The following is a 45,618-nucleotide window of genomic DNA, read 5'->3' as shown; positions in this document are numbered from 1 at the left end:
GGTCGTCACATGCGTGCCGACCCGCCCCCGTCAACAACGAGATCAGTTCACACCGAGGATGTCGGTGACGAACACGAGGGTCGCGCCGCCGGGGATACCCGCCTGCGGGACGCCGCGCTCGCCGTAGCCGAGCTCGGCGGGGATGGACAGCAGAACGCGGTCACCCACGCGCTTGCCCACGAGGCCCTCATCCCACCCGGGGATAACCATGCCCACGCCAATCTGGAACGACAGGGCGCCGCCGCGGTCGAAGGAGTTGTCGAAGTCATTCTTCGAGCCGAAGACCGCACCGTAGTAGTGGCACGTGATCGTGTCGCCGGCCTCGACGACCTGACCGTCGCCAGCGTGCAGGACCTCGACGACGAGCTCGCCGGACGGAGTGCCATCGAACGCGAGGACGGGCTTACGACCGAATTCGCCGGTCACAGAAATGTTTTCCATGGTGTCTTTCCTTGAGGTAAATCGGTGGAGCGGCGCCTCAGTTGCGGCGCATGAGGTAGGACAGGATCTTGAGGATCTCAAGGTAGATCCAAATGACGTCGGTCATGATCGCGAAGGTGCACAGCCACGCGTACTTCACGGGCACGTTGCTCGCGACGCCCACCTTCACCGCGTCAAAGTCACGGACGAGGCACAGCACGCCGATGAAGACGGCGAGAACGCCGATGATGACGCCGAGCGGAATACCGAAAACCGTGATGCTGTTGACGGCCCGCATGTTCACCATGCCGCTCACCGACAGCGCGAAGGTGACGAGGTAGTAGAAGAAGAAAGCAAGGGAACCGATGCCCGCGACGCGGGTCAGCGTCGACGAGTTACGCACGAAGCCCAGCATGAAGGCAGCCAAGGTCGTGCCGATGACGACGAGGGTCGCCAGAACCGCGCTGATCACGATACCCGGGAAGAAGGACTCAAAGGTGTAGGAGATCACGCCGAGGCTAAAGCCCTCAATGAGGGAATAGGTGACGATGGCACCCGGGCGAATCTTCTTCGAGAACTGGATGAAGATCGCCAGGCCCAGCGTCACAGCGCACGAGGCGAAGAACAACACCAGCGCGACGTCCATCGCAACGATGCCCGTCATCCACCCGGCCGTCGCACCCACGAGAAGCAGTCCGAAGCACATGATGGACTTGACCACGACGTCGTCGAAGGTCATCGTCCCGCGGTCCACCGCGTCGGCGGCGGGAGCGTTCATCATTGCCTCGTAGGAGGCCATGGAATCGTTATAAGCGCCCTGCTGGTCCTGAGGAACGCCGTACACGGGCGCGCCCTGGGGTGCCGGATAGGTGTTCTGCGCGGCGTTGCCGGCTCCACCCTGAGCGTAGGGGTTCGTCGAACCACCGTAGGGATTGGGCGCCTGCTGCGAGGCGGGCTGGTACCCCGGCATCGCCGGGTACCCGGCAGGAGTAGTCTGCTGGGTCGACCAGTCTTTCACGATCGAATTCATCACCGGGTTGGCCATATTTCCTCCTTGGTCAGTGATGTGCTGCCACTAGTGTCGCACGTGGCACCCACAAGTGGGAAACGTTCCATTATGCGCGCAGCGCAACCCGGCGTCCACGCAAGGTCAGGTATGCGCGCACCGAGCCCCGGCCTCGTCGATGAGGCCTGCCGTCAGTACCCCCGGTGGGACTCGAACCCACAACACACCGATTTTAAGTCGGTTGCCTCTGCCAATTGGGCCACGGGGGCGCGCCCGGGCGCAGGTCCAGCCTACGGGAGGCTGGCGCACGCCTCAAGCTCCGTCAGATCATCGCCTGAGCGATGCCGTCAAGAATATCGTGCTCGGAGGTGAGAACCTGCTCGATCGGATGCCCGGCAGCCTCGGCACGGTCGAGCACGCGCGTCACGATGCGGCTCCAGATGAGCGCGCCGGCGGCGATGACGTCCTCGCGCCCCTCGGGCATGAAGCCCAGGGAGGCCTTCACGGACGTCGGCTGATCGACCATGAAACGCACCGCCTCCTCGAACTGCGCGGCGCTCAAGCGGGCACCGTGGATGCGTTCGGGCTGGTAGGAGGTCAGACCAAGCGCCTGAGCGGTCAGCGTCGTGACCGTTCCCGCGACGCCCACAAGGGCGCGCACGCGCGCCAGGTCCACGGACTTTTCGGCGCGATCGAGCTGCTCGTCGATCCACGCAATCGCACGCTCCTGATCCGCTGCGGGCACGCCGCCGGTGGGGTCCACATCGGCGAGGAACTTCTCGGTGACGCGCACGGCACCCATGTCGATCGAGATCGCCTGCTCGACGCGTGTCGCGCCCAGCACGAGCTCGGTCGACCCGCCGCCAATGTCGACGACCAGCATCGGGGCGGCGACGGACTCACCGAGCCCGCTCACCGCGCCGTTGAAGGACAGGGAGGCTTCCTCCGTGCCGACGACAACCTCGGGCTCCACACCGATGACAGCCTTGATCTGGCGCACGAAATCCGCGCTGTTGGAAGCATCACGCGTCGCCGAGGTCGCCACGAAGCGGGTCTTCGTCGCACCCAGGGCCTCAATCATCCGCTGATACTCGACGGTGGCCTCCACCGTGCGCTCAATCGCCGCAGGATCCAAGTAACCGCGCGCATCCACGCCCTGCCCCAGGCGCACGATGCGCATCTGACGGGTCAGGTCGGCGAGGTGTGGGCGTCCACTTTCATCAATATTCCCGTCGGCGACGAGCAGTCGGATCGAATTGGTTCCACAGTCAATGGCAGCTACGCGGGTCATCGCTTCGTTTCTGGTCGTGTGAGTCCCGGACGAGGCCGGGGCGAACGTTGGTGGGGCCGCTCAGCAGGAGCAGCGCTCGGTGGAAAACAGACCGCGCTCGGCGAGCATCGCGAGCGCACGATCACCGATGGGGTTGACGCCGGGGCCCGCGGCCAGGGAGTGCCCGACCAGAGCGTGCAGGCACTTGACGCGCGTGGGCATACCGCCCGCACTGACGCCAGAGATTTCGGGGACGTCGCCCAGGGACAGGCGCGCCTGGATGTATGCCTCGTGGGCGCGCGCGTAGGCGGCGCGCAGCTCCTCGTCCTGCGCCAGCTCCTCGTTGAAGGTCTCCATGACGTGCTCGGCCTCAAGAGTCGAGGCACCCTTCACGGCAGCCGGGTGCGTCAGGTAGTACGTCGTGGGGAACGGCGTCCCGTCTGGCAGACGCGGCGCAGTGGCCACGACAGTGGGCCGACCGCACACGCATCGCGCGGCGATACCGACAACTCCTCGGGGCACGCGCCCAAGCTGGCAGCGCAGGACCTCCAGGTCCTCTTCGGTGGCGTCGGTGACGTTAACGAGGCTCATTCTCCGCTTTCTTGGCCGGTGGTCGTCGCCTGTCCCGACTGGCTGGTGTCAGCCGACGGGATGGGCGTCGTCGTGGGCGGCTGATCCGCCTTCCCCACTAGGATAGCGAGCTGCTGCACCCAGGGGCGCGCCGGTCCAGTCGAGGCCGCAGCGGCAGCCAAGGCGGAATCCTGGTATTGCGGCCCCGGATCCACCACCGTGTATTGAGTCTCACCGGGGCGAACGTATCCGAGACGCTCGCGCGCCTGCGTCGAGATGTAGTCGGGGTCATTCCACAGATCCAGCTGTCGCTGCATGTCGGCGTTCTTCTGCTGCTGCTCGGCTACCTGTGCCTTGATCTGCGAGAGCTCACGCTCCTGCTGCCACCACTGGTACAGGCTGGGCACAAGCATGACGGACAGGATTGCCGCCACCGTCAAAACGACGACGAGGCGCGTGGACACGTCGAGGCCACCGATCGACAGGATGGAACGTCCCTCCCCCGTCGGTCGCGTCGACGTCTTCTTCTCCGCGCGCCTCTCAGAGCGGAAGAAACGGCGACCGGCACCCTCCTGCCGCTTCTCTTTCGTGGCCTTCACGCGCTTCTTCGCCGAGGCCTCGGCCCCCTTCGAGGACTTCGCGGCCTTTGCGGCAGCCCTGCGCTGACGCGACTTTTCCGCGTTAATCTCACGCGTCGTACGCGCCGCCTCCGACGAGGAGGAGCGACGACGCGAGGAGGGGCGGGAGGAAGGACGACGACTAGCCATTCCTCTATCGTGCCCTACATCGACACATTTAGCTGATCCCCACGCCGAAAAAACTCCGCGCGGACCCTTGCGGGCCCGCGCGGAGCTATGCGGCTAGTTGCCTAGACTCACTTGAAGCGAGGGAAGGCGGAGCGGCCGGCGTACACGGCGGCCTCGCCCAGCTGCTCCTCGATACGCAGCAGCTGGTTGTACTTGGCCACGCGCTCGGAACGAGCGGGAGCACCGGTCTTGATCTGGCCGGAGTTGGTGGCGACGGCCAGGTCGGCGATCGTGGTGTCCTCGGTCTCGCCGGAGCGGTGCGAGGTCATCGAACGGTAGCCGTTGCGGTGCGCTTCCTCGACGGCGTCGAGGGTCTCGGTCAGCGAACCAATCTGGTTCACCTTCACGAGCAGCGCGTTCGCGGCACCCAGCTCAATGCCCTTCTTCAGGCGGGCGGGGTTGGTGACGAACAGGTCGTCACCGACCAGCTGGACACGGCCACCGATCTCGGCGGTCAGGGCCTTCCAAGCATCCCACTCGTCCTCATCCAGCGGATCCTCGATGGAAACCAGCGGGTAGTTCGAGATTAGCTTCTCGTAGTACTCAACCATGTACTCGGTCGAGCGGCCTTCGCCCTCGAACTGGTACAGGCCGTCCTTGAAGAACTCGGAGGAGGCAACGTCCAGGGCCAGGGCGACGTCCTCGCCCGGCTTGAAGCCGGCCTTCTCGATCGCGGAGACGATCAGGTCCAGGGCCTCGGCGTTGGAGTCCAGGTTGGGGGCGAAGCCGCCCTCGTCGCCCAGACCGGTGGACAGGCCGCGGTCCTTCACGACGCCCTTGAGCGTGTGGTAGACCTCGGCGCCCCAGCGCAGGGCCTCACGGAAGGAGGGAGCGCCGAGGGGAGCGATCATGAACTCCTGGATGTCAACGTTGGAGTCCGCGTGGGAGCCACCGTTGAGGATGTTCATCATGGGGACGGGCAGGACGTGAGCGTTGGGGCCGCCCAGGTACTTGTACAGGGGCAGGTCCGCGTACTTCGCGGCGGCCTTGGCGACGGCGAGGGAGACGCCGAGGATGGCGTTCGCGCCGAGCTTGCCCTTGTTGGGGGTGCCGTCCAGGTCGATCATGGCCTGGTCGATGTAGCGCTGATCGTCAGCTTCCTCGCCGATGAGCTCAGGAGCGATCTGCTCGACGACAGCGTCGACGGCGTCCTGGACGCCCTTGCCGAGGTAGCGGCCCTTGTCGCCATCGCGACGCTCGACGGCCTCGAACGCGCCGGTGGACGCGCCGGAGGGAACGGACGCGCGCGCAGCGGTGCCGTCCTCGAGGACGACCTCGACCTCAACGGTCGGGTTACCGCGCGAGTCGAGGATCTCGCGTGCACCAATGCCTTCAATAACTGCCACGTCATTCTCCAATCGATGTTGTTGCGTGGAAGCGGTCAGTACAACGGTAATACGGACCGCCATATGTGGTCACCCCCGGCGAGGGGGACGTTGTGTGGTGCGGGGCTTTCGCCCCGACTTTTGTGCCCGGACAAGCGACATTAGTCCCTGCCGAGAGCACTGTGAGCGAATACTCACACGTCCGTCAGTTGGCGCTGCCGCCGCCCATGAGCGACGCCAGGTTGTTGTCCTTCTGACCGGAGACTGCATCGCCGAACATCGGCGTCGTCGCACCCTGCGCTCCGCCCAGCGAGGGCTGGACGAAACGCGGGTTCACGCGCACGTCGGAGCTGTCGCGGGCATCAGCGATGACCTGGTTGAGCTGTGGCACGACCGAGGGATTGGCCTGCGCGACCTGGTTGAGGTTCTGGGTGAGCAGGATCGACTTCACGGTCGCGCGGGTGGCGGGGCCCAGCGTGCCGAGAGACTGATCCCCCAGCTGCTCGGATGCGCGCGCGGCAATCTGGTCGATCTGCTCGTCGGAGACTTCTGCGCCCACAGAGGCACCGGCGGCCTCCAGGAGCGGCAGGTTCACGAGCTGCGAGCGAATCTGCGAATCGCTAATCTGCTGGCCATTCATGAGCACAGACATCTGCTGGGCGGCCTGCGCCACCTCCTCGTTGGAGTACGAGCCGGACGAGCTGACGACGGCAGCGCCGGGATGGGCGGAGCATGCCCCCATTCCCAGTCCTGCGGCCACGATCAGGGCGGCGGTGGCGAGCTGGCGTGTGTAGCGCACGAGCGTTCCTTCCTCAGATGTGTTGCGACGCAATAGGACCAGTGTATTCCACCACAGGCACTACTCGCCAAAAGGCACAAGAATCTTGGTCACCAGAGTCTCCACCCATTCCATAAGAGGGCCATCGGTGAGCGGGGACCCGCCGACACGCGACGTGAGCGGCAGCGGCACGAGGACCTGGCGGACGGCGGCCTTGATGACCGTTCCGGGGTGCAGGCGCTTGAGGCGCATCACCTGGGAATCACGCAGCTCGACCGGGGAGACGCGCAGGTACTTGCCCTGCGTGACGACCTCGGTGATCCCAGCGCGGCGCACGATCTCGCGTAGCCGTGCGACGGCGAAGAGCAGGTCGACCTGGGGTGGGATGGGACCGTAGCGGTCGACAAGTTCCTCTCGCACGTCCGCTTCCTGTTCGGGCGTGGAGATGGCCGCGATCTTCGCGTAGACCTCGAGGCGCAGGCGCTCGCCGCGCACGTAGCCGTCGGGAATGTGCGCGTCGACCTGCAGATCCATGCGCACGTCCGTCTTCTCAGCCGGAGCGTCGCCTCGGTAGGCGGCGACCGCGTCGGAGACCATGCGCACGTACAGGTCGAATCCGACGCCTTCGACGTGGCCGGACTGCGCCCCTCCCAGGAGGTTGCCGGCGCCTCGGATCTCAAGGTCGCGCTGGGCAACCGCGAGGCCCGCACCCAGCTCGGTGTTCGCGGCGATCGTCTTGAGGCGCTCGTGCGCGGTCTCGGTCAACGCCTTGTCGCCCGGGTAGAAGAAGTACGCGTAGGCGCGTTCGCGGCCTCGTCCGACACGCCCGCGCAGCTGGTGGAGCTGGGACAGACCGAAGACGTCGGCGCGGTCCACGATAAGCGTGTTCGCGTTGGAGATGTCCAGGCCGGTTTCGACGATGGTCGTGCACACGAGGACGTCGAACTCATGGTTCCAGAAGTCCTGGATGACGGCCTCAAGCTGATGCTCGTTCATCTTGCCGTGAGCGGTGCGCACGCGCGCCTCGGGGACCAGCTCAGAGATATGAGCGGCGACCGAGGAGATCGAGTCGACGCGGTTATGGACGTAGAAGACCTGTCCATCGCGCAGGAGCTCGCGGCGGATCGCGGCGCTGACCTGGGCGTCCGTGTAGGCGCCGACGAAGGTCAGGACGGGCTGGCGCTCCTCGGGCGGGGTCTGGAGGATCGACATCTCGCGGATGCCGGAAATCGCCATCTCGAGGGTGCGCGGGATGGGGGTGGCGGACATGGACAGGACGTCCACGTCGGTGCGCAGGGCCTTGAGGGTCTCCTTGTGTTCGACGCCGAAGCGCTGCTCCTCGTCGATGATGACCAGGCCGAGCTTCTTGAAGGAGACGGTGCCGGTCAGCAGCGAGTGGGTGCCGATCACCAGGTCGACCTCGCCCGAGGCCAAGCCCGCCTTGACCTCCTCGGTTTCCTTCGGCGTCGAGAAGCGCGACAGGGTACCGATGTGTACGGGGAACCCGGCGTAGCGCTCGGCGAAGGTTTCGGCGTGCTGGGTGACCAGCAGGGTCGTGGGTACGAGGACCGCGACCTGGTAGCCGTCCTGAATGGCCTTGAACGCAGCGCGCACGGCGATCTCGGTCTTGCCGTAACCGACGTCACCGGTGAGCAGGCGGTCCATGGGCACGGGCTTTTCCATGTCGGCCTTGACCTCGTCGATGGTGACGAGCTGGTCGGGGGTCTCGACGTAGGGGAAAGCATCCTCGAGTTCGCGCTGCCAGGGGGTGTCGGGGCCGAAGGCGTGGCCCTTCGTCTGCTGACGCACGGCGTACAGGCGGATGAGTTCCTTGGCGACCTCGTTGACGGCCTTCTTCGCGCGGGCCTTGGTTTTCGCCCAGTCGGCGCCGCCCATCTTGGTCAGGGACGGCTCGTCGGATCCGGTGTACTTCGAGATCTGGTCGAGCGCGTCGGTGGGGACGAAGAGGCGGTCGGCGGGCTGGCCGCGCTTGGAGGGCGCGTATTCGATGACGAGGTAGTCGCGCGTGGATGCGGCGTCTCCTCGCCCAATCGTGCGGGAGACCAGCTCGATGAAGCGTCCGATGCCGTGCTGGTCATGGACTATGTAGTCCCCTGGATGCAGGGTGAGTGGGTCCACGCCCTTGCGCCTGCGCGAGGGCATGCGTCGCATGTCGCGCGTGGAGGCGCCCGCGCGCCCGGTGAGGTCACCTTCGGTGAGGATCGCGATCTTGAGATGGGGTGCGACGAATCCGACGCCGGCCTGCGCGGTCGTAATCGTCACGAGGCCGGGGTCGGGGCTCGCCTCCACGTTGTCCGCGAGCGCGGCCGGGCACGAGGCGTCGGTGAGGATGGAGCGGATGCGGCGTCCCGGGCCTGGGCCTTCGGTGGTGACGACGATGCGCCAGCCGTCTCGGGCCAGATCCGTGAGGTCGGCGGCGGCGCGGGCGAAGTCCCCGCGGTAGGGGTGCACGTCGCGGGCACCCACACGCATGAGGGTGGGCGAGACGACGACGGGCGCCGGGCCGTCCGCAGAGGGCGAGGCGGCCTCGGCCTCGTCGATCGCGGAGGCGAGGTCGGCGGGCGGCAGGTCGGTGAGCTCCCACCAGGGGCGCGTCCCGCTCCCCCACAGGTCGGACAGGTCCAGGAACGAGGCCTTGGAGGCCTCGAGCGGGGTATCAGCTCCCCCGGCGGCAGCGCTCCACGCGGCGGCGAGGAACTCCTCGGTCGTGGCGACCAGGTCGGCGGCGCGGGCACGGATGCGTTCGGGGTCGGAGGCGAGGATCGGCGAACCGGCGGGCAGCAGGTCGAGGAGGGATTCCATGCCGCCCACCAGAATCGGGGCGAGGGATTCAATGCCGGGGGCTGCGATTCCCTCGGCGGCGAGGGTCAGCATCTCAGCGGCGCCGGGCAGGCGGTCGGCGGCCTCGCGGGCGCGGGCGCGCACGGCTTGGGTCAGGAGGAGCTCGCGGCAGGGCACGGCCCACAGACCGTCGGTGGCCTCGCCGAGGGTTCGCTGGTCGGAGACGGAGAAGGCGCGGATGTCGTCGACTTCGTCGCCCCACAGTTCGACGCGCAGCGGGTGAGGCTCCTGAGGCGGGAAGACGTCGAGAATGCCGCCGCGCACGCTCATCTGGCCGCGGCCTTCGACCATGTCGACGCGCTCGTAGCCGAGCTCGGCCAGTCGGTTCGTCACGTCGGTGAGGTCGAGGACGTCGCCGGTGCGCACGCGCACGGGTTCGAGGTCCGCCAGGCCTGAGATGATCGGCTGGAGGAAGGCGCGGATCGGCACGACGAGGACGGACAGCGGGCCCGCGCTCTCATCCCCTTCGATGGGGTGGACGAGGCGGCGCAGGACCGCGATGCGGCGCGCCATCGTGTCGACCTGGGGCGACAGACGCTCGTGGGGCAGGGTTTCCCACGCGGGCAGCATGGCGACGCCCGGGATCCACGAGGCCAGGGCGTTGGTCAGCGACTCAGCGTCACGCCCGGTGGCCGTGAGGACGACGAGCGGCGTGGCCGCGCGCGAGGCGACGGCCGCGAGGAGGGGCGGCCTGATGCCAACGGGAGCAACGATTGTGCCCGAGCGGCCCGCCTCGATGGAGTCGGTGGCCGTCTCGATCGCGGGATCAGTGGAGATGTCCGGGAGGAGTCCGGTGAGTAGCACGCGCTGCCTTTCGCGGTGAGAGTGCACGGCGGCGCCCAACGTGGGGCGTCACCTTGTTCAGGACCCGGTGTGCAGGGCCATCTGGGTGGGAGCGAATCCCTTGGTGACGATGTCTTCGACGACGTCAGCGGCCTGCTCGAAGGTGACGTCCCAGTCGGGGCGCTCCTTAGCGGGCAGAGCACCCAGCACGTAGTCAGCAGGGTCCATGCGCCCCGGCGGGCGCCCCACGCCGATGCGCAGGCGAGCGTAGTCGCGCGTGCCCAGATGTTGGCTGAGGGACTTCAGGCCGTTATGGCCGCCCTCTCCCCCGCCGACCTTGAGGCGCAGCGTGTGCGCGGGCAAATCCATGTCGTCGTGGATGACGAGGATACGCGAGGGCGGGATCTTCAGGAAGGATGCGAGGGCGCTGATCGGCCCGCCGGACGTGTTCATGTAGCTGTCGGAGCGGGCCAGGACCACGCGGGGGCCGGGCACGCCGCCGGGGCCGATCCCCAGGCGTACATCGGCGGTGTGTGTACGCGAACGATGCGACGTCAGGGTCGCACCGCCGCGCGAGGCGAGCACGTCAAGGGTCAAGTACCCGACATTGTGTCGAGTGGAGGCATACTGCGCGCCGGGGTTACCTAACCCGACGACGAGCCACGGTCCGTCAGTCGTCATACTCCGATTGTGCCACCCGCGCCGAGAGCATGTCCCACTGGGGAGCGTCCTCGACGACGGGGGCTGCCTCACGTCGGGACTCGGCCCACGCGTCCGCGAAGAGCTGCGCCCACTTGGCGTAGGCCGCCGAGTTGGGGTGGAAGAAGTCCGCCGCGTGGTAGGCGAAGGTGTAGGTCGGCAGCGAGTATTCCTGGGTGAGAGAACGCAGGTCAACCAGGTGGGCGGTACTGTCGGCAACGGCGGCGCCGATGCGGTCGGACATGTCCTGCGCGCGGCTCTCCTGCGGCATGATGCCGAAAGAGGGGATGGTGGACACCAGGGCGTCAGCAGGCAGGGAGGCGAGAACGCGGCGCAGGCGCTCCTCGAACTGTCCGGGTGCCATGTCCTCGGCCATCACGTCGTTGCCGCCGATGGTCAGCGTGACCAGGTCGGGGCTGTAGGGGCCGTCCAGGAGGCCCAGGCCGCGCATCTGCGGGATCTGGGTGAGTTCGACAGATTCGATGGTCGCGCCCGACAGGGAGAGGTTGAGCAGCAGGACCTCGCGGTCTAGCTGGGCGTTGATGGCCGAGGCGAGGCGTGCCGGGTAGGACTCGGTGATGCGCGAGGCCCCCATTCCCTGCACGGACGAATCGCCGAGGGAGACGATGAGGTAGGGACGCTCGCCCTCGGGGTGCTCATCACACTCGCGGAGGCGGTCGAGGGTCGCGAGGTTGTGGTCTTCCCAGGCCTTGCGGTAGTCACCGCGCTGGGAATCCAGCCGCAGGAGGCGTCCGATCGCCAGGCCACCGCCGAAGAGGCTCGCGCCGCCGGCTGCCGCGCCCGCTACCTGCCATGCTCGTTTACTGATCCCCATCGAAGTGTCCTTCCCTCGTTTGTGCTGTCTCTCAGTGTAACGAGGCCGGGGCCGGTGCTTCAAATGCTGAAGCACCGGCCCCTCGGTTTGTCACAGATCGCTCAGCCCAGACGTCCGGCGGGCGCTCCCGGGAGGGATCGGATGAAGTGCGGAGACTCCCATCCCCGCTCGGCGTAGGCAGCAGCGACGGCCTGCGCCACCGCCTCCACAGCGTGTGCGTCGACGAGCGCGATCGCGCTGCCACCGAAGCCACCTCCCGTCATACGCGCGCCGTGAGCGCCCGCCGCGCGAGCCGCCTCCACGGCCACGTCCAGCTCCTCACAGGACACCTCGTAGTCGTCACGCAGCGAGTCGTGCGAATCATTGAGGAGCGCGCCCGCGACCGCCAGGCGCGTCCCCTCCAGCGGCCCCTCGTCGAGAAGCTCGATGAATGCGCGCGTACGCGCGATCTCGGAGACGACGTGGCGTGTACGCGCAGCCAAGCGCTCATCACCGAGGGCAGCCGAGGCCTCGTCCAGGTCGGTCACGTCCACGAGCTGGTCCACCCCCAGGATGCGCGCAGACTCCTCACAGTCCGCGCGGCGCGAGCCGTACTGGCCGTCCGCCAGCGAATGCTTGGCCCGCGTGTCGATGACGAGGAGCTCGAGGCCCACCGCACCCAGGCCGAAGGGAACCTGACGCGTCGACATGTCGCGACAATCGAGGGCCAATGCATGTCCCTCACGACAGCGCAGGGAGGCCGTCTGGTCCAGCCCTCCGGTATTCGCTCCCGCCACCTGGTTTTCCGCGACGCGCGCGGCGTCCACGAGAGTCTTGCGCCCCTCGTCGTTGGGGGCCTCGACCGTTCCTGCCAAGCCCAGCGAGCACACCTCATCAAGGGCAACCGCAGTCGCACACTCAAGCGCGGCGCTCGACGAGAGGCCACCACCCAACGGCACACACGACCACAGGGCCGCATCAAAACCGGGCAGAGGCCCGTACCCGGCTTGCTCGAGCGCCCACGCGACACCCGCAAGGTAAGCGGTCCAATGATTCGTCACCTCGCCAGGGGTCCCCTTCGGGCCGATCACGTCAAGGTCGAGCACGTCAATCGCCTCGCGCGTCTGCGGCGAAATGAGGCGAATGGTCCGATCCTTACGTGGTGACAGGGCGACGTAGGCGCGGTGCGGAAGGGCAATCGGCAGGCACGGACCGCCGTTGTAATCCACGTGCTCCCCGATGATATTGACGCGCCCGGGCGCGCTCCACACGCCCCGAGGCTCATAGCCAAACGCGTCACGAAACAGATTGGCGGCCTGCGCTGCCCCTTCATCGGGAGTAGCGGCGTCGGCCCACACGAGATCACTCACAAGATCCTCCTTGGTCTCACTCCACAAGGCTACGTGAACGCCCTCACACCATTCAAGCGCTGCGGCCTCATCGCGCACACCCCGGTACAGTGGAGACATAACAACCGCGACACAGGTAGGCCCCATGTTCCTCCCCCAACGACTCCCCGGCCAGGACTGGCTCGGCGTCGTCGTCGCGATCCCCGAACCCTGGGTCACCCAGCTCACTGACCTGCGCCTACGCCTCGGCGACCTCGCAGGCTCTCGCATCCCCGCGCACATTACGCTGATGCCCCCGACGCCCGTCGCCCGCGACGCGCGAGCTGAGGTCATCGACCACTTGCGCTCCATCGCCTCGAGGCACTCCCCCTTCCGCGTGACCCTGTCCGGCACAGACTCCTTCCGCCCCATCTCCAACGTCGCATTCATGACACTGGCCGAAGGCGCACGCGACTGCACAGACCTCGCCGAAGAGATCCGCTCAGGTCCCCTCGACCACGAGACGCGCTTCCCCTATCACCCGCACGTCACACTGGCGCAAGACGTCGACGACATCGCCTTGGATCTTGCCCTCGATATCGGCGCAACCGTCGAGGCGTCGTGGATCGTCCCCGGCTTCCGCCTGGACCGCATCGCCCCCTCGGGCATCTACTCCTCGATGGCCCTGTTCGACTTTGACGCCTCCGGCCACTGATTCCCTGCCCGCCCAACCCGCGTCTCACCCACCGACGTTCCGGGCGCCGTCGGGCCCGCCCGCCCGCTCACCGTCCGCGCCGCGAGCTTCGCTCGGCGCGTCGGCTCGAAGCCCGGCCAGGCCCTGCAGCCCCGCCGGCGCCCTCCACACCGACGCGCTCTGACTACTGCGCGCAGCCGTGCAAGATCGACACTCCCCATATCCCCCTCCACAACTGGCTCCCAATTTCGCATGCAATTCCCCCGAAGCTATTTCAAACTATGAATTTTCATCGTTGGAATTGCAACGTTTTCAGACGTTATTGAAAGTTCACCCAAGTGAATTGCATGCGAAATTTTGAGAAACAGTTCCGCAGCACACAGACCAGGCCACCCACAGACACGAAAGGCCGTGGCGTCCACGGACACGAAAGGCCGCGGCCGCCCGGGAATCCAATAGTCCCGGGCCAGCCACGGCCTCGTCGTTAAAACGTCAGATCTCGTAGGTCACCGAGACGGGCGCGTGATCCGAGAAGCGCTCCGCATACTCGTCGGCGCGGCCGATCTCGAAGGAGCGTGCACGCTCCCCCAGGGCCGGCGTCGCGTACTGATAGTCGATGCGCCAGCCCGCGTTGTTGACGAAGGCCTGACCGCGCCACGACCACCACGAGTACGGCCCCTGCACGTCTCCAGCCAGGTCGCGAACGGTATCACGCCACCCCTCGTCAACCCACTGGTTGAGGAAGGCGATCTCCTCATCGAGGACGCCAGCTCGCTTGTTGTGGTTCGGCTTCCAGTTCTTGATGTCCGCCTCCGAGCGCACGACGTTAAAGTCACCGCACACGAGCGACGAGATTCCCCCGGCTACCTCCTCGGCGAGCAGCTCGACCATGCGAGCGCCGATGCGCGGCAAGTGCGCCATCTTCGCCTCCTGCTTGGGAGTGTCCTTCTCGCCCGAATGGAAGTACGCCGAGACGACTCGCACGGGGGTGTCGCCGCCTTCGGGGCGCACGACGGCCTCGAGCCAGCGGCCCGAATCCACGTCCGTCTCAGCATCGTCGAGGACCAAGCGAGGCTCGCCCTCCAAGCTCGCGCGCCCGCGTCGTACGGCCACGCCGACGCCCGCACGCCCCTTGATGCGGCAGGGAACCCACACGCTGTCCCAAGCATCGCCCATGATCTCGCGGGAGATCTCCTCCGGCGCGCGCACCTCCTGCATGAGCAGCACATCCGTGTCGCTCCCCTCCAGCCAGTCGAGGAAGCCGCGCTTATGGGCGGCGCGGATGCCGTTCAGGTTCACGGTCGTCACCGTCAGGGTCATCGTTTTCTCCTTACGCGAGTTTTCCTCCAGTCTAGAGGAACGAGGAGGCGCGGCGAGGAATGGATATCCTCACCGCGCCTCCGCTGCATTGTCGCGCGACCTCCACGTTCGCCGAGGCCACGCGCCGTTGTCAGTTCGCGCTGACTCCCGCCTGGCGTTCGGCCGCCTCGACGACGTTGGTCACGAGGAGGGCCCGCGTCATCGGGCCAACGCCGCCGGGATTGGGGCTCAGCCAGCTGGCAACCTCATCTACGCCGTCCGCGACGTCGCCCATCAGACGGGCCTTGCCGTCCTCGCCCTGCACGCGGCTCACGCCGACGTCGAGGACAACAGCGCCGGGAGCCACCATGTCGCGCGTGATGATCCCTGCGGATCCCGCCGCGGCCACGATGACGTCCGCTCGACGCACGTGGTCAGCCAGGTCGGTCGTGCCCGTGTGGCAGACATCGACCGTCGCGTTCACTTCCTTGCGCATGAGCAGCAGGCCGATCGAACGCCCCACGGTCACGCCGCGGCCAACGACGCACACGTTCTTGCCGGCCAGGTCGATCCCATGGCGTTCCATGAGTTCAATGACCGCGCGCGGCGTGCACGGCAGGGGCGAGTCGATGGGACCCGAGCCCCGCAGCACGAGGCGCCCGAGGTTCATCGGGTGCAGACCGTCCGCGTCCTTCGCGGGGTCGATGCGCTCCAGAACGGCGTTCGTGTCGATCCCGCGAGGCAGCGGCAGCTGCACGATGTAGCCCGTGCAGGCAGGGTCCGCGTTGAGCTGATCGATCGCAGCCTCCACCTGTTCCTGCGTGGCGTCGGCAGGCAGGTCCACGCGGATCGACTCAGCGCCGATTTCCGCACAGTCACGGTGCTTACCAGCGACGTAGGCGACGGACCCGGGGTCCTCGCCCACGAGGATCGTGCCGAGACCCGGGACGACCCCGGCCTCGCGCAGACGATCAACGCGCTCCTTCAGCTCCGCCTTGATCGCGGCAGCCGTCGCCTTTCCATCCAGGACCCCGGCGGGGCCCTCCCAGGGAGCCCTCACGATCAGAGCCCAGCGTAGAGCGGGTGCTTGTCCGTCAGCTTCTTGACACGAGCGCGCAGGGCGTCCACCTCAACGTTGCCGCCGGACGCGCCCTGAGCCAGGGTCGTGCCGATGATGTCCGCAACCTCGGCGAAGTCCTCGGCATCGAAGCCGCGCGTCGCGAGGGCGGGGGTGCCGATGCGCAGGCCCGAGGTGACGGCCGGCGGACGCGGGTCGAAGGGGACAGCGTTGCGGTTGACGGTGATGCCGACCTCGTGCAGGAGATCCTCGGCCTGCTGGCCGTTGAGCTCCGACTCGACGAGGTCAACGAGGACCAGGTGGACGTCGGTGCCGCCGGTGACGAGCTTGATGCCAGCCTTCTTCGCATCGTCCGCACCCAGACGCTCCGCAAGAATCTGCGCGCCCTCGAGAGTACGGCGCTGGCGATCCTTGAACTCCTCGGTCTGCGCGACCTTCATGGCGATGGCCTTCGCGGCGATCACGTGCATGAGGGGGCCGCCCTGCTGGCCGGGGAACACGGCAGTGTTGAGCTTCTTGCCCCACTGCTCGCCGCGCGAGGACAGGATCATGCCGGAACGAGGCCCGCCCAGGGTCTTGTGGACCGTCGTCGTCACGACGTCGGCGAAGGGGACGGGGTTCGGATGCAGGCCCGCGGCGACGAGGCCGGCGAAGTGAGCCATATCCACCCAGAGGGCGGCGCCAACCTCGTCCGCGATGTCGCGGAAGGCCTGGAAGTCGAGGTGACGCGGGTAGGCGGACCAGCCAGCGATAATCACGCGCGGGCGCTCGGCGAGGGCCGCCTCGCGGACCTTCTCGGGCTCGATGCGCATGGTCTCGCGGTCGACCTCATAGGCAACAGCCTTGTAGTTCTTGCCCGAGAAGTTCAGACGCATGCCGTGGGTCAGGTGACCGCCGTGGGCCAGGGACAGGCCCAGGATCGGGTCGCCGACGTTCGCCATCGCCATGAGGGCAGCGGCGTTGGCCTGCGCGCCCGCGTGGGGCTGAACGTTGACGTAGTCACCGCCGAAGACCTGCTTCGCACGCTCGATGGCCAGCGATTCGGCAACGTCCACGAACTCGCAGCCGCCGTAGTAGCGGCGGCCCGGGTAGCCCTCGGCGTACTTGTTGGTGAGGACCGAGCCCTGCGCCTCGAGGACGGCGCGCGGAACAAAGTTCTCCGAGGCGATCATCTCGAGGGTGTCACGCTGGCGGCCAAGCTCGGAGTCCAGGACGGCCTGAATCTCAGGATCCAGCTGGGCCAGTGTCATGTCATTGAGGGAATCCATGGGGTTCTCCTATTGATCATCCGATGATGGTTGGCAGTGGCCTCTAGCCCAGGCGGGCGGCTATCGATGCCGACGCGTCGCTCCCCGGTGGTGGCCCACCTATTCGCCAGTCACGACACGCTCATCAGTTTATCTCTCGGCGGTTTTCTATGCATTCTGCCAAGGTGTCAGCAAGCTACCAGCCGGTCACGGCACGTTCCGATCGCGCATGCACAACTCGCCAGGTGCACGAAATCACAGCGTTTTTTCGCTTGTACTTAACCCTTTGGTTAGCAACCAAGCTAACCATATGGATAGACTAGGGTTAACACCTAACGGTGACTGAGTTGCGCCGGGAGCATTTACCTAGTAACTCTCCCAGTCTGGAGCGGTTTTCACTGCTCTAACCGACATGCAGCATTTGAGTTTGAGGAAGTAGAAGGAAGACGCACAGATGACAACTTTGACGAAGCCCACTGCACGGGCCGCCTCGACGGCCCTCGCGTTCGAGCACGCGTCGGATCTTGCCGCGTCCGCCGACAATGCGATCAAGCGCATGTGCGACTTTTTCGCTGCTCTCATCGGCATTATCCTGCTGACGCCGCTCTGGATCATCGTCGCCCTCATGGTGCGCCTCAACGACGGCGGCCCCGCCTTCTTCAAGCAGGAGCGCGTGGGCCTCAATGGAACGACTTTTACCATGTATAAGTTCCGCACCATGCGAGTGGACGCCGAAGAGCTCAAGGCCTCCCTCATGGAGGCCAATGAGGCAGACTCCTCCGCCGGAAATTCGATCATGTTCAAGATGGCTAACGATCCGCGTATTACGCGCATCGGTTCCTTCCTGCGCAAGACCTCTATCGACGAGCTTCCCCAGCTGTTCAACGTCCTGCGTGGCGATATGTCGCTCGTGGGCCCGCGCCCCCCGCTCCCCAGCGAGGTGGCTCAGTACGAGCCCCGCGTGATGGGTAAGTTCGCCGTGCGCCCCGGCATCACGGGCCTCTGGCAGATCTCCGGCCGCTCGAATCTCTCCTGGGATGAGACCGTCCACCTGGACCTCTCCTACGCCCAGCACCGCTCTCTGACCCTTGACGCGTGGATCATGCTCCAGACCATTCCCGCGCTGCTGCGTTCCGAGGGCGCCTACTAAGCCTTTCTCTCTGTGTGTGATTGGGTGTGGCCCGAGCCGATCGGCTCGGGCCACACCTTTATTCTCAACACTCCATCGCGCTCCATCAGTGGCTCACCAGAACGCAAGCAACGGCGCGAACACGCGCGCCTCGCCCATTGTGAGACCACATCGACAAACGAACACCGTGCGATAGCGCTCGATTCACACTGTGCGGCAGTGTGCACACAGTGAGCAGTTCACAACTCTTACGAGAGCTTGACACTTGAACACGGGAGCACCCTTTACCACCTGCATCACAGGGAGCCGTCACACCCTCATAATGTTTTATGCGGGCCACGGCATTCACCGCATAACCCTTTTTAAGCATCCATTCGGAAGCGTTTTGAGACACGTTCAGCACCACGCCCCACCCCCGCGCACACCCCTTGAACGCTCCCGAAAGCCGACCACCGCTCATGCACGAAAGAGGGGCTGACCTGAGGGTTTTGAACACCGCGCGGACCCTGCTGGCGCCCAGTCTTCGAGACGCATAACCGACCAAGACCAGCCTCGCGATCAACCTGCCTTGCTCACAGGCTGGGCGGATCCATCGTGACGATGCGGATAGGTTATGACGATATGGATAGGTTATCGACATGCGGATAGGTTAATAAGCTATCCGCATGCTCATAACCTATCCGCGTGCTCGCAACCTATCGCGTACACGCAGACTCCCTCATCGACGATGGACCTATCAGGACACAAGCAGCGCTGGACGTCAGCACAGACCACCGCACGCCAGCAATCGATAGCAGCCCAGCGACGGATACAACGGAGGCCGGCCCCGCGGGGCCGGCCTCCTTGGCAGTGGCTCACGCCAAATGCCTCATGGACAGTTTCGCGTGAACAGCGTCGACGTCACTCCTCCGCGTCGGAGCGAGGTCCAACGACGAGTCCGAGATCGTCGAAGCTACCCATGGCCTCAAGCCGGGAGATGAGCTCGGGGGCGTGCGCGACGAAGTCGAGTGCTTCGACGGTGTAGCGCTTGGTGAGGCGCTTGGGCTCGTGGGCGATGCGCCACGCCCAGCCGAGCCGGGCGGCGTGCACCCAGTCCGGGAAGTAGTCGTCGGCTGCTCGCGCGTACTGGTCGATCCATCCACCCGCGGTGCACACGGAGGCCTCGGGCACGAGTCCGAGCGCGACGGACGCGACCACTTCCTGGAGGCCAGCACCCAGGCCCACGATGACGAGTCGCGGATCGAAGGCGGTGAGCACCGACGGATCTGCCTTCAAGCGGCGGAGCCCCTCGTACCCGTCGATGACTTGGACGTCGAATCGGTGCAGGCGCTCAGCTGCGGCCTGGCCGGCCTCGGGAACGGCGCCGATGAGCGTGATGCGGGCGCCGTCATCGAGGCGGTCAAACACGTGCGGCAGGACGAGGTCGGCGGAGGTCCGAGAGACCTCGTGACCGGCCGCGCGCAGGCGCATCTGCAGCAGAGTCCCGTCGAAGCCGACGGTGTTCATGCGCGCGAGCGCACGGAAGTCGGCGTGCAAGAGGGACCAGTGGTTGAGCCAAGTGGTGGCGTGCCCGCGGGTGAGCACGCGCTGGGCCATGGCGTCGAATGCGGGGTCGGCGAGAGTGCCGACCTCGCCTACGGCCTCGGGGTAGTCCGGGCCGCCAGCGGAGGTTGACTGGTCAGTCATGGGGTTCACCTCAGCAGGCTTGCTTTCATGTCGAAGGTGACGGATGCGGCGCCCGCGTAGTTGGCGTGTTCCTCGACGGCGATGCGGTTGACACCATCCTTGAGGACCTTGCGCGGGACCGTGATACGCACGAGGTTATCCTTCGCCTTGGCCAGCCCCACGTTGGAGGAGGCTCGCGTGTTGGCGTCGATGGTGCCCTCGGGCATGTTGACTCGCTGAATCTCGGTGCCGTTGACGTAGATGACGGCGCCGTCGTCGACACGGACGTTGAGGACGACCTCGAAGTCTGCGCTGAGGGTTCCGAAGTTGACGTCACGGACGAAGTAGTTCGTGATGGCTCGGTCCTTGGCGGGCAGATCGAAGGGCGTGCCTGCGTCGCGGTCGCCCCAGCCGAGCGGGCTGGCGCCGTGCTTCCACTTGGACAGGTCGGCGGTGGAGTTCCACTTGGCGTCGGGCGCTTCCTTGGAATTCCAGTAGTTCCAGTACATACCGGGGTACAGGAAGTTACCGAAGTTCACCGCGGACACGTCGAGGACCTCGAGCGGCTTGTCCGGGTCGGGCGTGAGCGGCGTGTTGGGCTGCGGCTCGGGCTGCGGCTCCGGCTCCGGGTCGGGGGCAGGCGCGGGCGCGGGCTCATCGCCCTTGGCGACGACCTTGACCATGCCGTCGATGGTCATCGACGAGCTGGAGCGGTAGTTGAGGTGCGTTTCGACGGCGAGCGTGTTCGTGCCTGCGACCAGGGAGGACGCGGGAACGAAGACGAGCTGCCGGTCGGCTCGCGCCGCGGGCGTCGAGACGGAGGAGGACGCGAAGGTGGACGCGTCGACAGTTCCGTCGGCCATACGCTGGCGGACGACCTCGGTGCCGTTGACGTACACGACGGCACCATCGTCGGCCGTCACGGCGACGTTGACACCACCGATGGCGGTGGGGTCGGCGACCGTGAAGTTGACGCGTGCGTAGGTGGTGACGGGGCGGGTCTTGGCCGCGCCCGGGGTCAGCGTCGTGTTGAGTCCGGGGCCGCCGTAGCCGATCGGGCTGGCGCCGCGGCTCCAGGAGGAATCATCGTACGAGGTCTGGGCCCAGTTGTCGGCAACCGGCTCGGTCGACCAGTGGTACGCCCAGGTGTCGTCCTCGTCGACGAGCAGCGAAGAATCGTCGGGCTGCGCGGGCTTACCGTTGGAGTCGACCACGTAGGCGTGCGTAGACGCGCCGCGCAGGCCGTCGGAGGCGACAGCGCGCACGAAGAAGCGGTTCTTGCCGCCCAGGGGCACGGTCACGGAGTTCGAGGTCGTGGTGGCGATCGGACGATCGTCACGCAGGATGTCGTAGGAGACGGCACCGGGCACGGAGGACCACTTGAGGGTCACCTGCTGGGAGTTGCCGTCGGAGGCGCGCAGGTTGGCGGGCACGGCGGGTGCGGTAGCGTTGCGCGCAGGCATGCGCACGAAGCCGCCGGACCACTGTCCCGAGGTGAGCGACGTGTAGGAGTAGTTGAAGTCGCCGCCTGCCCACAGCGCGCCGTCGTCGCCCATTTCGAGGGCCCACGCGCCGGTGAAACGCTGGGAGGACAGGCGGTAGGGGGTCCAGCCGAGCTGGCGGCCCGTGGCCTCGTCCCAGCCGCCGACCCACTGGATTTCGTCGGCTCGCGTCCAGGAGGTGCCCAGCGTCAGGTAGTGGTAGGCGTCCTGGAAGGCGAAGTCGGAGCAGTGGCACGAGGCGTAGACGACACCCGTGGCGGAGCGGGTGCTCGCCTGAACGTCTCCGCCGTTCTGCATGGTGATGGAACCCGAGGTGCGGGTCATCGAGTCGGAGTTGTATCCGAAGAGCGAGTGCTGCGAGCCGCCGAAGTACACGCGGCCGTTGCGCGCGGTGACGGTCTGCTGGTACTTGCCGATCAGGTAGGAGTGCTGGAAGGTCCAGGACGAGTCCAGCGCAGCGCCGGTGGCTGTGGACAGTCGACCCGCATTTTCGACGACCAGGTTGTGCGCGCGCGTGAAGTAGCCGGCAGCGTAGTAGTAGGTCTCGTTTTCGTCAACGTCGATATCAATGACGGTGCCGTTGAACTCGGGGTTCCACGAGCGGTCGGGCTTGCCGTTGATATCGAGGCGCGCGCCGTTACGGGCATAGGTCCACGACGCACCGTTGCCCTGGAAGTGCGTGAAGATACCGCCCAGGTAGATGTGGTCGTTGATGATCTTGATGGACTTCACCGAGACGCGGCCACCGTTGGCGCCGGTGCGCGCCTGCAGGGTCCACGACGGGTCAATCTGACCGGTCGCCGGGTCGATCAGAACCGTGCCGACGTGGGTCTCACCATTGACCCGGGTGAAGTCGCCGGCCACGAGGAGCTTGCCGTTAGGCAGCTCAGCGAGGTCCTTGACCTGGTTGTTGAAGGAGAAGGTCTGTCCGTTCCACTCCCCCGTCGTCGCATCGAAGCCGGCGAGACCCGAGGATGCGATCTCCTGGCCGTTCTTACCCTTCTGCACGCCGGTGAAGTTACCGCCGACGTACATGGTCGAGCCGATCTGCTCGAAGGCCTGGACCTGGATATTGCCTTCCTTGTAGGAACCGTTGAGGTTGCCGGTCACGCCCCAAGACATCGGCGAGGCGAACTCAGAAGCGGTGTCCTTCTGCTTTTCGGCGGGCGTGCCGCCGTCGCCGATGGCGCGGAAGCTGGCATCCGTCGAGCGCAGCTGCGGGCGGATGTAGGCCTCGGCGTAGGGGTTGATGATCGAGCCGTTGTAGTGGAAGTACGACGTCGAGGAGGACGTGTCGGCCCACGACGTGGCGAGAGGGCCGTAACCCCAGCCCATCGTGTACTTGTTCTGCGCGGAGGCCGTCAGGTTGACGTATCCCCAGCCAGTGTTCGTGCCGAAGCCCGACCAGACGATGCCGCCGTTGACCCACCACTCGCGGTTGAACTTCACGTCCACGGGGTGGGCGCTCTTAAAGGGCCAGATGAAGTCGCGCATCTTCGGGAAGCGCATGCGTACCGTCTGGTAGGCGGTGCCCCTGTGGTTCCAGGCGCGCTGGACCATGATGCCGTCATCGAGGTCGGAGACCGCGGTGCCGCCGAGCAGGCCGTTGACGGTTTCGTGCGAGGCCTGGACGACGTCGAAGTCGCCGGCCGTACGCGGACGGGTCTTGAGCTTCTCCTGGTCGCCCTTCCCTTGGCTCCACGTCTCCCAGCCTTCGCGGCCGCGACCGATCATGACCCAGCCACCGCCGTCAGTGGTCTGGTCGCAGAAGAACTGACCGGGCGCGTCCATGGTGGGCGTTTGCAGCCAGTAGGTTCCGTCCTTCGAGCGGGGATCATTCTGCTTGATTTCCCAGCACGAGGCCGCTGCCGTGGCCTCGCTCAGGCCGTCGTGAAGCGGGTCGGCGGCTGCGTTGGCAGCCGGAGAAAATGCAAGCACGCCCAGACCGGTCACTGATGCCAGTCCGAGCGCCAAGCAACGGCGCATAAAGCTCATGGGGTCCTCACAGGTATTGCGTAAATGGTTACTTCTATAGTGTCACGTTAATCGCCCCCGCTCAACCACTTGGTTAGCGCAAAACGGGAGTGCTTGACCACATACAAGGGAGCCCCCGCCATCACGGCAGGGGCTCCACTTGTCAGCCTGATTCACGAGTTGTCAAGATGCGTTGTCAGCAGCTCCGACTTCTCGCGAACACGAGCGAAGAAGCACGGTTTTCCGTTATTTGACAAGAGTTGCGTTCAGGTCGAAGGTCATCGAGGGCGTTCCCTTGTAGTTGAGATGTTCCTCGACGCCGATGCGGTTCACGCCGCTCGTCAAGAGGCTCGCGGGGATGGTGACCTCAAGCAGGTCGGAGGAAGCCTTGGCGGCGCTCACGGCTGTGTTCGCGTACGTCGTGTGAGTAATGTTTCCATTGGTCATACGTTTCGTGTCGACGACCTTGCCATTGACTCGCAGGACGACGCCGTCATCCGCGCGAACTTTCACGGTCAGAGCGGTGTTCGCGCTGATCGTTCCCAGGTCGATGTCGCGTGCGAAGTAGTAGGTGACCGCGCGGTCGTTCTTCGCAATGTCGAGGGCGGTCGCCGCACCGGAGTCTCCCCAGCCGATCGGGCCGGAGCCGCGGTTCCAGCTCGCGAGCGAGCCGGTGGTGGCCCAGTCGGAGGACGGCTCGTTCGTGGAGGTCCAGTAGTTCCATTCGGCGCCGGTGTCGATGACCGTGCCGGACTTGACGGTGGTCGCGTCGATCGGCTTCGTCGCGTCGTCGGGCTCATTGTTGCGATCGGAGGGAACAGAGCTGTTGTTCTCCGGCGCGCCGTCCACGCGGACGATGGAAGCCTGCATGGACACGGTCGGGGTACGCAGGTAGTTGACGTGCGTTTCCACTGCGATGAGGTTGTCACCGGTCTTCAGCGCGGAGGCGGGGACGAAGACCTCGGAGGGGGAGGCGGAGGCCGCAGCATAGTTGGGAGCAGCGTCGGCGCGGGTCGTGTAGCTGACCGTGCCGGATCCCATGCGGGTGCGGTCCACCTCGACGCCGTTGACGTAGACGACGGCGCCATCATCGGCCAGGTACTTGACGGTGACACCCTTGAGGGCGTTCGCGTCGGCCACCTGGAAGTGCGAACGGTAGTAGGTCGTCACGGGGCGCGTACCCTTGGCGGCGATCTGGGTGGCGATCGCAGCATCGCCGTAGCCCAGGGGTGCCGCGCCGGTCGGCCACGCGGAGTCGTCGAACGAGGCCTGGGCCCAGTTCTCGGGCGCGGCGCTGGCTTCGGCGCGGTAGCTCCAGGTGGCACCCGCCTCGAGGAGGACGGGGTTGGCCGGATCGACCTGGCCGTAGGCCGGCGCGGTGTAAACCGGGGTGGTCGCGGAGCGGTTGCCCTCGGCGTCCACGGCGCGCACGAAGAAGCGGTTCTCGCCGCCGCGCGGCACCTCAACGCTGGTGGTGGTGGAGGTGGCGATCGGACGGTCGTCGCGCAGGATCTCGTAGGAGACGGCGTCGGAGACGCCTTCCCATGCGAGGGTCACGGTCGAGGCTGTGGCTGCGGAGGAGCGCAGCAGGGTCGGTGCCTCGGGCGCGACGTTGTCGCGGTTGTCGTAGCGGGCGAAGCCGCCGTTCCACTGGGTGTGCGTGGCGTCGGTGTGGGAGAGGGTGAAGTCGCCGCCCACCCACAGGTTGCCGTTGCTGTCAGTGGTCAGGGCCCAGGCACCGGTCTTGCGGCGCGAGGACAGCTCAAAGGGTGTCCACTTGAGGCTTTCGCCGGTGGCAGCATCCCAGGCGCCGACCCACTTAATCTCGTCGACACGAGACCAGGACATATTCATGGACCAGGTGTACATGTCCTGGTACGTCGCATCCGAGCAGTGGCAGGAACCGTAGATGACGCCCTTCGCGGAGACGGTGCTGGCCTGCAGGTCGCCGCCGTTGCTGAACATCATGGCACCGGAGAGGCGCTGGTTGCTGGCGGCGTCGTAGCCGAACAGGGAGTGTTCGGATCCGCCGATGTACACGCGGTCACCCGCCGAGGAGATGGTCTGCTGATACTTGCCCGCGGAGGGAGCCGAGGGCTCGAAGGAGAAGCCCGTATCCAGAGCGGCACCGGCCTGCGTGGAGAATTTGGCCGCGTACCAGGCGCGCTGGTTGCCGTGCGCGGTGGTGAAGTGACCGCCCGCGTAGAAGGCGCTGTTGGCCTCGGACACACCGACTGCCTGGACGGAGCCGCTGATCTCAGGGTTCCACGAGCGATCGGGGCGTCCGCTCAGGGAGACGCGTCCGGCGTTGCGGGCGTAGACCTTAGAGCTGCCGCCGCCCGAGAGGTGGGTGAAGGAGCCACCCAGGTAGACGTTGCCGTCGTAGTAGGTCAGGGCGCGCACGCTCACAGAACCGCCGCGCAACGCGTTGACGATCTGCAGGTCCCAGGAGGGGTCGATCTGGCCGGTCGAGGGGTTGATGACGACGGTACCAACGTGGGTCTCGCCGTTGACGCGGGTGAAGTCGCCGCCGACGAGGAGTCGTCCGTCGGGCAGAGCCAGGAGGGCCTTGACCTGGGCGTTAAAGTCGAAGGTCTGGCCGGTGAAGTTACCGGTGTTCACGTCGAAGGCGGCGAGGCCACGCGAGGAGATCTCCGCGCCCTTGTCGCCCTGCTTAACGCCGGTGAAGTTGCCGCCCACGTACATGGTGGAACCGACCTGAGCAAGCGCCTGGACCTGGATGCTGCCCTCGGCATAAGAGCCATTGAGGTTACCGCTCACGCCCCACGAGGTCTTCGCGGCGAAGTTGGAAACCGCTCCAGAGACGGTGGAGCCACTCATACCCTCGTCGGGGATGCGCGTAAAGGAGGACGAGTCCGAGGAGATGTGCGGACGCACGTAGACCTCGGCGTAGGGGAAGACCGTCAGGCCGGACTTACGGAAGAAGGAGTTGGCAGAGGAAACGTCGCCGCCCCAGTTAGAGGCCTGCGCGCCGTAACCCCAACCCATCAGCCAGCCCGTCGTGCGGGCGCTCGGGTAGGTCTGCAGGCCGTTCCACTCATTGTCGTAGCCGGTCTGGCTCCACATGACGCCGGAGCGCCAGCCACCCTTATCAAGCTGAATGTTGATCGGGTGGGCCATCTTGAAAGGCCACACGAAGTCCGTCATCTTCGGGAACTGCAGGTCGACCGTCTGGTAGGAGCGGCCCGAGGCGCTCCAGGAACGCATGACGCGCACACCGTCAGCCTGATCCTTGACCGGCTCGTTGTTGAGCAGCTCGGTGATGGCCTTGTTGGACAGCTGAACGACATCGAAGTCGCCCGGGGTGCGCGAGCGGGAGGTCAGCTTCGCGGGATCGCCCTTGCCGCCGCTCCAGGATTCCCATCCTTCGCGACCACGGCCGACCATGACCCAACCGCCACCGTCTGTCGTCTGGTCACAAAAGAACTGTTCGGGGTGATCCATCGCGGGAGTCTGGAGCCAGTAGGCTCCGTCCGTTGCCTCGGGATTCCGCTGTTTAATATCCCAGCACGACGCTGCGGCGGTGGCAGCACTCAGACCATCATGAACGGCAGCCTGACCGGGTGCAGAATCCCCTTGACCTGCACCAACAGCCTGAGCCATCGGAGCGATAGCGAGGGAAGCGCAGGCGACAATCGGCGCGGTTGCAAGGATTGCAAGGCGCGAAAGTGCGGAAGCCATGACACGACCTTTCGGAGATAACGGGAACTTGTTGCATAAATAATTACACAACAATCCCTGTTAGATCAACCGGTTGGTCAAGACCCACTTTCACAGATGCATCACGCACCCCATTTTCAGCCCCGACGACTCCTCGCGAGGGACCCAAGTCCCGACAGGTGGAGACGATCCCTGAACGCCCAGCAAACACAAGCAAAAGCAAGGATCGAGAGAGTCGAGCCGACAACGGTCGCAACGAAGGAATCACGCCCCAGCCACCACGCTATACACCCGCCCGGAATCACCGCGGACACGCCGACCATGAGGATAGGCTTGACCACTTCGGACAATTTGGGTGTCACACCGATGAAACGCGAGACCTGAACGGTTGCCATGGCAGCGTCAAGCACCATGCACACGGCCCACACGATGGCCGCAGCCACCATTCCTCCGCGAGGAATAAAGATGACGTTACCCACAACGTTGAGGGTGAGGACCACGATCTTGTTGATCGCGGCCCACCCCGAGCGGCCACTCATGATGAGCAGCGAGTGAATATTTCCCGCCATGAAAGTAACGATCGAGCCGATGCACAGCACGACGAGGACGTTCGCGCCCGGGGCAAAGCCGTCGCCGAGGATGCGCATCAGGGCGGGCGCGTAGATCGCCATGAGCGCGTAGATGGGTGCGGCGAACAGGACGAGCCAGATCGAGGCCGTGCTGTACAGGTCGCGCAGTTCCTTGGTCTTACCCTGGTGCAGAAGCTTGGAGAACTGCGGGGAGACGACGACGCGCAGGGCTGTGTCGACGACCATGCCCGCCTGGATGAAGCGGATCGCGCCGCCGTAGATGCCCGAGGCCGCGTCCCCCGCGAGGAGGCCAACGAGGAGGACATCCAGCCATTGCAGCGCCTGCTCGAGGCCCGCGGTGAGGGTTCGAGGCAGGGCGAAGGAGATGACCTGTCGGCGGCGGCGCGCACTGGGCCAGCGCCCCACGGAGTCCGCGGCCGAGGGCATGTGGCGCAGCAGGAGCCACCACGAGGCCACCAGGACGACGACGAAGGGCAGCGCCCACGCGATCGATACGAAGGCCAGCGACCCGGTGAACGCGGCAGCGAGCGCGACGAGGAGGGGGCGCAGGCCGGGCAGGAGCAGGTTTTGGACGAGGACGTACTCGCGCATGTTGCCGAGCGCCCGCAGGGCGGCGGAGGCAACCAGGGTGAGGGCGCCGATCGGCACGAACCAGAGCACCGCTCGGGTGGATGCGGCGACGTCAGCGTTCCAGATCAAGGGGGCCACGGCCTCGAGAATGAGGACGCACACGGTGGACACGCCCACCGTCATGGAGGCCATGAAGGACAGGGTCGCGCGGATCTCCTCGGGTGCGTCCAGGGAGAGGCGAGGCATCAGGTAGATGGCGGTGGAGTCGAGGCCCACCTTGGCCAGAGCCATGACGATCGCGAAGACGCCTGTCGCCTGGGTGACGATGCCCGCGCCCTGCGCGCCAAGCATGCGCGAGAGGATGATCGTGAATGCGAAGCCTAGGACCGCCGAGGCGGCCGCTCCGACGAAGCCGACGATGCCCCCGCGCGCGAGGGAACGCCTGGCTTGATTTGCCTCACTCATGATTAACCTTCCCGCTACCACGCGGTAGCCTTTCTCTATAACCTACCGATGGGATAGACATGGACTTCATCAACTCGCTCTCCCCTGCTCGCAAGAAGATTCTGCTGGCAGCCGCCATCGCGCTGATCATCGCGCTCGTCATCGTCGGCTTTGTGCGCCTGACGGGTTCGTCCGACACCGACGCGGCGGCATCCGCTGCGTCCGGCACGCAGAGCCTCGACGATACGCAGTCAGACATTCCGCAGTCCGTTCCCAAGACCATCGCCCCGCAGTCGGGAGGCCCGGCCAACGCGTCCGGCTCGCTGGCCACGGATTCTGAGGCCGCCGGGCAGGCCAGCTTCGTCATGAACACCCTGTGGGACGCGTACGCGGACCCCGAGCAGGCGCGCGCCACCGACCTGTCCTCCGTGCTCACCGCTTCCGCGCTGGAGGAGTTCGACGCGCAGGCCCTCGAGTGGACCAGGGACGGCACCCACGCCACGGGCACGCCGACCCTTGAGGACGTCCACATCATCAGCGATGACGGGGCGGGCAACATTACGGTCTCGGCGTGCGTCGACTCCTCTAACGTTCGCGTCCTCAACGACGCGGGCACTGCGCTGACGGACGACACGACCATGACCCGCGCCCTCACCTATTTTCAGTTTGTGAAGGACGGTGAGACCTGGAAGCTGTCCGGTTTCTCGTTCCCCGACGACCCGACTTGTTGAGTCGCTCAAGCATCGCAGTGGCAAAAGCCCCGTCGTTCGCGGCGGGGCTTGTCCATTGCCCCATACGCACGGCGCGCTCGGCGCGGACGGTTCCCGCGACGCCGCCGGTGCTCGCGACGCCCTCACGCTCGGCCTGGGCGCGCTTGATCGGGTCGCTTTCCTCCTCCAGGTGACGCGACAGGAGCGCGACCGCCACGACGGAGATCATCAGGCCCGTGTTCATGCCGTAGTAGAACTGCTCCACCAGGGTCGCCAGGATGATGCCGCCCAGGATTGAGCCGTACACGTCCGTGGCGCGCCAGATGCGCGGGAACATGCGCAGGAAGAACGCGAGGAACAGGGCCAGGCCGACCAGGCCGTAGGAGAAGATGACCGTCCAGAACTGGCCCTGCGTGCCCAGGGAGGGCAGCCACGGCGAGGCTGAGGGGCGCGGGGCGCCGAAGCCCAGGAGCGGGGACTGCTGGAGCTCGTACAGGGTCTCCAGGTAGTTGGAGGCGCGGTCCTCCGTCGAGGACGAGGCCGCGACGCGCTCGAGGAGCGACTGCGAGGCCGGGGTCGCCAGCCACGCGCCCACGCCCACGGCGATCGCCGCGATAATGCCCAGGACGGTACGCCAGGCACCCGCTCGCAGGCGCTGGAAACCCACCCACACGACGATGACGATGAGACCGATGTACATGCCGCGGTTGAGCGTCGCCGCCGCCGGGATGACCGAGAGAGCACACACGGCGGCCACGATGAAACGCCACTTGGAGCGCTCGCGCCACAGCACGTACGCGAAGACGAGCGCGAGCGGGAAGATCAGCGAATAGACGTTGCCATACGTGTTCGAATAGATGAAGGGGGCGGACGGACGCGGGTCGGACAGGATCCAGGACGACGGGTTCCACTGGGTGGTCGCGCGCTTCGTGAACTCTTTGACGAAGTCGTTGGAGTGCAGGGCGCGCGGCACCAGGTAGTACATGAGCGTCTTGAAGCGCAGCGTCGGAGCCGCCATGGCGATGAATCCGCCGATGGTGGTCGAGGCCAGGAAGCCCCACATCGCGCCCACGATCGTGCGCACGCTCAGGGACTTGCGCGCATTAAACGCGTAGACCGCAAAGACACCGGGCGACAGCTCCAGCAAGAAACGGTAGAACGCGCCGATGACGCGCCCGCCCGTATCCAGCATCGTCATCGAGGCCAGCACCCACGCCAGGAAGAACACCCACAGGATGGACCCGGGCGGGAAACGCAGGCCGTGTCGACCGATCATGAACACGAGCATGACGGTCGCGAACAGCGGCCACATCAGGTCACCGGAGCCGAGCACCCACCACAGAAAATACGCCGAATAGGCCACGACGAAGGGCCACGCAGGTAGGTCCTGCGCGTCCTCTCTCAGCGGCCCGATGCGGGCGGGGGCGGGTTTGGCCCAGAGTCCTCGACGCGGGCTCACGCGTGTCCGTTCCCTTCGCCGGTCGTCTCGGTCGCGGACGAGGCCTGGGCCTCCTCAGCGCTACTCGACGGGGATGCGCTGCCCTGCGCGCTCGCCTGCTGGGCTTGGCGCGGGGCACCGAGCTTGTTGCGGTTGCGCGAGGACAGGTACAGGAAGGGGCCCTCGAGGAAACCCTTGATCTCGGAGGTGGTGAGCGAGCCGGGCACGTCCTCATCGGTGCCGGCGACGCGGGCGCCTCCGGGCTTGACGCGGTTGAGGATGCCGGGCACGCGTGTTGCCAGGGTACCGAGCACGGAGGGCTTCGCGATAATTGCCTTCGTCAGGAGAGCAGCCATACCGGAGCCGTTGCCTCGAATCTGCTTGTCGAGACCGGCCTCGTCGACGCGGTGACGATGGTGCACGAGCGCGTCGGGCGTGTGGACGATGACGTCGCCCGTGGCCAGGATGCGCGCGAACATGTCGAGGTCCTCGCCGCCGCGCGTCGAGGTGCCAGCCCCCAGAGCCGGGTCGAAGGGGCCAACCTCCATGAGGACGTCGCGGCGCATCGCCATGCACACGCCCGCGCCCACGCGGGCGGTCGTAATCGGGAACAGCGGGCCGCCGTCACCCTTCTCACCCAGAGCCTCCAGGCCCTCGGGAATATCGCCGACGCACCACACGCGCGGGGACATGTCCTTGGGGAAGCCGCCGCGCGACTCAAACCACCGCTGGGGCGCGTAACGCTGCTCCAGCGGCAGGGCGATACCCGTCGTCGCGGCCACGTACGGCGAGGCCGTGAACGGGTCGATCATGGCGGTCAGCCAATGCGGGTCGACGATCGCGTCGTCGTCCGTGAAGACGATGACCTCACCGCGAGCAGCGAGCACACCGCGGTTACGGGCACGCGACAGCCCCGGACGCGACGCCGACACGATGGTCAGGCGCGTGTCCTCGATGCCCGCGAGCTTCTCGCGGGTCAGGCCCGTCTCCGGCGCGTTATCGACGACGACGAGCGTGAAACGCTGATGATCCTGCGCGAGGATGGCGCGCACAGCGTCCTCGAGCATGTCGCAGGAGCCGACCGTGCACATGACGACAGTCGCGTCCACGTCTGCGCCAGCGCCCTCTTCCCAGCCGCGCGCAGGGGCCGGCTCGACCTCGAGCACACGCGGATCGGTCTCTGGGTGGTCCGTTCCGTCAATCTCGACGAACGCGGAGTTGCGACCGTTATCGCGCACGAGCACGAGCGCTCGCGGATCCGACGGGTCGCCCGAAATCAGCTGGGAGACGCGCGCCGTGCGGTCAACGTGCCAGATGGAGGCCGCCTTTGCGTCGACCACGGTGGTCTCCTCGGCGCTCATTTCTTGCCCTTCTTCGAGGAAGTCGTGCCCTTGCTGCCCGACTTCTTGGACTCGGCGGTGTCTTCCGTTTCCTTTGTCGGAGCGGACTCGGCGGATGCCTTCTCGGAGTCGGCGGCTTCCTCAGCCGGAGCCTGGTCGGCAGCCTCGGCCTCGTCCGTGGGGACGATGACCTCAGCGGAGCGGGCGGGAGCCGCGGGAGCGGAGGCGGCGGACGCAACCACCTGGTCGCCCAGGTAGATCATGCCGTTCACCTCGCGGTTGATAATGGCGAGCTCGTCGAGGAGGGCGTGCAGTTCCTTGAGGTCGTGGCCCTTGCGCACGGCGACGAGGACGTGGCGGGAGGGGCGGACCTCGTCCAGCAGGGAGGCCAGCGGCTGCTTGATGTCGATGAGGCGCGGCGCGGGCACGCGGGTCTCAGCCAGCGAGGCCGACAGGACGCGGTGCAGGTCACGCGCCTGCGGGTCGGAGGCGTCGACGATCAGGTCGACCCAGTGGTCGCGGTCGATCGCCATGGCGAGCATACGAGTGGGGGCGAGCCACGGCTCGGGGGTTCCCTCCTCGGCGCTCCACACGGGCAGGGCCGTCAGGTCGGCCAGCTGCGTGGGCGAGGCCAGGGAACGCGAGCGGGTCTCGCGGATGAGAACCAGGACCAGGCCAGCGAAGACGCCGACGACGGTCGTGATGAGGATCAGGCGGCCCTTGGAGGGCGACACCTCGTCGGCCGAGGCCTCGGCGGAGGTAATCACGCGGCCGGCGGTGGCGTGGTAGGGAGCGAGCTGTTCGGCTTCCTTTGCGAGCTTCGTCAGCTCGGTCGTGATCTCGGCGGCGCGCGGGTTGTCCTTCGCGTTGCCGTCCTCGTCGACCGTGGGTGTCAGGCCTGCAAGCTCAGTCTCCAGGGCCTTGATCTGCTCGTTCACGCCCTCGGCCATCTCGTCGGCGCGCTGCTCGACGAGGGCGGTGCGCTCCTTCAGATAGGCGGCAGAAATCGCGTCGGCGGCCGCGACGGCCTGCTCACGCGTGGGGGCCACGTACTCGATCTTGACGATCGTACCGTTCGTGTCGCCCGAGACCTCCACGTTGGAACGCAGGTCGGCAGCGGTCAGGCCGCCACCGAGCTGCTCCGCCGCGGCGTCGAGGACGGCAGCGGACTTCGCGATCCCCTGCTCGGTCACCATGTCCGTCGTGTTCGACAGGGAGGCGCGCACGACGGGGGCCGGCGTCGGGGACGGAGACGTCACGGTCATCGACACGGTCGCCGAGTGCGACACGGGCGCGGCAAAAGCTGCGGCGACACCCACGACCAGGCCGACCACGGTCCCCGCAACGATCGAGGCCCAGCGACGAGCCAGCGCGTGACGAAGGATCTGCTGGCCGCCCGAAGGCGGAGGGGTCAGGATCATGACTGTTCTCCTTGGAGGTGAGAGCGCACCCACACGGCGCGCGCATTGAGCCGGCGCTCGAGAGCGCGGCGAGACGATGCGGGTCGAGACGCGACCCCCTGAGTGTAGACCTGCACGAATCGGTCGAGCTCACGCTCGGCCTCCTCGCGAGGAAGCGAAACGAGCGAGACCAGGCGCGGCAGCTCCTGGCCCGTCAGGGACCGCGACAGGTCGGCGAAAGCCTGGGCCTGCTCAGGATTCTTCCACGAATCCGAGCGCCACGACGCGTTCCCGGTGACCTGGCCCGGGTGGATGCGGTAGAGCAGACCCCAAGGCGCGATGCGGCGGATGCGACCGCCTGCGGAGGCGACGCGCATCCACAGGTCGTAGTCCTCGGCGGGGACCGAGCGGTAGCCGCCCACGCGGTCCATGATCTCGCGAGTGGCCAGCATCGTCGGGTGGCACACGGGGTTGGTGAGCAGCAGGTGCCAGCCCATGTCATCGGGCGTGATCTCGTAGGGCATGCGCGGAACCGGGCGGGAGCCGCGCAGCTCGATCATCTGCGTGAAGACCATGTCGTCGCCGCGCTCGATGGCGCGCATTGTGCGCTTGAAGCGACCCTTGAGGGACACGTCGTCGGCGTCCATGCGGCCCACGAGGCGCGAGTCGGTGCGCTCCATGAGCTGGGTGAGGACGCGGGACACGCCCCCCTCACCCGGGGTGATGTCCTCGATGCGCAGGCGCGGATCGACCACTCCCCCGCGCGACGCGCCGCGGATGGCCTCGCCGACCGTCGAATCAGACGACGAGTCGTTGCCGACGACCAGCTCGGCGTCGCGTGGCATCGCCGCCAGGGTCGAGGCCACGGCGCGCGTGATCGTGCCGGCAGCGTTGCGCGCGGGCAGCAGGACGGACAGCTCAGGCACGGGACTCCCCCCGCTTGGCTCCCTGCTTGGCCTCTTGCTTGGCGGCCACGTCCAGGGCGCGCAGGTCGCGGTAGCGGCGACGCAACGAGATCGAGGAGTGCGCGACCGCAATAACCGCGAGGAAGGTGTAGAGCACCATGAAAGGCACGCCGAAACCCCACAGTACGAAGGACCAGCACAGCACACCCGGGTCGGTGGGCAGCAGCACGAAGGAACGCAGGTTCCCGCCGCGCGTCTGCTTGCGACCCGCCGCGCGCACGAACTGCTCGGCGAGGATCTGGCTCATGAACTGGCCCGACGTCACCCAGCCGTAAACGAGCGCGACGATGGCCAGCCACCACGACTCGGGGCGGTAGACCATGACCGCAGCGGCGGTGCAGAAGTGGATTGCCGGGGAACGGAACGCGTCGGCGACGTGATCCACCCACTCCCCCGTCTTCGATGACGCACCCGTCACGCGCGAGACCTGGCCGTCCGCAGAATCGAACATGAAGCCGACCGCGAGGGCCGTGCCCACGATGAGGCCCGTCCACCACGCGGGTTCAAGCGCGACGAGGACGATGAGGCCCAGCGTCGAGAAGCACACGGAAATGAAGCTGACGAAGTTCGGGGTCCAGCCGAAGGCTGCGCACGCGGCGGCCACGACCCGCGCCGCACCGCGGTTGACCCAGCGCATGTACGCGGGAACGCCCGCACCCGGCTTCTGGGCGGCGGCAAGCGCGCTTCGATACGCACTAAATCGAGTCCCCCAGGAGGAACCCGGCTCAAGCACGACGGGCAGACTCACTGCTGCTCTCCTTCCGGTGCCTTGTCCGCATCCTGCGCCGGGGCCTCGTCAGAGAAGTCCTCGGGGGCGATGAAGCGGCGCAGCTTCGTCGACGACGTCGACGGCGTGTACGGCAGGTAGACGACGCGCGCGCCCACCTCGGCCATTTCGGCCTCAAGCTGGGCACCCTTCGGAGTGTCCTTCCAGTCGTCACCCTTGAAGAGGACGTCGAAAGGCTGGAGGCGCCAGGCGAGGCGCTTGTCCTGGTCCAGGTCAACGACAACCGCGTCCACGAAACGCAGCGACGACACGAGGTCACAACGTTCCTTGAGCGGGATGACGGGGGCGCGGCCCTTCATGCGGATGAGGGCCTCGTCCGAGGTCACGCCGACGACAAGGCGATCGCAGCGCTCACGCGCGGCGCGCAGGATGTTGAGGTGTCCCTGATGGAACATGTCAAAACCCCCGGGCACGTAGCCGGTGATGGGGGTGCGATGCTGAGTCGTTTCGTCCACGTAATAAGTGTGCCATTTATCAGGCGGTCAATGCGACACTTACCCGCTAAATGACCGAAAGATCACGTCTGAGCGTTCCCCACCAAGTGACAAGACAGGCCATCCGAGCCCGATTTGTCGCACAAATATGACCAGATGGCCGCACGTCGCCTTGTTACAGGCGCGACACGCGAGCGGGGTGTCACGCGATCCAGGCGGCAGGCGGGCGGTCAGGCTCAGCCCGCGCACCTGCCGAGCCCCGGCCTCGTCGGGACGTTCTTGCGAGGCCGTCAGCGGGAGAAGACGACCGTTCGGTTGCCGTTCATGAGGACGCGGCGCTCCGCGTGGAAGCGGACGGCCTGGGCAAGGACGCGGCGCTCCACGTCCTGGCCGAGCGCCACCATGTCGGGCGTCGAGTCGGCGTGGGACACGCGAGTGACGTCCTGCTCGATGATCGGCCCCTCGTCCAGGTCGGCGGTCACGTAGTGCGCGGTCGCGCCGATCAGCTTGACGCCGCGATCGTGAGCCTGCGCGTAGGGGCGCGCGCCCTTAAAGGAGGGCAGGAACGAGTGGTGGATGTTGATGACGCGGCCCTGCATGGCGCGGCACACCTCGTCGGAGAGGATCTGCATGTAGCGGGCCAGGACAACGAGCTCCACGTTTTCGGAGGCGATGAGGTCGAGGAGCTGGCGCTCCGCCTGGGCCTTCGTATCCTTCGTGACGGGGATATTGAGGAAGGGGACGCCGTAGAACTGCGCGACGGGCGCCAGGTCCGGGTGATTGCCGACGACCGCGATCACGTCGATGGGCAGGCCCTGGGTTTGCTGGCGGTACAGGAGGTCGGTGAGGCAGTGGCCCTCGCGGGAGACCATGATGATGGTGCGCAGCTTGCGGCCCAGGTCGTCGACGCGGTAGGTGGCGCTGAATTCTTCGGCGACGCGGGTCAGGCCCTCGTCGATCGGCGCGCGGCCCTGCGGGGAGTCCACCTCAACGCGCATAAAGAAGGTGCCCGTGTCGGGGTCGCCGAACTGCTGGGACTGGATGACGTTGCCGCCGGACTCGCCGATCACGCCCGTGACGGCGTGCACGATGCCGGGGCGGTCCGGGCAGGACAGGGTCACAACAAGCTGCGCGTTTTCAGTCATAGGGGTCAGTCTAGCCAGGTTCATACCCTCCAACGAGGCCGGGGCACGCTTTGCGGGAGATGCCACGGGGTTGCGGGGTGGGGTTGCGTCTGTGCGAGCGGGGTTGTTGCTCGGCGGATTACTGCATGCTGGAACGGTGACAGTTTCACGCATGTTTCACGCTCGCAGCCCGCGCGCATCGGCTCTGTCAGGCACCTAGGCACGATGAGTGGCGGCTTGAACCCCTCAATGCGCACGTTAACCCCTTAGGTGGCGGCCTGGGCGCGCCGCCAGCACTGCCACCAAGCGGGTTAACTCTCCACTTGATGGGCCCACGGCACCACCCATCGGGCCCAGCTGCCACACTCCACGCTGTAGAACTGCGACGCCACGGGACCGGCGTAAACATTCGCTTGACACCAAAGCTGGTTTGACCGCCTGCGCACGACCGTTCCCCTTGGACAGCCTGCTACGATGCGAAGCAGTGAACCAGAGCAAAGGAGCCACCATGGTCCCCGCCGCCAATGAGCACAAGAGCGCAAACGAGCCCAAGGACGACACCTCGACACGAGGAACCTTCTTCGGGAGACAGAAGTTCTGGAAGCACTGCAAACAGGAAGAGGAAGAACCTGCACGACTAACCCCCATGCCCGCCTGTCTAATGCATTGGTGGACCCCACTAGCTATTGCTGAAGGGCTACTGCGCTGGCCCCTCTTGCTCGCAGTCTTCTGGGGAGGTCAGCCTCATTGGCCATCATCAGAAGCTATGAAACTGTGCGTAACGATTGTCGGAGCAGGTCTAGCGTTCTCGGCTTGGCAACAGAGGAGCCACGATAATGCCGCCAACGCAAAGCAAGCAAGGGCAGCAATCGAACGCGACGACTACTGGAAGCGCCGTGAGCACATTTTCCAGCTCCTCGGGTCGAAGAATCCTGGCCTACGTCTCAGCGCAGTTACACTACTCGCCGAACTTGCAGATTCAGCAGCCCATAGCGCCCTTCTGAACGACACCGAAAAACAGCAGCTACAGCGCCACATCATCGACACACTCTGCATCCAGGTTCGCCACGAAGGCTTTCTCCTCCCTGACGAGGGAGACAAACATGACCACACCGAGGTCCAAAAAGCGATACTACAGTCAATTATTGTTAGAATTACTTCCCCTTCAAAGCGAACACCTCACGCAGACTGGTCCACTTACCCAATCAACCTCACCGACTGCACCCTATTCACATCAATTCGACTCACAAACACAGTAAGTAGTGCCACACTAGACTTTAGCGACTCAATATTTCACAAGCCAGTCACAATCACGGACTCAACTCTTTCACAGGTACAATGGAGCACTGCCCATTTCCGCGATTCGCTCACAGTCTCTGGACAAACTAACACCTGCAACATACACATCGACAACCTACCAGCCGACGCGCCCAAAATTTCAGCTTCAAATTCCATAATATACTTATCCACGAATGACCTACACATAGATATCAAGAACTTCGGGCAGGGCATTGTCACCCCAGAAATCACTCTCGAGAGGTGCTCGTTTTTCACACAGAGCGAAACAAAAGCCCCAGATCGGAACACCTATCAACCATTCCCCGAACTACGCATATCCACAAATGCCGAACCTATCAACACAAACAAATCACCCCGGCACATATTCATCAAAGAATGCTCCTTCTCAAACATTGACATAATTTCAACAAACCCCGATACAATAGTCTCAATCAGCAAATGTACAATTCAGAGATGCCTCTACATAACTTTCGAAAGAACAGCAGAAATACACACAAGTCCTAACAGCCAAAACAATGTCCACATTCTCATTTGCCAAAACACATTTTCAACTCCGGCAAATACTATCCCAATTCACATCGCCAACAGGTCGGAGACAGACGTCAAAACGGCCCTACTATTTACACAAAACACAATCCTAAGAAATAAGGATTCAAACCACCTCAAGGTTTTAGACATTTCCACTGATGCAACAACTTCAGAACCTATTCACTTCATCGAAGAAACAAAATATAATCAACCTGTTTTTAGCTGGAAAACCGGAGGACCAGATTCCTTGCTTCACATATCTTGGGCCAGGTTCCATAAATGAAATTATCTCACAGTTTTCACCTAAGAAACTTTTCTACACCCCAACAGCGCCACTGTGCCACACATACGCTAACAATTAACAGTACAGAAATGCATGCAGAATGAACACCATGGAGCAAATGGTCCCGAAAGAACAAGCCACCGTCTCACCGAGAGCGCTACAGATTTTCACTCCGGAGCCCGGAGGTAATGAACAGTCAAATAAATGGAGTCTAACACTTCGAAACCAACAACTACGATTTTGATCGTACAGTTTCTACCCTTGCGTACCATACTGCGCCACATTCTCCCACTCTTCACCTGAGTACACTGACTGACAATACTATGACAACCCCAACCCCAGGGCAGCTCAGGCTCAAATTCCCAAAATATGCGTACGTAAAACCGGCACCGTCATTACATTTAATATAGCGCATCACACAGGGCTTAATCAACAGCTCTAAGCCCTAACATTTTCAAATGGATATCATTGTCAAAAATCAGCTTCTGAGTTCACGAAATGCGAATTAGTGCAATAATACGGCGTGTCGACCAAGGAACGACAACCGCGACCTTACTCTCGTAATATGCATATTCGAATCGCCTCTCCTGATGACCTCGAGTTCATCGAGAGCGCGTATGTGCATGCCCGGGCGTTCATGCAGGCGAACGGGAACACGACTCAGTGGCCCGACGGGTATCCTGGCCGCATTGACGCTGAGGAAGACATCGCGCGCGAATGCTGTTTCCTCGTAACGGATGAGGCTGGTCAGCTCGCCGTCTTTTCTTTCATTCCAGGACCGGATGAGACCTATGCCGAGATCGACGGCGCATGGCATTCCGAGGCTGAGTACCACGTGATTCACCGCGTCGCTGCGGTGCGCGGGCGTGGAGTCGCGCGGGCGATTTTCAGCTTTGCAGCGGAGCATGCGGACTATCTGCGTTGCGACACCCACGAGGACAACGCCCCGATGCGGCGTGCGCTCGAGTCATTCGGATTCCGAGAGTGCGGCACCATCACGGTTGCCAACGGTACGGAGCGCGTCGCCTACGACTGGCTCAAAGAGGCACTCCCCGGCGACGCCCCAGCTAGCTCCACAACACACTAGGCTCTCACCCTTAAGCACTTACCCAACAATCTCGCATGCAATTCCCCGCTGACGCAAATTGACGGAACCTCAGAAACCGCATGATTTCAACGTTTTAATTTCAACATTTGAAATTCTTTCGGGAGAATTGCATGCGACTTTTGCGGGGCTGCACCCACTGGGGAGCATTCCACCCGATAGGGAGCGCTACAGCCGATGGGAAGCGTTGCACCCGATCAGGGCGGGCGCAATGCTCACTGATCGGGTGCACGGCCTCATCGGCAACAAGCGACAGCGCGGATACACATCAGGGGCAGCTCGGCCCCTGCCAATAGGTCCGACACTACGCACCATTTCACTGACCCGTGGCCGCTCACATGGTCCTCACCAACGCGTAGTAGGCATTAGGTCGCAATCACGCTTGCATCTAAGTGGTTCTACACCACTTAGCGGGGCATTACACCAGCTCGGAGCCAGTGCAACGCTCCCTCACTGGTGTCATGCTCCCTCACTAGTGCAGGGCTGCCCGGCATGGCTCGGCTGACATCTCGTTGGAGCAGCTATCGGGCAGATCTCGCCGCGCGCAGGCTTGTTGCTCAGTGGCATTGCACCACTTAGCGCAGCATTGCACTGGGTAGTAAGCAGTGCATTGCCACGCTATCTAGCGCAATGCCGCGCTATCTAGTGCATTGCTGCCGCACCTGGTGAAGCACCCCATGACGTGGGTCTGCCGCACGTTTCACGAGCCACCAGGGCCGACGACACCAGTTTCACGCGCGTTTCACGCGCACCGCCACCCCAACAACACCCCCGCATACATGCGGGCGCGCGCCCGGCCAATCAGCCGGGCTCGCGCCCTTCCCACCAACCGCCACGAGGGCGGTAGCCTCACTTGATGAAGCCGAGCGCCTTGACGGCGTCGTACTCTTCCTGGAGGGCCTTGATGTTGTGGTCGATTCCGGCGCGGGTCGCGTCGGAGATCTCGAGGCCGTCGACGACCTGCCACTCGCCACCGTCGGAGGTGACGGGGAAGCCGAAGTTCAGGCCGGCGGGGACGCCGTAGTGCGTGCCGTCGGACATGACGCCAGCGGTGACCCACTCACCCTCGGGGGTGCCGTGGATCCAGGAGTACATGTGGTCGATCGCAGCGTTCGCGGCGGAGGCGGCCGAGGAGGCGCCGCGCGCCTCGATGATGGCGGCGCCACGCTTGGCGACGGTGGGACGGTAGTAGCTGGACAGCCACTCTTCGTCCACGAGCTCGGTCGCGGGCTTGCCGGCGACCTTCGCGAAGGAGACGTCCGGGTACTGGTCGGCCGAGTGGTTACCCCACACGACGACATCCTTGATGTCGGCGTTCGCAGCGCCGGTCTTGTGGGCGAGCTGCGCGATCGCACGGTTGTGGTCGAGGCGCATCATCGCGGTGAAGCGCGACGCGGGGACGTCCGGCGCTGCGTTCTGGGCGATGGTGGCGTTGGTGTTCGCGGGGTTGCCCACGACGAGGACGCGCACGTCGTCGGCGGCGCCGTCGTTGATGGCCTTGCCCTGGGGGCCGAAGATGCCCGCGTTGGCCTCGAGCAGGTCGGCGCGCTCCATGCCCTTGCGGCGCGGCATAGCGCCCACCAGGTAAGCAACGTTGGTGCCCTGGAACGCACGGTTCACGTCGTCGAAGATCTCGACGCCGGCCAGGGTCGGGAACGCACAGTCGTCGAGCTCCATGGCGGTGCCCTCGGCGGCCTTGACGGCCTGGGGGATCTCCAGCAGGTTCAGCTTGACGGGCACGTCCGGGCCGAACAGCTGGCCGGAAGCAATGCGGAACAGGAGGGCGTAGCCGATGTTGCCGGCTGCGCCAGTGACGGTGACGATACGAGGTTCTGCCATGATTGGCGCTCCTTTACAGTTCCTGTGGGCGTGTGCCCTTCAGTCGCGGTGTTCTCCGCGCTCTGCCCCTAGGATACGTCGTCGGTCACAGTTCGACCCGGGCACCCAGTCCCAAGACGAGACAGCCAAACAGTGATCTGCAACATATACGTGGGTTGGGTTCTCCCCCGCTCATGCCGCCCTGCCGTAGAGTAGGGCGTATGTTCGACAGCAACCCCACTGCCCCGCACGAGCCCACTTCCTCCCGGGTCCCGGCCCCTGCCTCGTCCCATATTGACGAGGCCGTGGCGCACTCCCACGAGCACGCGCACTCTGCGGGCGGCGAGCAGGGCGGCCACAGCCACGATCATTCCCACGCGGGGGCCTCAACCAAGCGCTTGGGGTGGGCGCTTGCGGTGACGGGGGCCGTCGTAATCGCGGAGTTGCTCGGCGCCTTCTGGTCTGGGTCCTTGTCGCTGGCGGCGGACGCGGGACACATGGTTGTCGACGCGTCCGGCTTGGTTGTCGCCCTCGTCGCGGCACACTTGACGCGTCGCCCGCGCGACGAGAAGCACACGTGGGGGTGGGCGCGTTCCGAGGTTCTGGCCGCCGCACTGCAGGCCGGCATGCTCCTTATTATCAGTGTGATGGTCGCGTGGGAGGCCGCGTGGCGTCTGGCGTCACCGCCCAAGGTCGAGGTCGGCCCGATGCTCCTCGTCGGCGTCATCGGCCTGCTCGCGAACGTCGTTTCTCTGGCGATCCTGGCGGGCGGGCGCGACGCGAACCTGAACATGAAGGCAGCATTCCTGGAGGTCGCGAACGATGCGCTCGGATCCTTCGCGGTGATCCTGGCGGCAGGCGCAGAGTGGGCATTCGGGTGGGCGCGCGCGGACGCGATCGCGTCGCTGCTGATCGCTGTTCTCATGGCCCCGCGCGCGCTTTCCCTCCTGAGGCGCTCCCTCACGATCCTCATGGAGCAGACGCCCGCGACCGTGGACATCACCAAGCTGCGGGCCCACATGCTGGACGTTGACGGCGTCCTCGACGTGCACGACCTGCACGTGGCCGCCGTGTCCTCACACCTGGTGACCGTCACCGCGCACGTCACCGTCTCCGAGGACTCGGACGGCCCCAGCCGTGACCTCATCGTCCACCAGCTGGGCGAATGCGCATGCCACCACTTCCCCATCGCGCACTCCACATTCCAGCTCGAATGCGCAAAACACCGCGAACACGAACACCTGGAGCACTAGCGAACACACAGGCGCCGCTTGACAGTCGGTCAGCGGATTTGTAGGTTGTGACCATGAGCGCAGATGTAGGTTTCACTCCGGGCAAGCTGATTGAGGCTGCCCAGGGTATTGAGGCTACCGCTGAACCTTTTGCTCAGGCAGTGGGCACCATCGGTGATGAAGTAACGTCAGCATCGGCGGGGATTAATGGCTCGTATATGGAGCCGTTGGGTAATGCACTGACTAAATGGGGCGATTCCCTGAGTGTTTTGTTTGACGACCTAGGTCGTTTGGCTGAGGCCCTGATTGCGGTTGAGCAGTCGTTTTCTGCCACTGAGGAAGAGATTATTCAGTCGTTGGTCCAGGCGGGCTCTGGGTCGGAGTCGGGCGGCGGCGATTCGTCGGGTGGCAGCGTGTTCGACGACCTGATGCAGCTGGCCCAGTCGGAGTCGTGACGGAGGTTTATTGATGAGTAGCGATTCGATGCTGGTCTTTGAGGAGGCTAGCGCCAACCAGATGGCTCAGGTGTTCCGTCAGCGGGTGTCGACGGTGAAGGATTTCATTCCTGACGTCGCTGATGGTGTCCATAGCGCCGTGGGTGATTGGACGGGCGAGTCTCGTAAGGCGTGCGATGAGGCGCTCAAGCGCATGGAGAAGCGCGGTGAAGAGTTGGCGGATTTGCTGACGGCGGCAGCTGATGCGATGGAGAAGATCCTGGCGGAGGGTCAGCACGCTGAGTCTAAAGCGTTTGCGTGCATCGACAGTTAAGGATTGGCAATCGTGAGTGATTTTAAGGTCGACATGGAGGCCATGTCCTCGTTCGTACAGTCATTGTCCTCGTTTGAGGAGGCGGCCAAGGAGTACGACGTGGAGGACTGGGTTCCTAACTCGGGGATGCTGGAGAATCCTGACGTGTGGGATCGCACGGACGCGTTCCAGGACACGTGGGAAAAGGGAACGAACGACTTGCGTGATGAGATCAAGGCTGCCTCCAGTGCGGTCAGTGGCGCTTTGGGCGCTTATAGCGAGTACATGGAGAAGGCTAAAGAGCACATGGCTAAGGTTGAGCAGGCTGCGAACGCGTTGGGGCAGTCTCCCGTCGTTGGTTCGGGGGCGTGATCTGACGTGGGTGTTGTTGCGCATGGTGCACCGGTTTTTAAGATCGGTGGAGATCCTGGTGGTATTTCGACGCGTGCCGCGGTGATGATGGCTCGCGCCGACGAGTTCGGGAATATTCATTCTGGCCTGTCTTCCCTCAGTGCTGATGGGTGGGAGGGCCGCGCGGCTGATCATTTCCGCTCGAAGTTCAAGGTGCAGATTAAGGGCTGGGTGGATGCCCAGGAGGCGTTCTCTTCGGCCTCCGAGGCGTACTCGTCGTATGCGACGACGCTGGCGTCGGCGCAGAGCCAGTGTGATGGGATTCGTTCGCGTTGGAAGCAGGGCCGTGACGCGGTCCAGCAGGCGCAGAATAATCAGGCTGATGCGCGCAGCCAGGCCGCCGCTGATGGTGGCTCGCCCATGTTTGATGCCTCGTGTGATGAGGGTCCGGGCCGCTCGCAGATGGCCGCGGCAGAAGCTGATTTCCAGACGCTGGTCGACCAGGTTAACGAGGCCGGCGACCTGCTGATTACCGCATTGAATGCGGGTATCGCGAAGCTGCCCGAGCGCACGTGGTGGGATTCGGTCAAGCGCACGTTCACTTCGGTTGTGGTCGGCGCTGTCGAGGCCGTTGTCGATTTGGCGAAGCTGTTGTGGAAGCTGGGCGGCGGCGAGGCTTGGATGGACTTCGGCCGCATCCTCATGGGCGACATGACCTGGGATGAGTACGTCATCAAGCACTACGAAATCCCCGCCGAAACGATCGTGGGCATGGCGAAGGCGCTGTGGAACGATCCCGTCGGTTTCATGAAGAGCGTCGGTAAGGCGCTGTTGGACTGGGATACGTGGACCGATGATCCCGCGCGCGCCATTGGCCACCTCCTGCCCGACGTGATCATGGCGGTTGTGACCATGGGCGGTAGTGCTGGCGTGTCTGCCGGTGAGAAGGCCCTGACCGGCACGGCTCGCGCCCTTCGCATCGGCAAAGAGGTCATTAAGGCGATCCTGCCGATTAACCCCGACGATATTCGTTCCCTGGCGAAGCTCGGCAAGAACATGGTCGGCAAGCTCAGCGCCCACGGTTTGAATACCGCGGCGGACGTCGCGGATCTGGCGAACACCGCAAAGCACCTGGCCGGAGCAGCCGACCACGCCCACGACCTGGGTCACGCCGCCAACGGCATGGCTGGCGCCCTGGATGGGGTCGGTGACGTGGGCCGCGCAGCGAGGTCTGGTGGGGCCCTCGGGGATACCAGCCACGCCACACACGCAGTCGGCGGGGCCGCCGATGCGGCTGGTAGCGCCAGCCACGCCACGCACGCCGCTGCTGGCGGCGGCGGTATCGCCAGCGGTGCGAGCCATGCTGCGAACGGTGCAGGTGGCGCTTCCCATGGTGTCAGCAGTGCCGCCGATGCAGCGGGTAGCGCGAGCCATGCTACGCACGCGGGCGGGAACGCTGCCGGCGCGGCTGGTAGCGCGAGCCACGCCACGCACGCTGGCGGGAACGCTGCCGGCGCGGCTGG

At 65.1% G+C, this 45,618-nt stretch carries 36 protein-coding genes, 1 tRNA gene and 1 riboswitch; of the genes, 10 read left to right on the top strand and 27 right to left on the bottom strand.

Annotated elements, in window-relative coordinates:
- Positions 1-42 precede the first annotated feature (42 nt).
- The 12 genes from QP415_RS08225 to galK all read right to left on the bottom strand — a co-directional run bounded on the left by QP415_RS08225 (position 43) and on the right by galK (position 12,703).
- Positions 43-441 carry an FKBP-type peptidyl-prolyl cis-trans isomerase gene (locus QP415_RS08225; RefSeq protein WP_016460191.1) on the bottom strand — a complete coding sequence of 133 codons (399 nt, stop codon included), beginning with the start codon at positions 439-441 and terminating at the stop codon, positions 43-45.
- Positions 442-478: 37 nt separating this feature from the next.
- Complete coding sequence (locus tag QP415_RS08220; protein ID WP_285099669.1) at positions 479-1,465, bottom strand: Bax inhibitor-1/YccA family protein; 987 nt, start codon at positions 1,463-1,465, stop codon at positions 479-481.
- A 156-nt stretch (positions 1,466-1,621) separates the two neighbouring features.
- Positions 1,622-1,695, bottom strand: a tRNA-Leu gene (locus QP415_RS08215).
- Positions 1,696-1,748: 53 nt separating this feature from the next.
- On the bottom strand, positions 1,749-2,717 hold the full coding sequence (locus tag QP415_RS08210) for a Ppx/GppA phosphatase family protein (RefSeq protein ID WP_285099668.1): 969 nt from the start codon (positions 2,715-2,717) through the stop codon (positions 1,749-1,751).
- 60 nt (positions 2,718-2,777) lie between these two features.
- Entirely contained in the window at positions 2,778-3,287 is a 510-nt protein-coding gene (locus QP415_RS08205) for a DUF501 domain-containing protein (RefSeq protein WP_285099667.1), read from the bottom strand.
- On the bottom strand, positions 3,284-4,033 hold the full coding sequence (locus QP415_RS08200; protein ID WP_285099666.1) for an FtsB family cell division protein: 750 nt from the start codon (positions 4,031-4,033) through the stop codon (positions 3,284-3,286). Before QP415_RS08200 ends, QP415_RS08205 begins: the two co-directional genes overlap by 4 nt.
- A 107-nt stretch (positions 4,034-4,140) precedes the next feature.
- On the bottom strand, positions 4,141-5,418 hold the full coding sequence (eno, locus tag QP415_RS08195; RefSeq protein WP_016460196.1) for a phosphopyruvate hydratase: 1,278 nt from the start codon (positions 5,416-5,418) through the stop codon (positions 4,141-4,143).
- Between the two features lie 184 nt (positions 5,419-5,602).
- Positions 5,603-6,196: a hypothetical protein gene (locus tag QP415_RS08190; RefSeq protein ID WP_048675336.1), complete on the bottom strand. Its 594-nt coding sequence runs from the start codon at positions 6,194-6,196 to the stop codon at positions 5,603-5,605.
- 60 nt (positions 6,197-6,256) lie between these two features.
- Positions 6,257-9,841, bottom strand: coding sequence for a transcription-repair coupling factor (gene mfd / locus QP415_RS08185; protein ID WP_285099665.1), 3,585 nt, complete (start codon positions 9,839-9,841; stop codon positions 6,257-6,259).
- 57 nt (positions 9,842-9,898) lie between these two features.
- Positions 9,899-10,501, bottom strand: coding sequence for an aminoacyl-tRNA hydrolase (pth, locus tag QP415_RS08180; RefSeq protein ID WP_016460199.1), 603 nt, complete (start codon positions 10,499-10,501; stop codon positions 9,899-9,901).
- Positions 10,491-11,354 carry an SGNH/GDSL hydrolase family protein gene (locus QP415_RS08175; RefSeq protein ID WP_016460200.1) on the bottom strand — a complete coding sequence of 288 codons (864 nt, stop codon included), beginning with the start codon at positions 11,352-11,354 and terminating at the stop codon, positions 10,491-10,493. The genes pth and QP415_RS08175 overlap by 11 nt, the downstream gene beginning before the upstream one ends.
- A 101-nt stretch (positions 11,355-11,455) precedes the next feature.
- Positions 11,456-12,703: a galactokinase gene (gene galK, locus QP415_RS08170; protein WP_285099664.1), complete on the bottom strand. Its 1,248-nt coding sequence runs from the start codon at positions 12,701-12,703 to the stop codon at positions 11,456-11,458.
- Positions 12,704-12,827: 124 nt separating this feature from the next.
- Here galK and QP415_RS08165 point away from each other — a divergent pair, with 124 nt between their 5' ends.
- Positions 12,828-13,376 (top strand): 2'-5' RNA ligase family protein, encoded by a 549-nt coding sequence (locus QP415_RS08165; RefSeq protein WP_285099663.1) that lies wholly within the window; start codon positions 12,828-12,830, stop codon positions 13,374-13,376.
- Between the two features lie 471 nt (positions 13,377-13,847).
- On the opposite strand, the gene QP415_RS08160 is transcribed toward QP415_RS08165, so the two are convergent.
- The 3 genes from QP415_RS08160 to glyA all read right to left on the bottom strand — a co-directional run bounded on the left by QP415_RS08160 (position 13,848) and on the right by glyA (position 17,000).
- Positions 13,848-14,675, bottom strand: a complete 828-nt coding sequence (locus QP415_RS08160) for an exodeoxyribonuclease III (RefSeq protein WP_285099662.1) — start codon at positions 14,673-14,675, stop codon at positions 13,848-13,850.
- Between the two features lie 130 nt (positions 14,676-14,805).
- Positions 14,806-15,714: a bifunctional methylenetetrahydrofolate dehydrogenase/methenyltetrahydrofolate cyclohydrolase gene (locus QP415_RS08155; protein WP_016460204.1), complete on the bottom strand. Its 909-nt coding sequence runs from the start codon at positions 15,712-15,714 to the stop codon at positions 14,806-14,808.
- A gap of 2 nt (positions 15,715-15,716) precedes the next feature.
- Complete coding sequence (gene glyA / locus QP415_RS08150) at positions 15,717-17,000, bottom strand: serine hydroxymethyltransferase (protein ID WP_285099661.1); 1,284 nt, start codon at positions 16,998-17,000, stop codon at positions 15,717-15,719.
- Between the two features lie 39 nt (positions 17,001-17,039).
- A riboswitch (ZMP/ZTP riboswitch) is annotated at positions 17,040-17,124 on the bottom strand.
- Between the two features lie 309 nt (positions 17,125-17,433).
- On the opposite strand from glyA, the gene QP415_RS08145 reads away from it, so the two are divergent.
- Positions 17,434-18,129, top strand: a complete 696-nt coding sequence (locus tag QP415_RS08145; protein WP_285099660.1) for a sugar transferase — start codon at positions 17,434-17,436, stop codon at positions 18,127-18,129.
- A gap of 879 nt (positions 18,130-19,008) precedes the next feature.
- Here QP415_RS08145 and QP415_RS08140 read toward each other — a convergent pair.
- From QP415_RS08140 to QP415_RS08125, 4 genes are all read right to left on the bottom strand, one after another.
- Positions 19,009-19,794, bottom strand: a complete 786-nt coding sequence (locus QP415_RS08140; RefSeq protein WP_285099659.1) for a WecB/TagA/CpsF family glycosyltransferase — start codon at positions 19,792-19,794, stop codon at positions 19,009-19,011.
- Between the two features lie 5 nt (positions 19,795-19,799).
- Positions 19,800-23,270: a fibrinogen-like YCDxxxxGGGW domain-containing protein gene (locus tag QP415_RS08135; RefSeq protein WP_285099658.1), complete on the bottom strand. Its 3,471-nt coding sequence runs from the start codon at positions 23,268-23,270 to the stop codon at positions 19,800-19,802.
- Between the two features lie 225 nt (positions 23,271-23,495).
- A complete protein-coding gene (locus QP415_RS08130; RefSeq protein ID WP_285099657.1) occupies positions 23,496-26,951 on the bottom strand; it encodes a fibrinogen-like YCDxxxxGGGW domain-containing protein in 3,456 nt (1,151 codons plus the stop codon).
- Between the two features lie 116 nt (positions 26,952-27,067).
- Positions 27,068-28,555, bottom strand: coding sequence for a flippase (locus tag QP415_RS08125; protein ID WP_285099656.1), 1,488 nt, complete (start codon positions 28,553-28,555; stop codon positions 27,068-27,070).
- Between the two features lie 59 nt (positions 28,556-28,614).
- On the opposite strand from QP415_RS08125, the gene QP415_RS08120 reads away from it, so the two are divergent.
- Positions 28,615-29,265 (top strand): hypothetical protein, encoded by a 651-nt coding sequence (locus tag QP415_RS08120; protein ID WP_048675302.1) that lies wholly within the window; start codon positions 28,615-28,617, stop codon positions 29,263-29,265.
- On the opposite strand, the gene QP415_RS08115 is transcribed toward QP415_RS08120, so the two are convergent.
- The 7 genes from QP415_RS08115 to purU all read right to left on the bottom strand — a co-directional run bounded on the left by QP415_RS08115 (position 29,186) and on the right by purU (position 36,753).
- Positions 29,186-30,703, bottom strand: a complete 1,518-nt coding sequence (locus QP415_RS08115; protein WP_016460212.1) for an O-antigen ligase family protein — start codon at positions 30,701-30,703, stop codon at positions 29,186-29,188. The genes QP415_RS08120 and QP415_RS08115 overlap by 80 nt on opposite strands.
- Complete coding sequence (locus tag QP415_RS08110) at positions 30,700-32,043, bottom strand: glycosyltransferase family 2 protein (protein WP_016460213.1); 1,344 nt, start codon at positions 32,041-32,043, stop codon at positions 30,700-30,702. Before QP415_RS08110 ends, QP415_RS08115 begins: the two co-directional genes overlap by 4 nt.
- A complete protein-coding gene (locus QP415_RS08105; protein WP_285099655.1) occupies positions 32,040-33,443 on the bottom strand; it encodes a hypothetical protein in 1,404 nt (467 codons plus the stop codon). Before QP415_RS08105 ends, QP415_RS08110 begins: the two co-directional genes overlap by 4 nt.
- Entirely contained in the window at positions 33,440-34,348 is a 909-nt protein-coding gene (locus QP415_RS08100) for a glycosyltransferase family 2 protein (protein ID WP_285099654.1), read from the bottom strand. Before QP415_RS08100 ends, QP415_RS08105 begins: the two co-directional genes overlap by 4 nt.
- Positions 34,341-35,135, bottom strand: a complete 795-nt coding sequence (locus QP415_RS08095; RefSeq protein ID WP_285099653.1) for a CDP-alcohol phosphatidyltransferase family protein — start codon at positions 35,133-35,135, stop codon at positions 34,341-34,343. Before QP415_RS08095 ends, QP415_RS08100 begins: the two co-directional genes overlap by 8 nt.
- On the bottom strand, positions 35,132-35,629 hold the full coding sequence (locus QP415_RS08090; protein WP_016460217.1) for an adenylyltransferase/cytidyltransferase family protein: 498 nt from the start codon (positions 35,627-35,629) through the stop codon (positions 35,132-35,134). The genes QP415_RS08095 and QP415_RS08090 overlap by 4 nt, the downstream gene beginning before the upstream one ends.
- 269 nt (positions 35,630-35,898) lie before the next feature.
- Positions 35,899-36,753 (bottom strand): formyltetrahydrofolate deformylase, encoded by an 855-nt coding sequence (purU, locus tag QP415_RS08085; RefSeq protein WP_285099652.1) that lies wholly within the window; start codon positions 36,751-36,753, stop codon positions 35,899-35,901.
- Positions 36,754-37,240: 487 nt separating this feature from the next.
- Between purU and QP415_RS08080 the strand changes: the two genes are divergently transcribed.
- Positions 37,241-38,842 carry a hypothetical protein gene (locus QP415_RS08080; RefSeq protein ID WP_285099651.1) on the top strand — a complete coding sequence of 534 codons (1,602 nt, stop codon included), beginning with the start codon at positions 37,241-37,243 and terminating at the stop codon, positions 38,840-38,842.
- Positions 38,843-39,407: 565 nt separating this feature from the next.
- Complete coding sequence (locus QP415_RS08075; RefSeq protein ID WP_285099650.1) at positions 39,408-39,929, top strand: GNAT family N-acetyltransferase; 522 nt, start codon at positions 39,408-39,410, stop codon at positions 39,927-39,929.
- An 867-nt stretch (positions 39,930-40,796) separates the two neighbouring features.
- Here QP415_RS08075 and QP415_RS08070 read toward each other — a convergent pair.
- A complete protein-coding gene (locus QP415_RS08070; protein WP_009057671.1) occupies positions 40,797-41,786 on the bottom strand; it encodes a malate dehydrogenase in 990 nt (329 codons plus the stop codon).
- Positions 41,787-41,986: 200 nt separating this feature from the next.
- Between QP415_RS08070 and QP415_RS08065 the strand changes: the two genes are divergently transcribed.
- The 5 genes from QP415_RS08065 to QP415_RS08045 all read left to right on the top strand — a co-directional run.
- Positions 41,987-43,018, top strand: a complete 1,032-nt coding sequence (locus tag QP415_RS08065; protein WP_285099649.1) for a cation diffusion facilitator family transporter — start codon at positions 41,987-41,989, stop codon at positions 43,016-43,018.
- Between the two features lie 53 nt (positions 43,019-43,071).
- Positions 43,072-43,452, top strand: coding sequence for a hypothetical protein (locus QP415_RS08060; protein WP_016460223.1), 381 nt, complete (start codon positions 43,072-43,074; stop codon positions 43,450-43,452).
- Between the two features lie 13 nt (positions 43,453-43,465).
- Positions 43,466-43,765: a WXG100 family type VII secretion target gene (locus tag QP415_RS08055; protein ID WP_016460224.1), complete on the top strand. Its 300-nt coding sequence runs from the start codon at positions 43,466-43,468 to the stop codon at positions 43,763-43,765.
- Between the two features lie 12 nt (positions 43,766-43,777).
- The gene (locus QP415_RS08050) at positions 43,778-44,116 is read left to right on the top strand and encodes a hypothetical protein (protein ID WP_016460225.1); all 339 of its coding nucleotides are present in this window, start codon (positions 43,778-43,780) and stop codon (positions 44,114-44,116) included.
- A gap of 84 nt (positions 44,117-44,200) precedes the next feature.
- On the top strand, positions 44,201-45,618 hold a 1,418-nt coding region (locus QP415_RS08045), incomplete at its 3' end, for a putative T7SS-secreted protein (RefSeq protein WP_336620000.1).

Origin of the sequence: Pauljensenia sp. UMB3104, from assembly GCF_030217285.1 — a bacterium.
Taxonomy (GTDB): Bacteria; Actinomycetota; Actinomycetes; order Actinomycetales; family Actinomycetaceae; genus Pauljensenia.
This window is presented reverse-complemented; position numbering and strand designations above follow the sequence as displayed.

What these genes read in the sequence shown, in the direction of transcription:
- QP415_RS08120 (WP_048675302.1), top strand. Translation starts at nt 28,615, where the DNA reads ATGGACTTCATCAACTCGCTCTCCCCTGCTCGCAAGAAGATTCTGCTG.
- QP415_RS08130 (WP_285099657.1), bottom strand. Translation starts at nt 26,951, where the DNA reads ATGGCTTCCGCACTTTCGCGCCTTGCAATCCTTGCAACCGCGCCGATT.
- QP415_RS08075 (WP_285099650.1), top strand. Translation starts at nt 39,408, where the DNA reads ATGCATATTCGAATCGCCTCTCCTGATGACCTCGAGTTCATCGAGAGC.
- QP415_RS08200 (WP_285099666.1), bottom strand. Translation starts at nt 4,033, where the DNA reads ATGGCTAGTCGTCGTCCTTCCTCCCGCCCCTCCTCGCGTCGTCGCTCC.
- QP415_RS08080 (WP_285099651.1), top strand. Translation starts at nt 37,241, where the DNA reads ATGGTCCCCGCCGCCAATGAGCACAAGAGCGCAAACGAGCCCAAGGAC.
- pth (WP_016460199.1), bottom strand. Translation starts at nt 10,501, where the DNA reads ATGACGACTGACGGACCGTGGCTCGTCGTCGGGTTAGGTAACCCCGGC.
- QP415_RS08220 (WP_285099669.1), bottom strand. Translation starts at nt 1,465, where the DNA reads ATGGCCAACCCGGTGATGAATTCGATCGTGAAAGACTGGTCGACCCAG.
- QP415_RS08205 (WP_285099667.1), bottom strand. Translation starts at nt 3,287, where the DNA reads ATGAGCCTCGTTAACGTCACCGACGCCACCGAAGAGGACCTGGAGGTC.
- QP415_RS08065 (WP_285099649.1), top strand. Translation starts at nt 41,987, where the DNA reads ATGTTCGACAGCAACCCCACTGCCCCGCACGAGCCCACTTCCTCCCGG.
- QP415_RS08145 (WP_285099660.1), top strand. Translation starts at nt 17,434, where the DNA reads ATGACAACTTTGACGAAGCCCACTGCACGGGCCGCCTCGACGGCCCTC.
- QP415_RS08110 (WP_016460213.1), bottom strand. Translation starts at nt 32,043, where the DNA reads ATGAGCGCCGAGGAGACCACCGTGGTCGACGCAAAGGCGGCCTCCATC.
- QP415_RS08160 (WP_285099662.1), bottom strand. Translation starts at nt 14,675, where the DNA reads ATGACCCTGACGGTGACGACCGTGAACCTGAACGGCATCCGCGCCGCC.
- purU (WP_285099652.1), bottom strand. Translation starts at nt 36,753, where the DNA reads ATGACTGAAAACGCGCAGCTTGTTGTGACCCTGTCCTGCCCGGACCGC.
- QP415_RS08225 (WP_016460191.1), bottom strand. Translation starts at nt 441, where the DNA reads ATGGAAAACATTTCTGTGACCGGCGAATTCGGTCGTAAGCCCGTCCTC.
- QP415_RS08135 (WP_285099658.1), bottom strand. Translation starts at nt 23,270, where the DNA reads ATGAGCTTTATGCGCCGTTGCTTGGCGCTCGGACTGGCATCAGTGACC.
- QP415_RS08125 (WP_285099656.1), bottom strand. Translation starts at nt 28,555, where the DNA reads ATGAGTGAGGCAAATCAAGCCAGGCGTTCCCTCGCGCGCGGGGGCATC.
- QP415_RS08070 (WP_009057671.1), bottom strand. Translation starts at nt 41,786, where the DNA reads ATGGCAGAACCTCGTATCGTCACCGTCACTGGCGCAGCCGGCAACATC.
- QP415_RS08165 (WP_285099663.1), top strand. Translation starts at nt 12,828, where the DNA reads ATGTTCCTCCCCCAACGACTCCCCGGCCAGGACTGGCTCGGCGTCGTC.
- QP415_RS08055 (WP_016460224.1), top strand. Translation starts at nt 43,466, where the DNA reads ATGAGTAGCGATTCGATGCTGGTCTTTGAGGAGGCTAGCGCCAACCAG.
- QP415_RS08060 (WP_016460223.1), top strand. Translation starts at nt 43,072, where the DNA reads ATGAGCGCAGATGTAGGTTTCACTCCGGGCAAGCTGATTGAGGCTGCC.
- QP415_RS08105 (WP_285099655.1), bottom strand. Translation starts at nt 33,443, where the DNA reads ATGATCCTGACCCCTCCGCCTTCGGGCGGCCAGCAGATCCTTCGTCAC.
- QP415_RS08210 (WP_285099668.1), bottom strand. Translation starts at nt 2,717, where the DNA reads ATGACCCGCGTAGCTGCCATTGACTGTGGAACCAATTCGATCCGACTG.
- glyA (WP_285099661.1), bottom strand. Translation starts at nt 17,000, where the DNA reads ATGGATTCCCTCAATGACATGACACTGGCCCAGCTGGATCCTGAGATT.
- QP415_RS08175 (WP_016460200.1), bottom strand. Translation starts at nt 11,354, where the DNA reads ATGGGGATCAGTAAACGAGCATGGCAGGTAGCGGGCGCGGCAGCCGGC.
- QP415_RS08140 (WP_285099659.1), bottom strand. Translation starts at nt 19,794, where the DNA reads ATGACTGACCAGTCAACCTCCGCTGGCGGCCCGGACTACCCCGAGGCC.